This is a genomic window from Ruicaihuangia caeni (assembly GCF_029952955.1).
In the GTDB taxonomy this organism is placed as follows: Bacteria; Actinomycetota; Actinomycetes; order Actinomycetales; family Microbacteriaceae; genus Ruicaihuangia; species Ruicaihuangia caeni.
Genome location: NZ_JASATX010000005.1, coordinates 56,785 through 114,109, shown reverse-complemented (window position 1 = coordinate 114,109; position 57,325 = coordinate 56,785). Strand labels below are relative to the sequence as shown.

The 57,325-nt window shown below is 66.9% G+C and carries 54 protein-coding genes (2 of these 54 running past the window's edge); 35 read left to right on the top strand and 19 right to left on the bottom strand.

Annotated elements, in window-relative coordinates; translation table 11 throughout:
- Together QF206_RS11485 and QF206_RS11480 are read right to left on the bottom strand one after the other, a co-directional pair.
- Positions 1–298 carry the 5' portion of an MFS transporter gene (locus QF206_RS11485; RefSeq protein WP_281489377.1) on the bottom strand. It extends 974 nt beyond the left edge of the window, so only the first 298 of its 1,272 coding nucleotides appear in the window; its start codon is at positions 296–298; its stop codon lies off the left edge, out of view.
- A 170-nt stretch (positions 299–468) separates the two neighbouring features.
- The gene (locus tag QF206_RS11480; protein ID WP_281489376.1) at positions 469–1,449 is read right to left on the bottom strand and encodes a DUF4349 domain-containing protein; all 981 of its coding nucleotides are present in this window, start codon (positions 1,447–1,449) and stop codon (positions 469–471) included.
- Between the two features lie 110 nt (positions 1,450–1,559).
- Between QF206_RS11480 and QF206_RS11475 the strand changes: the two genes are divergently transcribed.
- Entirely contained in the window at positions 1,560–2,348 is a 789-nt protein-coding gene (locus QF206_RS11475; protein WP_281489375.1) for an alpha/beta fold hydrolase, read from the top strand.
- A gap of 53 nt (positions 2,349–2,401) precedes the next feature.
- Here QF206_RS11475 and QF206_RS11470 read toward each other — a convergent pair whose 3' ends face one another.
- Complete coding sequence (locus QF206_RS11470) at positions 2,402–3,610, bottom strand: MFS transporter (RefSeq protein WP_281489388.1); 1,209 nt, start codon at positions 3,608–3,610, stop codon at positions 2,402–2,404.
- 397 nt (positions 3,611–4,007) lie between these two features.
- Here QF206_RS11470 and nrdH point away from each other — a divergent pair, with 397 nt between their 5' ends.
- From nrdH to QF206_RS11445, 5 genes are all read left to right on the top strand, one after another.
- Complete coding sequence (gene nrdH, locus QF206_RS11465; protein ID WP_281489374.1) at positions 4,008–4,241, top strand: glutaredoxin-like protein NrdH; 234 nt, start codon at positions 4,008–4,010, stop codon at positions 4,239–4,241.
- A 19-nt stretch (positions 4,242–4,260) separates the two neighbouring features.
- Positions 4,261–4,677, top strand: a complete 417-nt coding sequence (gene nrdI, locus QF206_RS11460; protein ID WP_281489373.1) for a class Ib ribonucleoside-diphosphate reductase assembly flavoprotein NrdI — start codon at positions 4,261–4,263, stop codon at positions 4,675–4,677.
- Positions 4,647–6,809: a class 1b ribonucleoside-diphosphate reductase subunit alpha gene (gene nrdE / locus QF206_RS11455; protein ID WP_422785390.1), complete on the top strand. Its 2,163-nt coding sequence runs from the start codon at positions 4,647–4,649 to the stop codon at positions 6,807–6,809. The genes nrdI and nrdE overlap by 31 nt, the downstream gene beginning before the upstream one ends.
- 86 nt (positions 6,810–6,895) lie before the next feature.
- Positions 6,896–7,909, top strand: a complete 1,014-nt coding sequence (gene nrdF, locus QF206_RS11450; RefSeq protein ID WP_281489387.1) for a class 1b ribonucleoside-diphosphate reductase subunit beta — start codon at positions 6,896–6,898, stop codon at positions 7,907–7,909.
- Positions 7,910–8,010: 101 nt separating this feature from the next.
- Entirely contained in the window at positions 8,011–8,505 is a 495-nt protein-coding gene (locus QF206_RS11445; RefSeq protein ID WP_281489371.1) for a nucleoside deaminase, read from the top strand.
- 43 nt (positions 8,506–8,548) lie between these two features.
- Here QF206_RS11445 and QF206_RS11440 read toward each other — a convergent pair whose 3' ends face one another.
- Positions 8,549–9,361 carry a nitrilase-related carbon-nitrogen hydrolase gene (locus QF206_RS11440; RefSeq protein WP_281489370.1) on the bottom strand — a complete coding sequence of 271 codons (813 nt, stop codon included), beginning with the start codon at positions 9,359–9,361 and terminating at the stop codon, positions 8,549–8,551.
- Positions 9,358–10,695, bottom strand: coding sequence for a histidinol dehydrogenase (gene hisD / locus QF206_RS11435; RefSeq protein WP_281489369.1), 1,338 nt, complete (start codon positions 10,693–10,695; stop codon positions 9,358–9,360). Before hisD ends, QF206_RS11440 begins: the two co-directional genes overlap by 4 nt.
- A gap of 71 nt (positions 10,696–10,766) precedes the next feature.
- On the opposite strand from hisD, the gene QF206_RS11430 reads away from it, so the two are divergent.
- Positions 10,767–11,690: a LysR family transcriptional regulator gene (locus QF206_RS11430; RefSeq protein ID WP_281489368.1), complete on the top strand. Its 924-nt coding sequence runs from the start codon at positions 10,767–10,769 to the stop codon at positions 11,688–11,690.
- Positions 11,691–11,868: 178 nt separating this feature from the next.
- Complete coding sequence (locus tag QF206_RS11425; RefSeq protein WP_281489367.1) at positions 11,869–13,335, top strand: purine-cytosine permease family protein; 1,467 nt, start codon at positions 11,869–11,871, stop codon at positions 13,333–13,335.
- A gap of 91 nt (positions 13,336–13,426) precedes the next feature.
- Here QF206_RS11425 and QF206_RS11420 read toward each other — a convergent pair whose 3' ends face one another.
- The 5 genes from QF206_RS11420 to QF206_RS11400 form a co-directional block, all read right to left on the bottom strand.
- Positions 13,427–15,073: a DUF5671 domain-containing protein gene (locus QF206_RS11420; RefSeq protein WP_281489366.1), complete on the bottom strand. Its 1,647-nt coding sequence runs from the start codon at positions 15,071–15,073 to the stop codon at positions 13,427–13,429.
- On the bottom strand, positions 15,073–15,594 hold the full coding sequence (locus tag QF206_RS11415; protein WP_281489365.1) for an LpqB family beta-propeller domain-containing protein: 522 nt from the start codon (positions 15,592–15,594) through the stop codon (positions 15,073–15,075). Before QF206_RS11415 ends, QF206_RS11420 begins: the two co-directional genes overlap by 1 nt.
- 61 nt (positions 15,595–15,655) lie before the next feature.
- Positions 15,656–16,261, bottom strand: coding sequence for a DNA-3-methyladenine glycosylase I (locus QF206_RS11410; protein ID WP_281489364.1), 606 nt, complete (start codon positions 16,259–16,261; stop codon positions 15,656–15,658).
- Complete coding sequence (locus tag QF206_RS11405) at positions 16,258–16,899, bottom strand: methylated-DNA--[protein]-cysteine S-methyltransferase (RefSeq protein WP_281489363.1); 642 nt, start codon at positions 16,897–16,899, stop codon at positions 16,258–16,260. The genes QF206_RS11410 and QF206_RS11405 overlap by 4 nt, the downstream gene beginning before the upstream one ends.
- A 5-nt stretch (positions 16,900–16,904) precedes the next feature.
- Positions 16,905–17,405: an RNA polymerase sigma factor gene (locus QF206_RS11400; protein WP_281489362.1), complete on the bottom strand. Its 501-nt coding sequence runs from the start codon at positions 17,403–17,405 to the stop codon at positions 16,905–16,907.
- Positions 17,406–17,669: 264 nt separating this feature from the next.
- Between QF206_RS11400 and QF206_RS11395 the strand changes: the two genes are divergently transcribed.
- From QF206_RS11395 to QF206_RS11370, 6 genes are all read left to right on the top strand, one after another.
- The gene (locus tag QF206_RS11395) at positions 17,670–18,446 is read left to right on the top strand and encodes an NUDIX domain-containing protein (protein WP_281489361.1); all 777 of its coding nucleotides are present in this window, start codon (positions 17,670–17,672) and stop codon (positions 18,444–18,446) included.
- A gap of 66 nt (positions 18,447–18,512) precedes the next feature.
- Positions 18,513–19,940 carry a phytoene desaturase family protein gene (locus QF206_RS11390; RefSeq protein ID WP_281489360.1) on the top strand — a complete coding sequence of 476 codons (1,428 nt, stop codon included), beginning with the start codon at positions 18,513–18,515 and terminating at the stop codon, positions 19,938–19,940.
- A gap of 24 nt (positions 19,941–19,964) precedes the next feature.
- Positions 19,965–21,443 (top strand): lipase maturation factor family protein, encoded by a 1,479-nt coding sequence (locus QF206_RS11385; RefSeq protein ID WP_281489359.1) that lies wholly within the window; start codon positions 19,965–19,967, stop codon positions 21,441–21,443.
- A gap of 167 nt (positions 21,444–21,610) precedes the next feature.
- Positions 21,611–22,516, top strand: coding sequence for an ABC transporter substrate-binding protein (locus QF206_RS11380; RefSeq protein ID WP_281489358.1), 906 nt, complete (start codon positions 21,611–21,613; stop codon positions 22,514–22,516).
- A 97-nt stretch (positions 22,517–22,613) separates the two neighbouring features.
- Positions 22,614–23,651 carry an amino acid ABC transporter permease gene (locus tag QF206_RS11375; protein WP_281489357.1) on the top strand — a complete coding sequence of 346 codons (1,038 nt, stop codon included), beginning with the start codon at positions 22,614–22,616 and terminating at the stop codon, positions 23,649–23,651.
- A gap of 5 nt (positions 23,652–23,656) precedes the next feature.
- Positions 23,657–24,466 (top strand): amino acid ABC transporter ATP-binding protein, encoded by an 810-nt coding sequence (locus QF206_RS11370; RefSeq protein ID WP_479692172.1) that lies wholly within the window; start codon positions 23,657–23,659, stop codon positions 24,464–24,466.
- A gap of 77 nt (positions 24,467–24,543) precedes the next feature.
- On the opposite strand, the gene QF206_RS11365 is transcribed toward QF206_RS11370, so the two are convergent.
- Positions 24,544–25,902: a hypothetical protein gene (locus QF206_RS11365; RefSeq protein ID WP_281489356.1), complete on the bottom strand. Its 1,359-nt coding sequence runs from the start codon at positions 25,900–25,902 to the stop codon at positions 24,544–24,546.
- A 48-nt stretch (positions 25,903–25,950) separates the two neighbouring features.
- Between QF206_RS11365 and QF206_RS11360 the strand changes: the two genes are divergently transcribed.
- The gene (locus QF206_RS11360) at positions 25,951–26,544 is read left to right on the top strand and encodes a hypothetical protein (protein ID WP_281489355.1); all 594 of its coding nucleotides are present in this window, start codon (positions 25,951–25,953) and stop codon (positions 26,542–26,544) included.
- Positions 26,545–26,584: 40 nt separating this feature from the next.
- Here QF206_RS11360 and hrpA read toward each other — a convergent pair whose 3' ends face one another.
- Positions 26,585–30,514 (bottom strand): ATP-dependent RNA helicase HrpA, encoded by a 3,930-nt coding sequence (gene hrpA, locus QF206_RS11355; protein ID WP_281489354.1) that lies wholly within the window; start codon positions 30,512–30,514, stop codon positions 26,585–26,587.
- A gap of 113 nt (positions 30,515–30,627) precedes the next feature.
- On the opposite strand from hrpA, the gene nhaA reads away from it, so the two are divergent.
- The 5 genes from nhaA (at position 30,628) to QF206_RS11330 (ending at position 34,723) form a co-directional block, all read left to right on the top strand.
- The gene (gene nhaA / locus QF206_RS11350) at positions 30,628–31,968 is read left to right on the top strand and encodes a Na+/H+ antiporter NhaA (RefSeq protein WP_281489353.1); all 1,341 of its coding nucleotides are present in this window, start codon (positions 30,628–30,630) and stop codon (positions 31,966–31,968) included.
- Positions 31,969–32,084: 116 nt separating this feature from the next.
- Positions 32,085–32,756: a hypothetical protein gene (locus tag QF206_RS11345; RefSeq protein WP_281489352.1), complete on the top strand. Its 672-nt coding sequence runs from the start codon at positions 32,085–32,087 to the stop codon at positions 32,754–32,756.
- A 4-nt stretch (positions 32,757–32,760) separates the two neighbouring features.
- Positions 32,761–33,057, top strand: coding sequence for a transcriptional regulator (locus tag QF206_RS11340; protein ID WP_281489351.1), 297 nt, complete (start codon positions 32,761–32,763; stop codon positions 33,055–33,057).
- Positions 33,054–33,974, top strand: coding sequence for an ABC transporter ATP-binding protein (locus QF206_RS11335; protein WP_281489350.1), 921 nt, complete (start codon positions 33,054–33,056; stop codon positions 33,972–33,974). Before QF206_RS11340 ends, QF206_RS11335 begins: the two co-directional genes overlap by 4 nt.
- The gene (locus tag QF206_RS11330; RefSeq protein WP_281489349.1) at positions 33,971–34,723 is read left to right on the top strand and encodes an ABC transporter permease; all 753 of its coding nucleotides are present in this window, start codon (positions 33,971–33,973) and stop codon (positions 34,721–34,723) included. The genes QF206_RS11335 and QF206_RS11330 overlap by 4 nt, the downstream gene beginning before the upstream one ends.
- 125 nt (positions 34,724–34,848) lie before the next feature.
- On the opposite strand, the gene QF206_RS11325 is transcribed toward QF206_RS11330, so the two are convergent.
- Positions 34,849–35,298 (bottom strand): VOC family protein, encoded by a 450-nt coding sequence (locus QF206_RS11325; protein WP_281489348.1) that lies wholly within the window; start codon positions 35,296–35,298, stop codon positions 34,849–34,851.
- Positions 35,299–35,545: 247 nt separating this feature from the next.
- On the opposite strand from QF206_RS11325, the gene QF206_RS11320 reads away from it, so the two are divergent.
- The 8 genes from QF206_RS11320 to QF206_RS11285 all read left to right on the top strand — a co-directional run bounded on the left by QF206_RS11320 (position 35,546) and on the right by QF206_RS11285 (position 44,035).
- Complete coding sequence (locus tag QF206_RS11320; protein ID WP_281489347.1) at positions 35,546–36,289, top strand: GntR family transcriptional regulator; 744 nt, start codon at positions 35,546–35,548, stop codon at positions 36,287–36,289.
- Positions 36,286–37,788 (top strand): MmgE/PrpD family protein, encoded by a 1,503-nt coding sequence (locus QF206_RS11315; protein WP_281489346.1) that lies wholly within the window; start codon positions 36,286–36,288, stop codon positions 37,786–37,788. Before QF206_RS11320 ends, QF206_RS11315 begins: the two co-directional genes overlap by 4 nt.
- Complete coding sequence (gene prpB, locus QF206_RS11310; RefSeq protein ID WP_281489345.1) at positions 37,788–38,690, top strand: methylisocitrate lyase; 903 nt, start codon at positions 37,788–37,790, stop codon at positions 38,688–38,690. Before QF206_RS11315 ends, prpB begins: the two co-directional genes overlap by 1 nt.
- 128 nt (positions 38,691–38,818) lie before the next feature.
- Complete coding sequence (locus tag QF206_RS11305; protein ID WP_281489344.1) at positions 38,819–39,937, top strand: bifunctional 2-methylcitrate synthase/citrate synthase; 1,119 nt, start codon at positions 38,819–38,821, stop codon at positions 39,935–39,937.
- A 4-nt stretch (positions 39,938–39,941) separates the two neighbouring features.
- On the top strand, positions 39,942–40,772 hold the full coding sequence (locus tag QF206_RS11300; RefSeq protein ID WP_281489343.1) for an aldo/keto reductase: 831 nt from the start codon (positions 39,942–39,944) through the stop codon (positions 40,770–40,772).
- Positions 40,769–41,557, top strand: coding sequence for a sulfite exporter TauE/SafE family protein (locus QF206_RS11295; RefSeq protein ID WP_281489342.1), 789 nt, complete (start codon positions 40,769–40,771; stop codon positions 41,555–41,557). The genes QF206_RS11300 and QF206_RS11295 overlap by 4 nt, the downstream gene beginning before the upstream one ends.
- Positions 41,558–41,607: 50 nt before the next feature.
- On the top strand, positions 41,608–43,545 hold the full coding sequence (locus QF206_RS11290; protein WP_281489341.1) for a thioredoxin domain-containing protein: 1,938 nt from the start codon (positions 41,608–41,610) through the stop codon (positions 43,543–43,545).
- Between the two features lie 196 nt (positions 43,546–43,741).
- A complete protein-coding gene (locus QF206_RS11285) occupies positions 43,742–44,035 on the top strand; it encodes a TFIIB-type zinc ribbon-containing protein (RefSeq protein WP_281489340.1) in 294 nt (97 codons plus the stop codon).
- A 141-nt stretch (positions 44,036–44,176) separates the two neighbouring features.
- On the opposite strand, the gene QF206_RS11280 is transcribed toward QF206_RS11285, so the two are convergent.
- The gene (locus tag QF206_RS11280) at positions 44,177–45,883 is read right to left on the bottom strand and encodes a dolichyl-phosphate-mannose--protein mannosyltransferase (RefSeq protein ID WP_281489339.1); all 1,707 of its coding nucleotides are present in this window, start codon (positions 45,881–45,883) and stop codon (positions 44,177–44,179) included.
- A 91-nt stretch (positions 45,884–45,974) separates the two neighbouring features.
- On the opposite strand from QF206_RS11280, the gene rsmI reads away from it, so the two are divergent.
- The 5 genes from rsmI to QF206_RS11255 all read left to right on the top strand — a co-directional run bounded on the left by rsmI (position 45,975) and on the right by QF206_RS11255 (position 51,004).
- Positions 45,975–46,790 carry a 16S rRNA (cytidine(1402)-2'-O)-methyltransferase gene (rsmI, locus tag QF206_RS11275; protein WP_281489338.1) on the top strand — a complete coding sequence of 272 codons (816 nt, stop codon included), beginning with the start codon at positions 45,975–45,977 and terminating at the stop codon, positions 46,788–46,790.
- Between the two features lie 72 nt (positions 46,791–46,862).
- Positions 46,863–48,437, top strand: a complete 1,575-nt coding sequence (gene metG / locus QF206_RS11270) for a methionine--tRNA ligase (RefSeq protein ID WP_281489337.1) — start codon at positions 46,863–46,865, stop codon at positions 48,435–48,437.
- Positions 48,437–49,375, top strand: coding sequence for a TatD family hydrolase (locus QF206_RS11265; protein ID WP_281489336.1), 939 nt, complete (start codon positions 48,437–48,439; stop codon positions 49,373–49,375). Before metG ends, QF206_RS11265 begins: the two co-directional genes overlap by 1 nt.
- Positions 49,372–50,220, top strand: coding sequence for a 16S rRNA (adenine(1518)-N(6)/adenine(1519)-N(6))-dimethyltransferase RsmA (gene rsmA, locus QF206_RS11260; protein ID WP_281489335.1), 849 nt, complete (start codon positions 49,372–49,374; stop codon positions 50,218–50,220). Before QF206_RS11265 ends, rsmA begins: the two co-directional genes overlap by 4 nt.
- 205 nt (positions 50,221–50,425) lie before the next feature.
- Positions 50,426–51,004, top strand: a complete 579-nt coding sequence (locus QF206_RS11255; RefSeq protein ID WP_281489334.1) for a DUF4287 domain-containing protein — start codon at positions 50,426–50,428, stop codon at positions 51,002–51,004.
- A gap of 81 nt (positions 51,005–51,085) precedes the next feature.
- Here QF206_RS11255 and QF206_RS11250 read toward each other — a convergent pair whose 3' ends face one another.
- Both QF206_RS11250 and QF206_RS11245 read right to left on the bottom strand, forming a co-directional pair.
- Positions 51,086–52,039: an LLM class F420-dependent oxidoreductase gene (locus QF206_RS11250; protein ID WP_281489333.1), complete on the bottom strand. Its 954-nt coding sequence runs from the start codon at positions 52,037–52,039 to the stop codon at positions 51,086–51,088.
- On the bottom strand, positions 52,032–52,235 hold the full coding sequence (locus QF206_RS11245) for a hypothetical protein (protein WP_281489332.1): 204 nt from the start codon (positions 52,233–52,235) through the stop codon (positions 52,032–52,034). Before QF206_RS11245 ends, QF206_RS11250 begins: the two co-directional genes overlap by 8 nt.
- 44 nt (positions 52,236–52,279) lie before the next feature.
- On the opposite strand from QF206_RS11245, the gene QF206_RS11240 reads away from it, so the two are divergent.
- Positions 52,280–53,218 carry a 4-(cytidine 5'-diphospho)-2-C-methyl-D-erythritol kinase gene (locus QF206_RS11240; protein WP_281489331.1) on the top strand — a complete coding sequence of 313 codons (939 nt, stop codon included), beginning with the start codon at positions 52,280–52,282 and terminating at the stop codon, positions 53,216–53,218.
- A gap of 164 nt (positions 53,219–53,382) precedes the next feature.
- On the opposite strand, the gene QF206_RS11235 is transcribed toward QF206_RS11240, so the two are convergent.
- Positions 53,383–53,982 carry a hypothetical protein gene (locus QF206_RS11235; protein ID WP_281489330.1) on the bottom strand — a complete coding sequence of 200 codons (600 nt, stop codon included), beginning with the start codon at positions 53,980–53,982 and terminating at the stop codon, positions 53,383–53,385.
- Positions 53,983–54,549: 567 nt separating this feature from the next.
- Here QF206_RS11235 and QF206_RS11230 point away from each other — a divergent pair.
- Positions 54,550–56,358, top strand: coding sequence for an ABC-F family ATP-binding cassette domain-containing protein (locus tag QF206_RS11230; RefSeq protein ID WP_422785392.1), 1,809 nt, complete (start codon positions 54,550–54,552; stop codon positions 56,356–56,358).
- Between the two features lie 78 nt (positions 56,359–56,436).
- Here QF206_RS11230 and QF206_RS11225 read toward each other — a convergent pair whose 3' ends face one another.
- Together QF206_RS11225 and QF206_RS11220 are read right to left on the bottom strand one after the other, a co-directional pair.
- Positions 56,437–57,174 carry a VIT1/CCC1 transporter family protein gene (locus QF206_RS11225; RefSeq protein WP_281489328.1) on the bottom strand — a complete coding sequence of 246 codons (738 nt, stop codon included), beginning with the start codon at positions 57,172–57,174 and terminating at the stop codon, positions 56,437–56,439.
- 107 nt (positions 57,175–57,281) lie between these two features.
- Positions 57,282–57,325 carry the final stretch of a MarR family winged helix-turn-helix transcriptional regulator gene (locus QF206_RS11220; RefSeq protein ID WP_281489327.1) on the bottom strand. 454 nt of this gene lie beyond the right edge of the window, so only the last 44 of its 498 coding nucleotides appear in the window; its start codon lies beyond the right edge, outside the window; its stop codon occupies positions 57,282–57,284.

Genomic DNA, 57,325 nt, shown 5'->3' with positions numbered 1-57,325 from the left:
TCTCGAACCACGCGGCGGCGGCGATGCCGGCTGTCGAGAGCCACGCGACGATCGCGCCGATGAGTGCGAGACGTCGCCGATCCATCGCATCGGCGAGCATGCCGCCGTAGAGGCCCGCGATGATCATGGGCACCAGCGCCACCGTGCCGACCATGCCCACCGCGAACGTCGACCCGGTCAACTCGTAGATGTGCAGGCCGACCGCCACGACCGTCATCTGGCTGCCGATGCCCGCGATCGCATTCCCCACCCACAAGCGGGCGAACGCCGGACTCTCTCGCAGCGGCGCGAGATCCATGAGGTGCGTGCGGGCAGAGCGAGAGATGGGCGTGCCTATCGACGAGGAAGCAGCAGTGCGGACCTCGAGCGAAGGTCCCGACCGCCAATCGTATCGGCGGTGCTGCTCGTCGGAGTCGTACTGGGAGCGGCGTCCTGCTCAGCGGGTCGAAGGCAGGATGCCGGCGCGCCTCAGTCGCCCGCGCGCGACTCGGGCTCTGAGCCGGCCGGCGGTGCCTGCTCAGCGGGCGCCTGCACTGCGGGCACCTGTGCGGCGGCCTCGGGAGCGACCGGGGACCGCGCACCGGCGCGACCGTTCCGCCTGAGTGCCGAGCGCACGATCAGCAGCACGATCAGCGCGATCAGCGCGAGGAGCAGCAGCCACGGCAGGGCGACGCCAAGGGCGACAAGGACCGCCGAGAAGAATGCGACCAGCGCGTTCCATCCGGTCACCAGCCCCGACCAGAAGTCGTCAGGTCGGGTCGGATCCGACTCCGATGGTGCGATCAACGAGAGTCGTATGGTCGAGAGCGAGACCTGATCGCTGTAGTACCGTCGCTGCGCCTGCATGCTCTCGAGCTCCGACTGCCTTTGCGACAGCGCTGTCTCCACCTCGATGAGCGTCTTCGTGTCGGTGGTGCCCTCGAGCATCGCGAGCAGCCGGTCGACAGAAGCCTCGAGGGCGGTGATGCGCGCGTCGAGATCGCGTGTCACGAGAGTCACGTCTTCGCTCGACAGCGACACGTCGCGCGCCTCGCCGAGCGATTTGAGGTCGTCGAGCACCGAGTCGAGCTTCGAGGCGGGAACCCGAAGGCTCAGCGTCGCGCTTGCCGGCGAGCCGGGCACCGCGGCGCGTTCGGTTCGCGCGTCGACGCGGCCTCCGGCATCCGTGACGATGTCAGTGGCGTAGGATGCCGCGCGCTCAGGGTCTTCGACGACCACGGTCATGGTTCCTGTCGTGATGATCTCGCGGTCGGCCGCGTCGGGCGCCGGTTGTGCGGGCAGATCAGAGTCGGAACCGGCCTCGCCGCCGCCGTCTTCCCCAGGGAAGTCGGGAGCGGAGGGAACCGGGGCCTCCATGTCGGTCGGGGCCACCGTGCCTGACGGAGCCGTGCAGGCTGTCAGGGTGAGCGCTGCGAAGAGCAGCGCGGCTGCAGCAGCGGTTCTTCTCATACCGTCACGGTAGAGGCGCGGGGCGGTGTGCCACCACCCAACGTTCTGCGGCGGCAGTTCGTCGTCCCCCGCCGCTCGGGCACGTCGGGACCCTGCGATACTGTGCGCACATGAGCTTGTTCGCCCACTGGATGCTGCAGCGGCGAGCACCGCTGCTGCACGTCGCGGGCGATCGCGGCACCGGTCCGCCGGTGATCCTGGTGCACGGAATCGCATCATCGTCGGTCACCTTCGAGTTCGTCGTGCCCCTCATCGCTGACGACCATCGGGTCATTAGCATCGACTTGCTGGGGTTCGGCGGTTCGCCCGCACCTGCAGAGGCTCAGTACACGATCGAGGAGCACGTCGCCTCGCTCGATCGCACGATTCGCGAGCTGCACTTGGATGAGCCGTTCGTCTTGGTCGGCCACTCGCTCGGCTGCCTTATTGCGGCAAGGTACGCCGCGACCCGCAAGCGGAACGTGTCGCGTCTGGTGCTGGTCGCTCCGCCGATCTACCTGACCCCGGATGCCGTGCCCGACCCGCTCGAGCGGGCAGCGATGGGCGGCTACATGCGTGCGTACGAGTTCCTTCGCACGAACAAGCAGTTCACCATGCGTGCGGCGGCGGCACTCGGCCGGCTCACACCGATCAAGAACGTGCTCGAAGTGACCGAGCAGAACTGGACCGCGTTCGTGCGCTCTCTCGAGCACGTGATCGAATCGCAGACCGCAGTGGCCGACATAGCGGCCGTGGATGCACCCATCCATATCGTGTACGGCACGCTCGACCCATTCCTCACGCCCGCCGGGCTCCGTATCGTCGAGCAGATGCGCCATGTCGAGACGCATCGCGTCGACGCGGTCGACCACGTCATCCGAAAGCGCATGGCGCGGGTCGTCGCCACGGCGATCGGCTGATCGCCAGACGCGCCACTCGGGCCGCGATCATCACAACGGGGAACGGCGTCCGTTCAACTCGGCTGGACCGGCACCGGCTCAGTGTCCGGGATCGGACCGGCATCCCTGCCACGGAGGTCCGGGTGCCAGCGCACGAAGATCACCGGGAAGAGCACCCCGAGCAGGGCGAACGCTGCGCCGACGATGAACGCCCCCTGAGGGCCTTGCGCATCGATCATGAACCCGGCGAACGCAGAGCCGATCGCCGCCCCGATGAGCTGGCCGGTGCCGACCCAGCCGTACGCTTCGGCGGTGTCGCTGAACTTCACGCTCGACGACACGATGGCGAACATCACCGCGAGGGCAGGCGCCATGCCGAAGCCCGAGATGAGCAGCATGACCGCCAGCCACCAGAAGTCGAGAATGAGCGCGGCAAGGGCCACACCGACGAACACCAGCAGCATGCGCCTGGCGAGCGCCCACGGCCCGATGGGCAAGTGCCCGAATGCCAAGCCGCCGAATACAGAGCCGATCGACCAGATCGCCAGAATGATGCCCGCTTGCGGGCCACCATGGCCGTATACCGCCACCACGCCGGCTTCGACGCCCGCCGCCGAAGCGATGAGTAGGAAGCCGACGATGGTCGCGAGCAGCACGGGCCGTCTCGCGAGCACCTTGCCGATGGCCCGGCGGGCTCGCGGAATCCGCACTCGACCGACGACCGGCGAGGTGAGGAACCAGATCGTGCCGCCGACCAGGAACACTCCCGCGACCAGAATCGCCACAACGGTCGACACCTGCACCGCGATGAACGTGGTGACGACAGGACCGATGACCCAGATGATCTCCTGCGCCGAGGCGTCGAGCGAGAACAGCGGCGTCAGTTGCCTCGAGTTCACCATCTTCGGGTAGATGGTGCGCACCGCGGATTGGATCGGGGGAGTGCTGAGGCCGCCGATGAACCCGACCAGCATGTACGCCGTGACTGGCAGCACCATCAGGGCGATCACGAGATATGAGGCGAGCGAGACCACCATGGTGAGGGCGACGACGGGACGGATGCCCCATCGCCCCATCCAGCGGCTCGTGAGCGGACCCGCGATCGCCTGGCCGACACTCGTCGCGGCCAGCACCAGGCCGGCTGCACCGTACGAGTCGTGCACGCGCTCGACGTGCAGCAGATAGGCGAGCGCGATCATTCCTGCTGGGAAGCGCGCTGTGAGCTGCGAGGCGATCAGCCGGGCCACTCCCGGCGTGCTCAACACTTCGCGATAGCTCACGATTGCTCAGTCTAGAAGCGGAACGCGACACGCCGGAGGGGCAGATTCGCAGAGCTCTGACCCGCGATCCGTTGGCTTCTTCACGCAGGACATCGAGATGTCGGTGGTTCCCCACAGGATGTGGGGAGAAAGGTGGGGGAAACGCGGCGTTTCCTGTTCAGAGGCCTGTGGACAAGCTGTGCATAATCACATAGTTGTAATTACTGCATGTAGTGATGGGGTCAAATGAGAGCCACTACATGTAGTATTGATTACGTCGAGAGGGCCCTATGCGGGCCGGCTCGGAATCACACGAAAACCGGGGGAGATGCTCCGCTACGAGCATCAGCAGGGGCAGGCCGAGAAGGCCCACGCGGACCGCAGAAACGCAGAGTCGTTGAAACAACAAGGGGAGAAACGAATGGCGATCACCGTCTACACCAAGCCGTCGTGCGTGCAGTGCACTGCAACATACCGTGCGCTCGACAGCAAGGGCATCGAGTATGAAGTGCTCGACGTCTCGACCGACGAGCACGCCCTCGAAGCGGTGAAGTCGCTCGGCTACATGCAGGCTCCCGTGGTCATCACCGAAGACGACCACTGGTCAGGCTTCCGCCCCGACAAGATCAACGAGCTGGCCGCTCGCCTGGCATAACGCGAAAAGGGCGCACGAGTTGGCCGAGCTGGTCTACTTCTCAAGCGTCTCAGGCAACACCGAGCGATTCGTCAGGGCACTGGGGCGGGATGCCGTGCGCATCCCCCTCATGCCTTCTGATGAGCCGCTCACGGTGACCGAGCCCTATGTGCTGGTGCTTCCGACCTATGGCGGAGGGCACCAGCGCGGCGCGGTTCCCAAACAGGTGATCAGATTCCTCAACGATGAGCACAACCGGTCACTGATTCGCGGCGTGATCGCCGCCGGCAACACCAACTTCGGAGCAGCCTTCTGCCTTGCCGGTGACATCGTCGCGGCGAAGTGCCATGTGCCGCTTCTGTACCGAGTCGAGTTGTTCGGCACCCCCGACGACATCGACGCAGTCAACGCTGGATTGGATGAATTTTGGAAACAGCAGTTGCAGACCTCCCGGTAGTGTCCGCTCCCGCGAAGGTCGACGGGCTCGACTACCACGCACTGAACGCGATGCTCAACCTCTACGACATCGACGGCAAGATCCAGTTCGACAAGGACCGGGAGGCGGCGAAGCAGTACTTCCTGCAGCACGTCAACCAGAACACGGTCTTCTTCCACTCGCTCAAGGAGAAGCTCGACTACCTGGTCGAGAACGAGTACTACGAGAAGGCGGTGCTCGACCGCTACTCGTTCGAGTTCATCGAGAAGCTCTATGACTTCGCGTACTCGAAGAAGTTCCGGTTCAAGACCTTCCTCGGTGCGTTCAAGTACTACACCTCGTACACGCTGAAGACCTTCGACGGAAAGCGTTATCTCGAGCGCTTCGAAGACCGCGTCGTCATGACGGCTCTCGGCCTCGCAGAGGGCGACGAGCAGATGGCGCATAACCTCGTCGACGAGATCATCGAGGGCCGCTTCCAGCCGGCCACGCCGACCTTCCTCAACACGGGCAAGGCGCAGCGCGGCGAGCTCGTGAGCTGCTTCCTGCTGCGCATCGAAGACAACATGGAGTCGATCGCCCGCGGCATCAACTCCTCGCTGCAGCTGTCGAAGCGCGGCGGCGGCGTGGCGCTGCTGCTCTCGAACATCCGCGAGGCGGGTGCGCCGATCAAGCAGATCGAGAACCAGTCCAGCGGCATCATCCCCGTCATGAAGCTGCTCGAAGACTCGTTCAGCTACGCGAACCAGCTCGGTGCGCGACAGGGCGCGGGCGCGGTGTACCTCTCGGCGCACCACCCCGACATCCTTCGCTTCCTCGACACGAAGCGCGAGAACGCCGACGAGAAGATCCGCATCAAGACCCTCTCGCTGGGTGTGGTGATCCCCGACATCACGTTCGAGCTGGCGAAGAACAACGAAGACATGTACCTCTTCTCGCCATACGACGTCGAGAAGGTGTACGGCGTGCCCTTCGGCGACATCTCGGTTTCCGAGAAGTACCGCGAGATGGTCGATGATGCGCGCATCAAGAAGACGAAGATCAACGCTCGCGACTTCTTCCAGACGCTCGCCGAGATCCAGTTCGAGTCCGGTTACCCGTACATCATGTTCGAGGACACGGTGAACCGTGCGAACCCGATCAAGGGTCGCATCAACATGTCGAACCTGTGCTCGGAGATCCTGCAGGTCAACTCGCCGACCACGTACAACGTCGACCTGTCCTATGACCAGATCGGCAAGGACATCTCCTGCAACCTCGGCTCGATGAACATCGCGCTGTCGATGGACTCGCCCGACTTCGCCCGCACGGTCGAGACCGCCATCCGCGGACTGACCGCGGTGTCGGACCAGAGCCACATCTCATCGGTGCGGTCGATCGAAGACGGCAATGACAAGTCGCACGCCATCGGGCTCGGCCAGATGAACCTGCACGGCTACCTCGCGCGCGAGCGCATCTTCTACGGTTCGGAAGAGGGCATCGACTTCACGAACATGTACTTCTACACGGTGCTGTTCCACGCGCTGAAGGCGTCGAACACCATCGCGAAGGAACGAGGGGTCGCGTTCGAGGGCTTCGAGGACTCGAAGTACGCCAGCGGCGAGTTCTTCGACAAGTACATCGACCAGGTCTGGGAGCCGGCCACGGAGCGGGTGCGTGAGCTCTTCGCGAACTCGAGCGCGAAGCTTCCCACGCAGGACGACTGGCGTGAGCTGAAGGCGTCGATCCAGCAGTACGGCATCTACAACCAGAACCTGCAGGCCGTGCCGCCGACCGGTTCCATCTCGTACATCAACAACTCGACTTCGTCGATCCACCCGATCGCGTCGAAGATCGAGATCCGCAAGGAAGGCAAGATCGGCCGCGTCTACTACCCGGCGCCGTTCATGACGAACGACAACCTGGAGTACTACCAGGACGCGTACGAGATCGGCTACGAGAAGATCATCGACACCTACGCCGCGGCCACGCAGCATGTCGATCAGGGTCTGTCGCTGACGCTGTTCTTCAAGGACACCGCGACCACGCGCGACATCAACAAGGCCCAGATCTACGCCTGGCGCAAGGGCATCAAGACGATCTACTACATCCGCATGCGTCAGATGGCGCTCGAGGGCACCGAGGTGGAGGGCTGCGTCTCCTGCATGCTCTGAGCTGCAGCATCCGACCAGCCCATCACGGCGCATCCGATACGACGTACTGAACCAGACGTACTGAGAACACAGGACAGATCATGACTATGACTGACAAGGTCAACGCGGCGGCCAACGACCCGGCTCACCAGGGCAAGGTGCGGCTGATCAGCCACGTCAACGCGATCAACTGGAACCGCATCCAGGATGACAAGGACCTCGAGGTGTGGGACCGCCTCACGGCCAACTTCTGGCTGCCCGAGAAGGTGCCGCTCTCGAACGACGTGCAGTCGTGGGCGACGCTCAACGAGGCCGAGAAGAAGATGACCATGCGGGTATTCACCGGGCTGACGCTGCTCGACACCATTCAGGGCACCGTCGGCGCGGTCAGCCTCATCCCCGATGCGCTGACCCCTCACGAGGAAGCGGTGTACACCAACATCGCCTTCATGGAGTCGGTGCACGCGAAGAGCTACTCGTCGATCTTCTCGACCCTCGCGTCGACGCCTGAGATCGACGCGGCGTTCCGCTGGTCGCTCGAGAACGATGCGCTGCAGCGCAAGGCGAACATCATCATGGACTACTACCGTGGCGATGACCCGCACAAGCGCAAGGTCGCCTCGACCATCCTCGAGTCGTTCCTGTTCTACTCGGGCTTCTACCTGCCCATGTACTGGTCGGCGCACGCCAAGCTCACGAACACGGCCGACCTCATCCGCCTGATCATCCGCGACGAGGCCGTGCACGGCTACTACGTCGGGTACAAGTACCAGCGCGGGCTCGAGCAGGTCGACGAGGCGAAGCGCGAGGAACTGAAGGACTACACGTTCAGCCTGCTGTACGACCTGTACGAGAACGAGGTCAAGTACACGCAAGACCTGTACGACGAGGTCGGTCTCACCGAAGACGTCAAGAAGTTCCTGCACTACAACGCGAACAAGGCCCTCATGAACCTCGGCTACGAGCCCATGTTCCCGAAGACCGTCACCGATGTGAACCCGGCGATCCTCTCGGCGCTCTCCCCGAACGCCGACGAGAACCATGACTTCTTCTCGGGCTCCGGTTCGTCGTACGTCATCGGCAAGGCCGAGAACACCGAAGACGAGGACTGGGACTTCTAGGCGCTTCGGTCTTCGGATGGGCGCGTGCTCGTTCGACAGTGAGAATTCGACGGGGGTGGCGATCGCTGCCCCCGTCGATCAATTTGAGGGGTGGTCAGCGGATGCCTGATATCAAGTTCGACGACGTCTCCTACCACGAGTCGCTGATGCTGTCGCGCTGTGTCGAACTGGCGCGGGAGGCGCTCGAGTACGGTGACGAGCCGTTCGGTTCGGTGCTGACGGATGCCGAAGGCGCAGTGCTCTTCGAAGACCGCAACCGGATCTCGGGCGGCGATCGCACACGGCATCCGGAGTTCGAGATCGCGCGGTGGGCCGCGGCCAATCTGACTCCCGAGCAACGCGCGACAGCCGTCGTCTACACGTCGGGGGAGCACTGTGCGATGTGCAGCGCTGCTCACGCCTGGGTGGGACTCGGCCGCATCGTCTTCGCCACGAGTACCGCCCAGCTTGGCGAGTGGCGAGCGGCCCTCGGCGCTGCGCCCTCACCCGTCGCGGCGCTGCCGATCAGCGCGGTCGCGCCGAGTGTGCCGACTACGGGCCCGGTCGCGGCATTCGCCGACGCGGTGCGCGCGCTGCACGAGGCGTACGCCCGCTAGTCCCACAGTCATCGCCGCGAGATCGACGCGGCGATAACTGGTGTCAGAGTCGGTACAGCTGAGGGCGTCTGTCTCCCAGCGCATCGTTGTAGTCGCTGATTCGGCGGTCGCGATCGATCGCGATCTTGGCGTCGATGCAGTCGTCCGACACCCGTTCGCCCGCTGGCCACCCGTCGGCCCCGATCACGGTGCTGCCCCGGGTCCAATCGTTTCCCCGCTCGACCCCGCTGCGGTCGCAGCACGCGATTGCGACTCGAGACGAGCGAGCTGACGCCATCGCTTGGATCACTTCGGGAGGGTGCTCGCCGTTTGGGCGAGGTACCGGTGGCCAGTTGGTGGGCACGGCGATGATGTCGGCGCCCTGCAATGCCAGCATCCGGGGCAACTCCGGGAACTCCATGTCGTAGCAGATCAGGATGCCGAGCCTCCCGAAAGCTGTGTCGACGACCGGTGGTGGCGCACTGCCGGGCGTAAAGGACTCGTGCTCTACACCCCAGAGGTGCGTCTTGCGATAGACCGTCAATACTCCGCCGCCGTTCACTACGGCCGCGGAGTTGTAGATCGTCTCGCCGTCTGACTCGGCGAAACCGACGACCACGGCCATCTTCCCTGCTGCTGCACTCCAGCGCGCGAACGCCGGGTCATGCGCAGTCATCGCGACAGAGTGCACTTCTTCGGCATCTCGCAAGTAGTAGCCGCTCGTCGCAAGCTCCGGGAGCACAAGCAAGTCGACATCGGCCGCGCTAGCTCTGGCGATGGCCTCATCGATCATCGCCAGATTGGACCGAAGGTCGCCCACCCGAGGGGCGAGTTCATGGCAACGAACGCGCACGTTCGGCAAAACGTCGGCGGTCATCGGTCTACCGACGCCGGCTCGCGCAGGCGTTGCAGGCGCATCGCGGCGGTCGCGCTGTGCGCGGCCATCCCTTCTGAATCCGAAATAGTTCGCACCGCGGGCGCGAGCAAGTGCGTCGCCTCGGGCGAGATGCGCTGGTACGTCAACGGCTTCAGGAAACGCGACACGGAAAGACCCGCGCTGTGCTTCGCGCCGCCGGCGGTGGGAAGCACGTGGTTCGTGCCGGCCATTCCCTTGTCGGAGTATGCAACCGTGCTCCATGGCCCGAGGAAGATCGAGCCATAGTTCGAGAGACGGTCGTGGTACCAGTCGTCGTCCGAGGTATGCACCTCGAGGTGCTCGGGAGCAAGGTCATCCATCAGCGTGGCAGCGATCTCACGGTTGTTCGCGATAGTGACGGATCCGTAGTCGCGCCACGCAGCTCCGGCGATGTCAGCGGTAGCGAGTGTGGACAACTGCCGGTCGATCTCGGCGATGACTTCGCGACCGAGTGACTCAGAGGTCGATATGAGGGCTGCCGGCGAGTTCGGCCCGTGCTCGGCCTGCCCCAGCAGGTCAGCCGCCACGAGTGCCGCATCGGCAGTCTCGTCTGCGATCACGGCGACTTCTGATGGGCCAGCCAGGAGGTCGATCGCGACCGTGCCGAAAAGCTGTCGCTTCGCCTCAGCCACATATGCGTTGCCCGCGCCGACCAGCATGTCGACTGGGAGATCACCCAGCAGGCCGAATGCCATTGCGGCGAGCGCCTGTACACCTCCCAAGACGAACACTCGATCGACACCTGAAAGGTGAGCGGCGTAGAGCACCGCGTCGTTGGCGGAGCCGTCCGGTTGTGGCGGGGTGCACGCGATCACGGTCGGAACACCGGCCGTCTTCGCCACGCCAACGGTCATGAACGCGCTGGCGGTCAGAGGAAAGCGGCCAGCTGGCAGGTAGGCACCGACGCGCTTGACTGGTATGTATCTCGCGCCCGCGAACAAGCCCGGGGCGAGTTCTGTCTCGAAATCGGTCAGAGCGCTGCGCTGCTGAGCAGCGAAGTCGCGCGTGCGCTGCGAGCCGAGCTCAATCGCGTCGCGAAGATCAGACGGGAGCCGGCTTCCACTGGACGCGATGATCTCGGGTTCCAGTTCGACGTCCCGGGAGGTCCAACGGTCCAGTTCTGCGGCATAGCGGAGCACGGCGTCGAAGCCTTGACGTTCGATGGTGCTCAGCATTTCCGAGACCTTGGCGATGACGGCCGGATCGCGCTGGGCTGCCGGCGCGCTGACGTGAGGCGTCTTCAGGTGGACGAAGGACCCCTGGAGGGCCTGCAGGACGGCGGGTGTGTAGCGCATTCCGTGAGTCTAGGTACCGCGAAGACCTCGTACAAGACCAGCACAACCTTGGAATCTCATAGGATCAGCCTATGACAATCGCCCAGCTTCGCGCCTTCTTCCTAGCTGCTCGTCTCGGCTCGTTCACCGCGGCGGCGCGCGAATTGGGCGCAACGCAGCCAACGATCTCCGAACTCGTGCGGAAGCTCGAGACGGAGCAGGGTCTCATGCTGTTCGCCCGAGGCGGTCGACGTCTGGTGTTGACCCCGGCCGGAGAGCAACTCTTGCCGTGGGCCCAGCGCGTCGTCGATGGGGTGGACGGCGCGCACGAGTCGCTGCTTGCGCTCCGCGGGCTCACAGGCGGAGTCGCCTCGCTCGGCGTGCTCCGAAACGCTGCGTACTACTTCCTCGCTGACCTCGCGGAACGCTTCCACCGTGACTATCCCGGCGTGCGCACGAGGCTCATCGGCCAGAACTCCTTCGAAGTCGCCGAAGGCGTTCGCTCGGGTGAGCTCGAGGCCGGATTGGTGGTGCTCCCGATCAACGATGATGGGCTCGACGTCACGCCGCTGCTTCGCGACGAGGTGCTGTGGGTCAGTGCGGACAAGAGTCGGTGTGCAGCGCCCATGTCGATGGAGCGGATCGCGGAACGCGAGTTGATCTTGTACGACGCTCACTACGGGTGGAACGATCCCACCCGACGCCAGTTGGCGGAGCGTGCGCAGCTTCACGGACTCCGGCTCGATCCTCTGATTGAAGTCGAGAACGTTGAATCGGCACTCGGGCTGGTGGCCCGGGGGATCGGCGACACCATCGTCTCCAAAGCAGTTACTCTCGGTGCCGCCTTTCCCTCCGATGAAGTGCACACGGCCCCGATGGAAGAGCCGCTCTACGACACCATTGCCCTCGTCAAGCGAGCCAATGCCACGCTGTCGCCCGTGACCGAAGAGCTTGTCCGTCTCGCAACGTCGATGCTCTTGGCTCCCCATCAAGCCGGAGAGGCGGTCAGTCCCTGACCACACCTCGGAACGGCATAGGTAAACCCGCTGGCAACCATAGGAATGCATCGGCTTGTGCCTACCAGTACGAGTCGAATACGGTCGGGCATTCAGAGCCGCTCGCTTGAGCGGCTGACCAGACACACCGCGTGCCGCAACGAAGAAGTGTGCCGCGATTGTCCACCGCAGGAGCGAGATGAACGAGAAGATGCCGTCGGTTGAGCAAGTGGCTCCGGTCACTGCCGCGATCGAAACCCGATCCATCGACTGGGTACCGATGAGCGAGCGCACTGGAAAGCCGTGGTCGCTGTTCCCGCTGTGGTTCATGTCGAATGCGAACGTTACGACGCTCGCGACTGGAATGCTCGGGGCGGCTCTCGGTGCCACACTGCTCTCGTCCGTGACGGCGATCATCCTGGGCGTCGCTGTTGGCACAATCTTCACGGCGTTCCACTCGGCGCAGGGGCCGCAGTTGGGTCTCCCGCAGATGATTCAATCCCGAGCGCAGTTCGGCTACCGGGGCGTGATCTTCATCTGCGCGATCGTGGTGTTCAGCCTGGTCGGCTTCAACATGTTCAACCAGATGCTTGGAGCGGAAGCTCTCACCATGACCACTGGGGTCGAGGCTGACGGCCTGTGGTACTTCCTCATCAGCGGCGTGGCGCTCGTGCTCGCGATCTTCGGATATCACTGGATCCATACGACCCAGAAGTGGCTCACGCTGCTCTTCCTCCTGACGTTTGGAGTGTTCACCGTAGCCGCGCTGGCTACCTTCCGTCTCGACGCAGCCCAGCTCTCCTTCGAGGGGTCGAACCTCACCGGCTTCCTCGTGCAGTTTGGTGGCGCGGCGGCCTATGCGCTCGGCTGGGCCCCATACGTCTCGGACTACTCGCGCTACCTGCCTGCGGACACCAAGCCTGCACGTGCTGTGTTCTACACCTACGGCGGGGTATTCGTCGGGGCGACATGGCTCATGGGGCTCGGCGCGTTCATCGCCGCACTCTTCACCAACTCGGCGCCGCTCGAAGGCGTCCGCGATGCCGCAGACGCGATCCTGCCGGGAGCTGGCTACTGGCTTCTGCTCGCGGCGCTGCCGGCGCTGATCGCTGTCATCACCGTGAACATCTATGCCGCGGCTCTCGAGCTGATCACCATTGTCGATTCCGTACGACCACTGAAGCCGACCCGAAGGGCACGCGTGGTGGCAAGCAGTGTGATCGCGGCCTCGGCCTTCGTCGGGTCGCTCCTGAGTACGGGCGAGTTCCTCGACAACTTCGGCAGCTTCCTGGTGATCTTGCTCTATGTGCTCGTGCCGTGGACCTCGGTCAACCTCGTCGACTACTTCTTCGTGAGGAAGGGGCACTACTCGATCCGCGACATCTTCACCCCGGCGGGTCTCTACGGCAGTTGGGGATGGCGTGCGCTCGTGGCGTATGCGATCGGCATCGTGGCCATGGTGCCCTTCGTCGTCACCACTTGGTATGTAGGGCCCATCGCCGAGGCGCTCGGAGGGGCAGACCTGGCGCTATTCGTTGGGCTCGCAGCATCCGCGGTGGCCTACATCGTTCTTGCTCGCTCCTTGGACCTCGCCCGTGAGCGCGCCGTCATCGCGGAGCAGGCGGAGACGGGCGAGCCGGTTGCGATGGTGGACCCAGCGGGCTGACCCAGGCGCAGAGTAGCGGTCGGTGCGGGCTATGTCCGCACCGACCGCTACCGGTTGCCAGTCGAGACCGCGACGTCGCGGGCCCTTGTCGTCAGCGCTCGTCGCTTCGTACGCGGGTGGCCACGGGGATGACTTCGATAGACGCGTCGGCGCCGACCACCACAAGCACGTGCTCGCCGACGACGCCTTCCAGGGCCGCCACGAGCTGGGTTGCGTCGGCGAGGATGCCGGGTTCGGGTGAGTCGAGCCGGTTCCAGACCGTGACGCCGGCTCCGGTTGCTGCTCGGATGGCCTCGACCTCGCCGCGCGATGCCCCCGCCGTGACCAGCGTGACGTGGCCGATGGCGCGGCTCACCGGGATCTCTTCCGAGACCGCGGGCCGCGTTCGCCGCCAGACTGTGAAGTGATATCCGGCGACGAGTCCGGTCGCGAGCAGCAGACCGAACGGCGCGCGGATGCGGTCCAGCAGATTGGCGGGCACCGCTGAGTCGAAGAAGAACTCGAAGATCCGGAAGCCGATCACCAACAGCGCGATGAGCGCGACCACTGCGCTGATGCCGAAGATGACGATCAAGTACACGCGGCGACCGGGTGTCGCAGGATCTGCGCCTCGCCAGAAGAACCACCATGTGGGAGCCCCGACGACGAGCGAGCTGATTCCGCCGAGCAACAGCGTGCGGGTGTCGCTGCCCGCGAGCACCGGGGTCAGCGCACCCAGGGTGGCGTTGACGACCACGCCGATTCCGGATGCCGCGAACGCCAGCGCGACGCCTGAGGCGATGAGCGCCGCGGTGTGCCGCGCAGCCGACGATCGACTTGCCAGGGCTGCTTGGTGATAGACCCAGAGCAGAGCGCCGATGAGGACCGCCGCAATGGCCGGCCCGAGTGGTTCGAGCAACACTCGCAGTGGATCGGTGTGATCGAACGCGAGCCTCAGCAGCACGAACAAGACGAGCGCAGCGCCGCCAAGGGCCAGCACTCCGGCGACGAGAACCCCGAGGGCGATGACGGCGACGCCTGAGAAGGTCGTGCGGAGACGCTCGGCACCCGCGCGTCGCCAATGCCACCACCAAATGACGACGCCGCCCGCCGCCCAGATCGCCGACTGCAGCACCGGGCGCCACCACGGGTCACCGACGGTCATGGCCGACGACCCGAGGATCACCTGGTCGAACAGGCCGCCGAGGGCAGCGATGCCTGCCCCGATCGCGATGCTCAGGCCGAAGGCGAAGCCGATCACGTCGGCGACCCCTGCCAGCCGCGTCGCGCCCTTGAGGGGGTGACGCAGCATCCAACGGTGCCAGCCCCACACCAGCGCCCACACGAGTCCCGTGGCGAACCGTTCACCGCGCCAATCCCCGCTGAGCGACGAGGCCGCGGCATCGAGCAGCGCGGTCGATGAGGTGATCAGGGCGACGGTGGACATGCCCGCGAGGTACAGCCCCCACGCGACCGATGAACGCTCTTGCGGCTCGGCCAGGCGCTTCCACGTGAACACCCAAAGGAGCACAGCGAGCGGGCCGGCGATCAGCGTGAAGGCGAGTGACAGCGCGAGCCCGGAGGGATCGCCGCCCGCGATGACGTCGCGTTCGCCGAGTAGTCGAGCGAGCAGGCCGCTCAGACCGATCGCGGCGGTGGTCACCAGGGCGAACAGCAGGATGTAGACGATGATCCGGCGAACGGTGCCCTGCACCCGACCGGTCACTGAAGCCGGAGCGTACGGCTCAGTCGCGGCCATCAGCGCACCTCCGACCCTGGGCACGCCATGAGTTGCCAGGGGGCCGAGTCGATCAGCCACTCGCCGTCGACCTTCGTCAAGTCGAACACCTCGTCGACCTCGTACTCAGACGGGCCGAACGGGCCGCTCTCGAACGAGGTCACGATCGAGACTTTGACATCGGCTGTCGAATGGCGCTCAGTCGTGGAGACGAGCCTCACGCGGATGCCGTCGGTCGGCGGTTCGCCCCCGAAGTCATCGCAGCGCTCCAGCGCGCTCTCGGTCAAGTACATCGCCGCCTCGGCCTCATCGCCTGAGATGGCGGCAGCGGAGTATCGCTGCACCACGCCCTCGGGTGTCGAAGCGTCGAGATCTTGCGGCTCGCCGCGGGTGAAGACCACGATGAGAGCAATCAGCACGAGCGCTCCGATGATCGACAGCACGATCATCAAGCTGCGGTCTCGCTTCGGCGCCTCGGGCTTCGAGGCATCCTGATCACTAGATCGGGATCCTGAGGAATCGTCTGAAGCGGCTGTGCTCATGGTCACATGATCGCATGCGCGATGCGTCGGCGCGCATCATTCTCTGGGCGGTCCACGCCCGTCATTCTGCGGGCCACACGCCCGAAGTCCCCCGACGGTGGCTCGCGACGAGGTGGGTATCGACGATTCCGATCGCCTCCATGAGCGCGAACATCGTCGTCGGACCGACGAACACGAAGCCCTTCGCGCGCAAGGCCTTGGCGAGGGCGACCGACTCAGGAGACTGGGTCGGTATGTCGGTGAGCACTTCAGGTTCCGGCGTCACCGCCGGCTGGAACGACCACACGAGTTCCGCCAAACCGCCCTCATCGCGAAGCCGGATGGTTGCCGCAGCGTTGCTGATCGTGGCGCGGATCTTGCGCAGATTGCGCACGATGCCGGCATCCGCCATGAGCCGTTCGACCTGGGCGTCCGTGTACTGGGCGACGACCTCGGGGTCGAAGCCGTCGAATGCCGCACGAAACGCCGGGCGTTTGCGAAGGATCGTCACCCACGAGAGTCCCGACTGGAACGCTTCGAGGCTGAGCCGCTCGAACACACCCCGCTCGTCGCGCACCGGCACGCCCCACTCCGTGTCGTAGTACTCGCGGAGCAGCGGATCGGTGGCCGCCCACGCCGGCCGGGCGAGCCCGTCGTCGCCGATCACCACCCCGATCGCCGAGGTCACGCCGCTTGCTCCAGTTGCAGCAGCGCGGTCTTCGCTTCGAGCCCGCCGATGTAGCCGCCCAGGCTGCCGTCGGTGCGCAGCACCCGGTGGCACGGAACGACCACCGGCAGCGGGTTCGTGGCGCAAGCCGTGCCGACGGCTCTGACGGCCCCCGGGTTCCCGAGCACAGCGGCGACCTGCTTGTACGACTCGGTGTGCCCGTACGGGATGTGCGGGAGATGCTGCTGCACGAGCGCACGGAACCCGCTCGACAGCGCGTGGTCGAGTCTCACATCGAAGGCCCTGCGCTGCCCTGCGAAGTACTCCTCCAGTTGGCGCGCCACGTCGTCGAGGCGACTCGGCGCACGCAGTACGCGGGGGCTCACGCGCTCCGCGAGGTGTGCGAGCACGGCATCGAAGCCCTCCCGCTCGAAGGCGACCCGCACGAGCCCCCGCTCGGTGGCCGCGAGCAGCAGCGGACCCACCGGCGTATCGATGATGCGGTAGGCGACGTCCAGCAAGCCCTGCTCGTCGGCGGCGTCGGCCAGACGAGCGTGCAGCAGTGCGAGCTGCTGAGGGGCGGCATCCGTCGCTCGATGCGGTTCATCGCTCACTTCATCGCGCGGGCGGCTACGAGTGTTCGATTCGGGCGTGGTCATGCGCCTCACCCCTCCTGTTCGTTCCGGTAGCTACGGCGCAGATTCTTGATGCCATCGGATGCCGCACGCCGCGCCGCGTCGGCGGTGCCGCCCATGAGCTCAGCGATCTCCCGGTACGGCAGTCCCGCGAAATATCGATAGGCGACGGCATGTCGCTGACGCTCGGGCAGGGCGCGCACGGCGCGCCAGACGTCGTGCCGCTCGGCGTCCGAAGTCGCCGCGGCATCCGGCATCCACCCATCCGGAGCTGCATCCGGCAGGTCGCCGAGCGCAACTGCTCGTCGTCCCCGTGCACGGATCTCATCGATGGCCTTGCGCTTCGCGATGGTGACGAGCCACGCCTCCACGTTCGCGTCGTCGGGCAATTCCGGCCACGCTCGCATGGCGGCGATGAACGTCTCGGTCCACGCGTCGTCGGCATCGGCATGACCATCCAGCACGGCACGGCACACGCGAAGCACCATCGCGCCGTGCTCAGCAACGACCTGCTCGAACGGCAGCTTCATGCTGCTGACCGTGCTCTGCGCCGTAGGGGAGTCATCCTGAAGTCCATCGAATACGAAGACGCGCCGACCCGCAGGATTGTGAGATCGCCGATGCAACGAGTGTCGCAGGCCGATGGGGCGGGCGTCGCCGCAGCATGCCCCCGCGCCGTCGATGCGAGCGCGACTAGGTTGGAATGAGCGTGTTGCGGGCCCGCCGTCACGTGGGCGCCGCACCACGAGCAGTGCCTCAGAAACGCGTTGCGTCACGAAGGAGCGTGCAGAGCAGTGACCAGACTCGCAGCGACGGTGGTGCTGCTGCGAGACGGCGTGCACGGACTCGAGGTGCTCATGATCGAGCGGCCGCACCGAGGATGGTTCGCCGGCGCGTGGGTGTTCCCGGGAGGGAAGGTCGACCCTGATGACAGGCCTGAGTTTTCGCGCCCGCCCCGCGGAGTCAGCGACGCGCCAGCCGTCGACGCACGAGCTGGCGAAGCCGGCGTCTACGCGCCCGACCGTGCGGGAGACACGCTCGTCGACACTCGGCAGTTCGCGGCGGACGACGCACTCGAAGAAGCGGCCGCGCGCCGTGCCGCAGTGCGCGAGGTGCGCGAGGAGACCGCGCTCGCCGTCGACCCCGCATCGCTGGTCGTCACCGCCCGATGGGAGCCTCCGGCTGATGCGGTGCCGAGGTTCCGCACCTGGTTCTATCTCGCGGAGTCGCCGCACGACGAGATCGCGCTCGCCGAGGCCGAGGCGATCGCCTACCGCTGGTTGACCCCCGCAGCCGCGCTCGATCAGCACGCCGACGGCCGGCTCCTGCTGGTGCAGCCGACGTGGGTGACCCTCCATCGGCTGCGCGAGCACGACACCGTCGCCGAAGCGCTCGCTGCTGCTCGGGTCGCGCGGTTCCGCGACCACTCCACACGCCACACTCCCGACGACACCGTCATGCTGTGGCGCCCCGACGTGGCCTTCGACGACGCCTCGCTGCTGCATGCTGACGGGCCGAGGCATCGGCTCGACATCAGCCGCTTGCCATGGGTGTACACCTGCACTGAGTGATGCAAAGTGATGCAAAGCGATGCCTGCGACGAAACAGAGTGAAGGACGGATGAAGAGGAGCGCGCGATGACCGATGTGCTCGTGGTCGGCAGCGGCCCGAACGGCCTCGCAGCAGCCGTCACCGCTGCGCGAGCCGGCCTCAGCGTTCACGTCATCGAGGGCGCTGAAACCATCGGCGGGGGCACTCGCACGCTCGAGCTCACGCTGCCGGGATTCCGCCACGACCTCTGCTCCGCCGTGCACCCGGCAGGCCTCGCCTCGCGGTTCTTCAAGTCCATCGGTCTCGATCGCAGCATCGAATGGATCATCCCCGACGCCTCATACGCCCACCCGCTGCCGCACGGGCGCGCGGCCATCGCTTGGCGCGATCTCGAACGCACGGTCGAGAGCCTTGGCCGCGACGGCCCAGCCTGGCGACGCCTGCTGATGCCACTGGTCGCAGACATCAACGGTGTGGTCGACTTCACCGGTTCGCAACTGCTCCGGATGCCGCGACATCCGGTCACCGCATTCCGCTACGGCCTGCGCAGTCTCGAACAGGGCACACGCCTGTGGAACTCGCGCTTCACCGAACCCGACGCCCCCGCCCTGCTGACCGGGGTCATGGCGCACGCGGCAGGCGGCATGCCCTCGCTCGCCTCCGCGGGAGCGGGCCTGCTGCTCGCCGCGCACGCGCACGCGGGCGGCTGGGGATTCCCCGTCGGCGGGTCGCAAGCGATCGCCGATGCCATGGCGGCCGACATCATCGCCCACGGCGGCACCATCGAGACCGGCCGGCGCATCGACTCGCTGCGCGAGCTGCCGCGGGCCCGCGCGACACTCCTCGACACCTCTCCGCGGCTGCTGCTCACCGGCGACCTGCCGAGCCGCTACCGACGCGCGATCACTCGCTACCGGTACGGGCCCGGGCTCGCGAAGGTCGACTTCGCGCTGAGCGCACCGGTTCCCTGGGCGAACGGCGAGATCGCCGAATCGCCCACGGTGCACCTCGGCGGGCTGCGTCACGAGATGGCCGCGGCCGAGAATGCAGTGGTCAACGGACGGATGCCGGCCAAGCCGTACGTGCTGGTCACTCAGCCGAGCCTGCTCGACCCGTCTCGCGCGCCGGCGGGCCAGCACACGCTCTGGGCGTACACCCATGTGCCGTCGGGCTCGCACTTCGACGCGACGGAGACCATCACCGCGACGATCGAGCGCTACGCGCCCGGGTTCCGCGACGTGATCCTCGCCTCCAGCTCGCAGAGCGCCGCCGAGCTCGCCGCGCGCAATCCGAACGACATCGGCGGTGACATCTCCGGTGGCGCGATCACCCTGTGGCAGCTCGCGAAGCGCCCGGTGCTCTCACCGACGCCGTGGCGAACCCCGGTCGACGGCGTCTACCTCTGCTCGGCGGCGACCCCGCCCGGGCCGGCGGTGCACGGCATGAACGGCTGGTACGCCGCGCGGCTCGCGCTGCGCGACCGCTTTGGTCTCGAACCGCCACTCGACGTCTGACTTCCGCGGCGTACGGTGGGCCGCGTGGAGTGGCTCGAGTGGTTCGACGCGCACGACTTCGAGTTCGCGCGGCAGGTGCTGCAGCGGGGCACCGCGGCGCTGTATCTCATCGCGTTCCTCACCACTGTGCAGCAGTTCCCCGCGCTCCTCGGCGAGAAAGGGCTACTGCCCGCGACCGAACTGCTCAAGCATCCGCGGTACCTTCGCTCGCCCACGATCTTCAAGCACTGGCGCTACACCGACCGACGGCTCATCGCCCTGTGCATCGTGGGCATCGCGATCGCGGTCGCCCTCATCGCCGGCTTCCCGCAGCTCGGCCCGCCCTGGGTGCCGCTCGTCGCCTTTCTCGCGATGTGGGGCATCTACCTCTCGATCTTCTCGATCGGCCAGACGTTCTACGGCTTCGGCTGGGAGATGCTGCTCATCGAGATGGGCTTCACCGTCGCGTTCCTCGGCTCCGACCAGGTGCCCCCTCCCACGACGATCCTGCTGCTCATCTGCTGGCTCGTGTTCCGCCTCGAGTTCGGCGCGGGCATGATCAAGATGCGCGGCGACCGCGCATGGCGGAACCTCACCGCCATGTATTACCACCACGAGACGCAGCCCATGCCCGGGCCGCTCAGCCGGCAGGCACACCTGCTGCCGAAGTGGTTCCACCGCGTCGAGGCGGCCGGGAACCACGCAGTGCAGCTCGTCGTGCCGTTCCTGCTCTTCGTGCCGTATCCCGTCGGCAGCATCGCTGCGGCGCTGATCATCCTCACTCAGTTGTGGCTCGTCTTCACAGGAAACTTCGCGTGGCTGAACTGGGCGACCATCGTGCTCGCCTTCGCCGCCGTCAACGACCGGGCGGTGCACGCTGTGCTGCCCTTCATCCCCACCGACCTCGGCACCGATCCGAGTCGCTTCGACGAGCCCGGGCTCACCGGCCACGCGCCGGTGTGGTGGTTCGTGATCGTCATCGCGGCGACCGTCCTGCTGCTCGTCGTGGCGTACCCGCCACTCATGAACCTCGTCTCCAGGCGTCAGTTGATGAACGCGAGCTTCAATCGTTGGCAGCTCGGCAATGCGTACGGCGCCTTCGGCAGCGTGACCCGCGCGCGCATCGAGTACGTCATCGAGACGACGAATGATGATCCGTCCGATCCAGATGCCGAATGGCACGAGTACGAGTTCCTCGGCAAACCCGGAGACGTGCGCCGGATGCCGCCGCAATGGGCGCCGTTCCACCTCCGGCTCGACTGGCTCATGTGGTTCCTGCCGCTCGGGCGAGGCCGCGAACCGTGGTTCGACATGCTGCTCATTCGCTTGCTGGAAGCCGACGAACCCACGCTTCGCCTGCTCCGCAAGGCGCCATTCGGCCGCGACAAGCCTCGCGCGATCCGCGTGCTCGCCTACCGCTATCGCTTCTCCACTCGCGAGCAGTACCGTCGCACTGGGCAGCGCTGGATGCGCGTGCTCGAGGGCGTGCTCGTCAGGCCCATCTCGTTTCAGAGCGGCGCGTGAACGGTGATGCAACGGTGATGGATGCCGCTGCACCCGCCGAGACTCGTGATGCACTTGTGAGCCCGGTTCTCCTCCACATGGCCGCAACCCGGGTCTAGACTCACGGCAAAGCGGCTGGGGCCGCTACCGCCGGCGGCCGTGGGGCCGCTCGTCACGAAGGAGTGGCAATGCGTTGGAACCGTGGATTTCTTGCCGGAACGGCGATCGTCGCGCTCGCGCTCACGGGGTGCGCCGGTAACGGGGGAGAGCCGACGCCATCCGGCACAACCGGTCCGGGAGGCAACGGCTCGAACGTCGAGGTCGATGAAGCCGCGGCAGCGCTGCTGCCGGACGACATCGCGTCGGCTGGGAAGCTCATCATCGGCGTCGATCCCAACTACGCGCCCAATGAGTTCAAGGACGAGGCGGGCGACCCCATAGGGTGGGCGATCGAGTTGACTGACGCGATGGCCGCCAAGCTCGGTCTCACCACTGATTACCGGCCATCCGGCTTCGACCGCATTCTCCCCAGCATCACCGGCGGCAGTTACGACCTCGGCATGTCGTCGTTCACCGACACTGCAGAGCGCGAACAGCAGGTCGACTTCGTCAACTACTACGAGGCCGGCATCCAATGGGCGCAACCGATCGGCGGCAACGTGAACCCCGACGACGCCTGCGGTCTCACCGTGTCGGTGCAGGCCACCACGTACGAAGAGACGGAGGAACTTCCTGCGAAGTCGAAGGCCTGCGTCGACGCGGGCAAGGAGCCGATCAACATCCTGAAGTTCGAGACGCAGGACGAGGCGACGAACGCGCTTGCCCTCGGGCGGGCCGATGCCATGAGCGCCGACTCTCCCATCACCCAGTACGCGGTGAGCCAGGTCAGCGACAAGATCGAGCTCGCCGGTGACGCGTTCGACGTTGCGCCCTACGGCATGGCGGTCGACAAGGGCAGCGAACTGGCGAAGGCCGTGCAGGCGGCCCTGCAGTCACTCGTCGATGACGGCACGTACGAGAAGATCCTCAAGGAGTGGGGCGTCGAGGCCGGCGGCATCTCAGAGATCACGATCAACGCCGCGACCGCGGGCTGAGGCGATGGCCGCAGACCGTGACCGAGCCGGCGCGTCTCGAGCGCCGACTCCAACGCCGCCCGAGCCTTCCGCCACGGCTTCGTCGCGTCAGGCCGGAGTGACTGAGGAGTCGGAGGCGATCCGCGCGGTGCGCCTGCGGCATCCCTGGCGCGTGCTTGCGGCGATCGTGCTCGTGCTGCTGCTCGCTCTCTTCGTGCTCGACGCGGCCAATCGGCCAGCGTTCGGCTGGGCGGCGTTCGCGCAGTACCTCTTCGACCCGCGCATCATGCAGGCGGCGCTGAACACGCTTGCCTTGACCGTGTACTCCATGGTGGCCGGGGTCTTGCTCGGCGTGCTGCTGGCGATCATGCGGCTCTCGCCGAACCCGGTTGTGAAGTCGGTGGCGTGGCTCTACCTATGGGTGTTCCGCGGCACACCGGTGTACGTGCAGCTGGTGTTCTGGGGCCTGCTCGCCACGATCTACGCCACCATCGACATCGGCATCCCATTCACCGCGCCGTGGATCCAGTTCGAGACGCGCGACACGATCGACGTGTTCTGGCTGGCGGTGATCGGACTCGCGCTCAACGAAGCCGCCTACATGGCGGAGATCGTGCGTGCGGGCATCATGTCAGTCGACCAGGGGCAGAACGAGGCGGCGACCGCGCTCGGCATGTCGTGGACGAAGACCATGCGCCGCGTGGTGCTTCCCCAAGCGATGCGCATCATCATCCCTCCCACGGGCAACGAGGTCATCTCGATGCTCAAGACCACGTCGCTCGTGGCGGCCGTGCCCTACAGCTTCGACCTGTACGGGCGTGCTCGCGACATCTCGGCGGCAACCTTCGACCCGATCCCGCTGCTGCTGGTCGCATCGGCCTGGTATCTCGCGTTCACCTCCGTGCTCATGGTGGGCCAGTACTTCCTCGAGAAGCGGTTCTCGCGCGGCATCGGCATGGAGCGACAGACCAGGCGCGGTTCGGATGCCGGGCGATCCGGCGCGGTCACCACCGCGACCGGGCCGGTTCCCGGCGTCACGACCACAGCAGGAGCGTCGAGCGCCGCCGGCTCCGGCTCGGTCGAGACCGACGGCAACGAGCCCGAGAACCGACCGGTCGACCCCGGCCAGACGCCGACCGGAAAGGAGTCTGGGTGACTGCGATGCTAACCTCCGAACGACGAAGCGACCAGGCCGCAGCGGCCCCGGGCAGCGGACTCATGGTCGAGGCGCGGGGCGTCTCGAAGAGCTTCGGCACGAACCAGGTGCTGCGCAGCATCACCCTCGACGTCAAACGCGGCGAGGTCATGTGCATGATCGGCCCGAGCGGTTCGGGAAAGTCGACGTTCCTGCGTTGCATCAACCATCTTGAGAACATCGACGCCGGACGCCTGCGCGTCGACGGCCGCCTCGTCGGCTATGAGGAGCGCGGCGACAAGCTCTACGAGTTGAAGCCGAAGGTCGCGGCGAGGCAGCGGCGCGACATCGGCATGGTCTTCCAGCGCTTCAACCTCTTTCCCCACATGACCGCGCTCGAGAACGTCATCGAGGCGCCCGTGCAGGTGAAGGGCGAGCGCAAAGGCGTCGCCGTCGAGCGAGCGAGGGCCCTGCTCGAGCGTGTGGGCCTCTCCGGCAAAGCCGACGCGTACCCGGCGCACCTGAGCGGCGGTCAGCAGCAGCGCGTGGCGATCGCCCGAGCGCTCGCGATGGAGCCGAAGCTCATGCTCTTCGACGAACCGACGTCGGCGCTCGACCCCGAGCTCGTGGGTGAGGTGCTCGACGTCATGAAGCAGCTCGCGGCATCCGGTATGACGATGATCGTCGTCACGCACGAGATGGGGTTCGCACGAGAGGTCGCCGACTCGCTCGTCTTCATGGACGGGGGAGTGGTGGTCGAGGAGGGAGACCCCCGCGAAGTGCTCGCGAACCCGCAGCACGAGCGCACGAAGGCGTTCCTCGGCAAGGTGCTGTGAGCCTCGGCCGGGAATCGCGACTGGTAGGGGTTTATCGCTCGAAAGAGCGCTGGAAATACGCCGTGCCCTGCGCGGCGCTAGTCTCGCGCGCTGCCCTCCGGTCGCGCGGCGTCAGCGGCGACTTCGCGTGACACTGTCGCATCTGAAGAAAGATGATCCTGCATTATCCCCGCGTACTTCTGGATGCGTTTGTCGGCCCGTAATGGCTTCGTCAGTGGCCAGACAGCGAGCGCCCATCCACTCAACTTGCCGCGCTGGAGCAGTTCGGGCACCATTGCAAAAGCTTCATCGAGTTGTTCCAACAGCGAGTACTTGGCGAATGCGAAAATCTCGTCGAGACCTGATACGTCCCAAGCCTCGATTTCAGCCTGGGCGGCGGTGAGGCCGTGAATGCCTTTCTTCGCGAGGAGTAGGTTGACGTGAGCCAATATCGACTCATGATTGGACAGCGGCAGGCTGCGCCATGTCTCGTATAGATGCAAACTCGTTGCCCACTCTTCGCGCCTGAGCGCCGCGAAGCTAGTCGCCTCGACCCACTCTCCGACTAGAGAAGCATCGGTAGTGAACTTGCGCCACACGGCAACGTGAAGTCGGATACCGAGCAACTCTAGAGCGCTAATAGCCTGTTGGACGTAGTCGCGGTCTGTCTGCAGGGTGTCGTGGACGCTTACCTGCGTCTCAATTGAGCGCACGTAACGCCTCGATGCGCGGCCTTCATGATGAACAATGCAGTTGCGACGTTCGAATACTTCGATCAGCGCGGACCAATCGAGTGCCATTTCGGGCATTTCGATCTTCATGCGGTCCTTGAAGAACGCACGCCAGCCTGCCAAGTTTCCGTAGGAGAGCTCGGATATTCTCGACTCGATAGCGGCCTCCAGGGCTTCTTCTATTGATGACATGGCGAGAATGTCACGGAGCGAAAACTCCTTCGCCGACTCTCGGGGTAGGTCGTGGAGCGCTTCCGGCGCCGCACGGAAGTACTCCTCCGCGAGATGTGCAAGGTGCGCCTCCAAGCTCGACACAGCACTCGTAAGCATGGCCCCGTGAAACAGCGGCTCCCGTGGTTGCCGGTGTGCCGCATCGACAAGGGCTCCTACAAAATCTGGTCCCCATGAGAAGTCCGAAGTGGCCTCCCACATTCGTCGGATGAACTCCTCTCGCGCCATGCCTGATTCCGGGACGCTATCGAAAACTTCAACCACTATGGCCTTCTGCTCGGTTGTGGCTTCGCGCGCCATCCTGCTCCGAGCGCCGTCGAACACGGAACTCAGGTCATCGAGCCGTTGAGCGGCGCTCGCCAGGCCAGCATGTGTATCCCTCAATCGCTCGACAGCTTGAAGAAAGTAGTCGCCCAGCCCGAGGAACCGTTGGTCAACCGAGAGGTGACTTATGGTCGCCGGTTCGACTGCGGCTGGCAAGGCTGATTCGCTCACGTCCCAGACACTACAGAAGGCTGTCGCGACGGCGATATGCTCCCTCGCGTGGATGTCATGCTCGTCGTCATCGGGTCGGTAGTTCTGAAGTCAACTGAACTTGAACTGGGGGACGCGTTGTTGAACGCAGGAGTCGTACTCCTCGCTGCACTTATCGGCGTGGCGGGCTTGCTCCTCGCGAATCAAGTCGAACAGTGGCGTCGACAGCAGGCCGAGTCGGATCTTGCTTTCGTGCACCTAATGCACGCCATTGGTGCCCACGCGCTCAGATGCGAAGCATGGTTGAGCGAGCCGAGCTACAGCCGCAATCTTCAAGACGGATCAATCACTTCGGTTTTTCCGAAAGACAGAAACACGACCTTTGGCGGACCCATCGACGTGGAACTGCAAACCACTGTCGACATCGCCGTGCTCGAAGCTACGAAGCGTGATCGCGCGGTTGCGCTTCAACTAGCTGAGACGCTGTTCCACTTCAAGCGTGCGCGAACCGCATGGCAGATTGGTCGGTTCGGAGAGATTGTTGGCGACATCCGCAAATGGAAGACAGGTGACATGTCGGAGCGGGACTTCGTGGATAAGTTACGAGGAATGCAGTTGGCAATTCAGGCACAGGAGGAGACCTTCGCTCGCGCCGGTTCCTGATCGCATCTGAAGTGGATTGTGCCTAGCGCTGCTCTAGCAGCTACTTCAGTGCCTTCTGGATGCGCTGGAGCGAGACGGGTTCGGCAGTGCCCAGCTGCTGGGCGAAGAGGCTGACGCGGAGCTCTTCGAGCAGCCAGCGGACGTGCACGAGATGCGGGGCAGCATCCGGTCCCAGTGGCAGTGTGCCGCCCGCCCTTGTGTAGGCGGCGGTCGCGGCGGCGACCTCGTTCATCCAGCCGCGGTCGCGAGCGATGTCGGTTGCGAGCTTCTCCAGGCGCGAGACGACGGCCTGCAGATAGCGCGGAAGGTGCCGCAGCTGGGCGAGGCCGGTGCGTGACACGAAGCCGCGGAAGATGAGTGCGGCGAGCTGCTCGCGTGCGTCGGCGACGGCGGGCAGCACGCTCATGTTCGTTGCCGACTTCAATGCCTTCTCGGCCTCGCGGTGGGCGGCGAGCGTGCGTGCTGTGAGCGAAACGGCGGCGTAGAGCTGGTCGACGAGGCCGGCGGAGGCCTCGCGTCGCAGCGCCTCGAACTCCTCGGCGGTGAACAGCATCCTGTTCGGATGCCGCGCACGCAGCGCCTGGTCGAGGCAGGCGTCGAGGCAGTCATCGAGCAGCGCTTGCACGTTCTGGTACGGGCTCGTCGCGAGGGTGAGCTTCTCGTGCTGCGAGAGGTGGTCGCGCACGTACCCGAGCGGCGACGGGATCGTGAGGGCCAGGAGACGGCGGATGCCGCGGGGCAACTCACGCGCCTGATCTTCGGGTGTGGTCAGCAGCGTGATCGATACGCTGCCGCCGCGATCGGTGAGCGCGGGATACGCGCGGATCACTCCGCCGCCGCTGCGAGTGTCGACGGCCTTCGGCAACTCGCCGAAATCCCACGCGGTGATGCCTTCGCGCTCGATCGAGTTGGGCACCGCTCGCTCGGTGACCGCTGCGACCGAGTCGCGCGCCCGTGACTTCAGCTTCTGCTGCAGCGACTCGAGGCTCTTGCTGCGGGCCAGCACGCGCCCTCGGTCGTCGGTCACCGCGAAGCCGGGCCGCAGGTGCGGAGGCAGCCGGTCGAGGTCGAAGTCGTCGGGGGAGACCGGCGTGAAGGTCTGCCGTTGGATCTCGCGGGCGAGGAACTCGGTGATGCCGGCATCCGACAGGTCGGCACCTGCCGGCACTGCCTCGAGCAGCCGCCGCGCCCAATCGGAGGCGGGCACGACATTGCGGCGGATCGCCTTCGGCAGCGTCTTCAGCAGCGCGGTCACGAGTTCCTCGCGAAGGCCCGGCACGAGCCAGTCGAAACCTTGGGGCTTCACGCGCGACAGCAGCGGCAGCGGTACCTTCACCGTCACGCCATCGTCGTCGGCGCCGGGCTCGAAGCGGTAGCCGATGCCGAGCTTCTGGTCGCCTTGCGTCCACGACGTCGGGTACGCCTGGGAGTCGACGGCGGTATCGGCGGCGAGGTCGTCTTCGGTCATGGTGAGCAGGCTCGGCTGCTCGCGCGATGCGCCGCGCCACCACTTCTCGAAGCCGCGCACCGTCGCGACGTCAGCGGGGATGCGCCGGTCATAGAACTCGAACACCGCTTCGTCGTCGAAGAGGATGTCGCGGCGTCGCGTGCGCTCCTCCAACTGCTCGAGCCGTGCGCGCAGCGCCCGATTCTTGCGGTCGAACTCGAAGAGCTTGCGGTTCAGCCGCGAGACGTCCCAATCGCCCTCGACGAGCCCGTGGCGAATGAACAGCTCGCGGGCATGCTCAGGATCCACGCGGGCGTACTGCGCTCGCCGTCGCGGCACGATCGGCACTCCGTAGAGCGTCGCCCGCTCCCACGCGACCGCAGCCCCCTGCTTCTTCTCCCAGTGCGGCTCCGAATACGTGCGCTTGACGAGGTCGCCCGCGAGTTGCTCGGCCCACGCCGGTTCGATCGCGGCGACGGTGCGCGCGAACAACCGGCTCGTCTCCACGAGTTCGGCTGCCATCACGGCCTGCGGTTGCTTCTTTGCGAGGCCCGAGCCGGGGAAGATCAGGAATCGGTGGTTTCGTGCGCCGACGTAGTCCTTCTTCTGCGCGTCGCGAAGGCCGATATGGCTCAGCAGACCGGCGAGCAACGAGCGATGGATGGCGTCGGCCGCCACAGGCGCGCGCGTGGGCGCGTCGGCGACGGCAGCGGCGACAGCGGCGACTGCGGCATCCGCGCCGCCCCCCTTCTTCTCCGACTCGACGTGGAGCCCGAGTTGCTTCGCCGCGCGCGTGAGCTGCCGCACGACGTCTTCCCACTCGCGGAACCGCAGGAAGTTGATGAACTCCGCACGGCACAGTCGGCGCAGGGCGCTGCCCGACAGCATCCGCTCCTGCTCCTTGAGGTAGTTCCAGAGGTTGAGCAGCGTGATGAAGTCGCTCGTCGGGTCGGTGAACCGGGCGTGCAACTGGTCGGCCTGCGGGCGCTTCTCGAGCGGGCGCTCACGCGGGTCTTGGATAGACAGCGCCGCGACGATCGCGATCACCTCGCGCGTGTGCCCCTGCCGACCGCTCTCGATCACCATGCGCGCGAAGCGGGGGTCGATGGCGAGTTGCGTGAGCTGTCGGCCCACGCGCGTGATCGCACCGTCTCGGTCGATCGCCCCGAGTTCGCGCAGCAGATCGAGCCCGTCCTTGATGCCGCGCGAGTCGGGCGGCTGCAGGAACGGGAATCGTTCGATCTCGCCGAGACCGAGCGCGATCATCTGCAGGATCACCGCCGCGAGGTTCGTGCGGAGGATCTCCGGTTCAGTGAACTCCGGGCGCCGCTCGTAGTCGGCCTCCGAGTAGAGGCGGATGGCGATGCCATCGCTGGTGCGGCCAGAGCGGCCCGAGCGCTGGTTGGCCGAGGCCTGCGAGATCGGCTCGATCGGCAGTCGTTGCACCTTCGACCGCGGGGAGTACCGCGAGATGCGCGCGGTGCCCGCGTCGATCACGTACTTGATGCCGGGCACCGTGAGGCTCGTCTCGGCGACATTGGTGGCCAGCACGACGCGGCGACGGATGCCGGGAGCCCGTCCCGGCTCGAACACGCGGTGCTGATCGGCTGCGCTCAGCCGCCCGTAGAGGGGCAGCACCTCGGTGCCATCGAGGGGTGAGCGAGGCTGGATCGCGCCGCGGATCGCGTCTTCAGCGTCACGGATCTCGTTCTCGCCGCTGAGGAACACGAGCACATCGCCGGGCTCTTCGCGGCCGAGTTCTTCGAGCCCGGCGATGATGCCGTCCATGAGGTCGATCGGCTCGCGTGCGACCGAAGGGCTCGGGTTGCGGCGCTTGGTGCGCTCCGGCTCCGAAGGGCCGTCTGCGAACGCGTCATCGACGTCGTCGCTATCGTCGGTGTCGACGGCATCCGGGTCGAGAGGGCGATAGCGGATCTCGACCGGGTAGGTGCGTCCCGACACCTCGACGATCGGAGCCGGCCTGCCCTCGGCATCCGCGAAGTGCTTCGCGAAGCTCTCGGGATCGATCGTCGCCGAGGTGATGATGACCTTGAGATCGGGCCGCTTGGGGAGGATGCGCTTGAGGTAGCCGAGCAAGAAGTCGATCGTGAGGCTGCGCTCGTGCGCCTCATCGATGATGATCGTGTCGTATCGCTTGAGCAGTCGATCGCGGTGGATCTCGTTGAGCAGGATGCCGTCGGTCATCAGCTTGATGCGAGTCTTGGCCGACACCTGGTCGGTGAATCGCACCTGGTAGCCGACGAGGTCGCCGAGCTCTGAGCCGAGTTCCTCGGCGACGCGTTCGGCGATCGTGCGCGCTGCGATGCGCCTGGGTTGGGTGTGCCCGATCATCGTGCGCCCGAGCTCGAGGCAGATCTTCGGCAACTGCGTGGTCTTGCCCGATCCGGTCGCTCCCGCGACGATGACGACCTGATGATCGGCGATCGCCTTGGCGATGTCGTCGCGCCGCTGGCTGACCGGCAGTTCAGCGGGGTACGAGATCGCGAGGAGCGGGGCAGACATGAGCCCTCCATCCTACGCCGCGGGTCATCTCGCGCACTGCGTGACGTACGCTGGTGGTGGCGCGTCGGGAAGCCTGGTCGACATTTCGTACTGTCGACCGCACCGGAGCCATCGTGACCTCACAGCATTCTCGCCATTCAGCAGAAACCCCGCAGTTCCCTCGTCGTGGGAGCTACGCCGAGGCGGTGCGCATCGGCGCGCTGCTCCGCAAGGAGACCGTCGGCGGCGGTCTGCTGGTGCTCATGGCGGCGATCGCGATCATCTGGGCGAACTCGCCGTGGGCGGAGGGCTACTTCTGGCTGCGCGACCTCGAGTTCGGGTATGAGCCATGGCACTTGCGTCTCAGTCTCGGAGCGTGGGCCGCCGACGGCTTGCTGGCGATCTTCTTCTTCCTGGTCGGGTTGGAGCTCAAGCGCGAACTCGTCGCCGGCGACCTGCGCCGATTCAGCACAGCGATCGTGCCGGTCGTCGCCGCGATCGGCGGCGTCGTGGTACCCGCCGCGTTCTACATCGCGATCGTCGCGCCGGATGCTGAGCTCGCCAAGGGCTGGGCCATTCCCACGGCCACCGACATCGCTTTCGCCGTCGCGGTGCTCGCGATCATCGGCTCGCACCTGCCCAGCGCGCTCCGGATCTTCCTGCTCACGCTTGCCGTCGTCGACGACCTCATGGCGATCGGCATCATCGCGGTCTTCTACACCGAGTCGATCGAGCTGGTTCCGCTCCTCCTCGCGCTGCTCACCATCGCCCTCTACGCGGTGCTGGCGCAGCGCTACCGGCAGTTCTTCCACCTCCGTCCGGTCGCAGCATGGGCGGTGCTGCTCCCAATCGGCGTCGTGGCCTGGGCGTTCGTGCATGCCGCCGGAATCCACGCGACGATCGCGGGAGTGCTGCTGGGCTTCACCATCCCAGTGCTGCACCGCCGCCGCGACGCCGTCGGTGAAGGCGAGCCCGGTCTCGCCGAAGTGTTCGAGCACCGCTTCCGCCCGTTGTCGGCGGGTTTCGCGGTTCCGGTCTTCGCGTTCTTCTCCGCCGGTGTCGCGCTCGGTGGCCACGAGGGCTTCATCGCCGCGCTGACCGACCCGGTCACGATCGGGATCGTGGCAGGGCTGGTCGTCGGCAAGCCGATCGGCATCGTGCTCGCCACCTGGGTCATCACACGGGCCCGCGGCATCCGTCTGGATCCGGCGCTCAAGTGGATCGACATCACAGGCGTGGGCCTGCTCGCCGGCATCGGATTCACAGTGTCGCTGCTCATCACCGAGCTGAGCTTCCCGGGCGCGAATCCGCACCATGACCACGCCAAGGTCGGGATTCTCGTCGCTTCTTTGATCGCGGCGATCCTCGCGTCGATCCTGCTGTCGATCCGCAATCGTCGCTACCGCCGGATCGCGCTGAAGGAAGCGGTCGACGCCGACGGCGACGGCATCCCCGACGTCTACCAGGACCGCTGAGCCGCCGCGCGCGATCCCGCTCGGCGGGATACGCGCCCGTGCGCGGCTGGCCCCGGCCGTAGCGTGCCGTCACAGAGTTCTTGTCCGGATGAAGTACTTTGTGATACAAAGTTGATATGGACTCAGGTCATTCGTCGAAGAACAAGCCGGCAGTCCCGCAGACTCCACAGCAGGCTGAACTCGGTGACGAGCCGCTTGATCCCGCTGAGATGCTCGCGCTGCTCGAGCACCAGCAGCGGGCATTCACGCAAGCGCATGTGCTGTCCGTGGCGCTGCTGTACGGGGTGTGGGGCATCGCCTGGCTCATTGGCTTCGTGCTGCTCTGGCTCGGCTGGTCGGCCGAGTGGATGCCTCTGGCGCTCGCCGGTGCCATCTTCGCGGCGCTCATCGTGACGGCGATCGTGATCTCGGCGATCGTCGGCATCCGGATCGGTCGGGGCGTGCGGGGGGCGTCTGATTTCGCTGGCGCCGTGTATGGCCTCTCGTGGTCGGTGCTTGGAATCGCGCTTGCCGCGATCGGCATGGGTCTGCTGCAGCACGGACTCTCTCAGGAGCTCGCATCGCTCTACTTCCCGTCGGCCTACGCGGTCATGGCGGGCATCATGTATCTTTTCGGCGCCGCGCTCTGGAACGAGAAGAGTCAGCTTGTGGTGGGCGTGCCCTTGCTGGCGCTCGGAGCGCTCGCCCCGTTCGCCGGCGCTCCTCATAACAACCTCGTGATGGCGCTCGGTGGGGTTGTCTTCCTCGCTGCCTCCATTCGCGATGCCCTGAGGGCACGCAAGAGGTGATGGCATGGTCGAGCTCGATCCCGTCATTCACGCCGCTGCACGACTCCGCATCACCGCCACGCTCGCTGCGGTCCCTCGCGGCGATCGCATCTCGTTCACCCGACTTCAAGAGCTGCTCGACATGACAGCGGGCAACCTCTCGACGCATCTGCGCAAGCTCGAAGACGCCGGGTACGTCGAAGTTCAGAAGACGCACGAGGGCCGCACACCGGCGACCTACCTCGCGCTCAGCAGGCTCGGGCGCCGCGCGTTCGAGGACTACACCACTGCATTGAAAGACTTGCTAGGAGGAGAATCGTGACCACCCTCGCCCGGCTCGACCGGGTCACCCGACGCTTCGGCGATGTCACCGCGCTCGATGACGTCTCGCTCGAGATCGGTGCCGGCCGCATCGTCGGATTGCTCGGCCCGAACGGCGCCGGCAAGACGACACTGCTGTCTCTGTTGCAGGGGCTTCGGCGCCCCAGCAGCGGCACGATCGAGCTCTTCGGGGGCGATCCGTCGGCTCCGTCGACGCGCGCCCACCTCGGGTGCACCCCGCAAGAGACCGCGCTGCCAGCCACGCTCCGGGTGCGAGAGGTGATCGAGTTCATCGGACGCCACTTCGACCAGCCGGTGCCGACTGCCGAGCTCGCTGAGGAGTTCGGTCTCACCGCGTTGCTCAAGCGGCAGACCGGTGCGCTCTCCGGCGGGCAGCGCCGCAGGCTCAGCGTCGCGCTCGCTTTCGTCGGTCGTCCGAAGCTTGTCTTGCTCGACGAACCGACCACGGGTCTCGACGTCGACGGACGCCGGGCGCTCTGGGATGCAGTTCGCCGCCAGCATGAGGCCGGCGCGACGGTGGTCGTGACCAGCCACTACCTCGAAGAGATCGAGGCGCTCGCTCAGCGGGTGGTGGTCGTCGACCGCGGCCGCGTACTGGTCGACGACGAGTTGCATGCCGTGCTCGACCAAGTGGAACTCCGGATGCTCCGCCTCACGACCCCCGAGGCCCAGGCAGCGATCGCCCTTCCCGGCGTCGTCGACTCGCGTCCCGAGGCTGACGGCTCGCTCACGCTGTTCGCCCGCGACGCCGATACGGCTGTTCGTGAGCTTGTCGCCTCCGGTATTCCCTTCCGCGGCCTCACCGTGCGAGGGGCCAGCCTCGAGGAGGCCTTCCTCACTCTCACCGCGAACGCGAATGCCGCTATCGCCGAGTCTTTGAAGGAGAACCAGGCATGACTACGTTCCGCCTCGCGGGTGTGCACGCGAAGTACAGCATGATCGAGACGTTCCGCGTGCCGATCGCCGTGATCGGTTCGCTCGTCTTCCCGGCGCTCGGGCTCCTCTTCTTCGTCGTTCCGCAGCGTGTCGTGGCCGACGATCCGGCATTCGCCACGCAAGCGGTCATCTCGATGTCGGTGTTCGCCGTGATGGCGAACTCGCTGTTCAGCTTCGGAATCTCCATCGCCGAAGACCGCGAGAAGCCGTGGGACCCGTACCTTCGCACGCTGCCCGTGCCGGGGATGGCCCGGGTGCTCGCGTACATCTTCTCGATCGGGCTCATGGGTGTCATCGCGATCATCCCGGTGATCGTGATCGGAGGACTGCTGACCGCCGCCGAGGCGTCGATCTCCGGCATCCTGTTCGGACTGGTGATGCTCGCCGTCTCGGCGCTGCCGTTCATGCTGATCGGCATCTGCGTCGGCTACTCGATGCCGTCCAAGGCCGCGATCGCCGTGGTGCAGGTCGTCATGTTCGGCTTCGCCTTCGCCGGCGGCTTGTTCCTGCCGCCTCTGCTCTTCGCGCCGTGGCTCGACACCCTGTCGAAGTTCTTCCCATCACGGCAGGCGCGCGAACTCGTCATCTGGGCGGTGCAGGGCGGCGATCTCGAACCCTGGGCGTGGCTCGGCATCCTGGCGTGGATCGCCATGACCCTCGTGCTCGCGCTCGTGCTCTTCCGCCGCGATGAGGGTCGCCGCTACCGCTGAGCCGACTCGCCGACACAGACGCAGGGAAGTTCGCCGCTCAGGCGCGAGCGAGGCGGCGAGCTTCCCGCACCAGGCCCTCTCGGGATCGCGTATTGCGTGCCCGGCGGCCAGGTGACGGGGTGAACTCAGCCCTCGCCGTCGCCGGCCTGCTCCTCGAGGAAGGCCTCGGGGCCGACCTCGGCAGCGCGAGGGTCCATCCAGAGGGCGCTGAAGAGGTTGCCGTCGGGGTCCTCGAAGCTGCGCGAGTACATGAACCCCATGTCCTGCGCTTCGCGGTGCTCTCGCCCGCCTGAAGCCATCGCCTTGCTCAGGAGCTGGTCGACCGCCTCGCGCGAGCCGTAGCTGAGAGCCGTCTCGACCTGCAGGCTCTGGCTCGGATCGGCGATCGGCTTGTCGGTGAACGTCGCGAAGAAATCGCGAGTGAGCACCATGAGGTAGATGTGCTCATCGACCACCACGCAAGCCGCGTTCTCGTCGGTGAAGTCGGGGTTGATGCGCCAGCCGAGACCGGTGAAGAAGCTCTTGGCGCGCTCCAGATCGCTGGTGGGCAGGTTGACGAAGATCTGCGTCGCCATGGTGTCTCCTTCGACATCGGGCGCCCGCGATGAGTGCGACGATCTCGCGGGCATCTGGTGGGTTGCTGAAGCTGTGCCGCGCCACCAATGCTTGCAGACCACCAGCGTCATGTCAGCCCCGAGTTCTGTATACAAAGTGGCCGCTAGTGTTGCCGTTTCCACGAGTTTGGCTAGTCTGTGTATACATTCGGCTCGGTTGGCATGGAATTGCACGGGGCGGATGCCGGAACCCAGCGAAGGAGGCGCCATGCGAGCGAGCGACCGCGCCTACCGAACGCTGCGCGACGAGATCGTGCGGTGGGAATTGCGGCCCGGCACAGTACTGGCCGAAGTGGAGCAGGCCGCCCGGCTGGGCGTGAGCCGCACGCCCCTTCGTGAGGCGCTCTCCCGGCTCGCCGCCGACGGGCTCGTCGCCGCGCACGCCGGTCGTGGACTCGTTGTCACCGCGATGTCGGCCGACGACATCCGGAACCTCTTCGAGGTGCGGCGAGCGCTCGACGAGCAAGCCGCGAGACTCGCCGCCCAGCGCGCGGATGACGAGGTCTTCAGCGAACTGGAGTCCGCATTCGAACGGGCTCCAGAGCTGCTGCGCGGCGACGACCCGGATCGCGACGCGTATTACGAGTTGGTCGCGCGGTTCGACGCAGCGCTCGACGACGCCGTGCAGAACCCCTATCTCGTCGGCGCGATGAAGCAGCTCCGCACGCATTTGGTGCGAATCCGCCGTCTCGCCATCGACGATCTGCCGAGACTGCGGGCAGGCGCCGCCGAGCACCTCCTCATCGTCCGCGCCATCCGCGCCGGCGATGGCGAGCTCGCCGCCCACGCCACCCACGTGCATCTGCACAATGCGCTGCAGCACGCCCTCGCCCACGCCGTACCCCCTGAGACCCCGGCCGCGAAGGATGCAGGCACGGCCCGCGTGCCCGAGCAGGCACCGGCCGGCCCGTATGTAACTGAGCGCCACCGAACCGAGAGGATCGCCCTGTGAAGACCCACGACGTACGCGTCTACCGAAGCGAAGAGCACCTGCCCCGCGAGGATCAGCTCGCGTGGAAGCTCGCTGAGGTCGCTGCCGAGCAGCTCGATCCCGCGCCCGAGGTGACCGACATGGTCATCAACCGTGTGATCGACAACGCGGCAGTCGCCGTCGCGTCGCTCGGCCGTGCGCCGGTGCTCGCGGCGCGCGATCAGGCGGAGCAGGCCGGCGCCACCCGCGGTCGAGGGGCGACGGTATTCGGCTCCGCTGCGCTGGTGAGCCCCGAGTGGGCCGCATGGGCGAACGGCGTCGCGGTACGCGAACTCGACTACCACGACACCTTCCTCGCCGCCGACTACTCGCACCCTGCCGACAACATCCCCGCGATCCTCGCCGTCGCCCAGCACACGGGCCGCGACGGCGGCGCGCTGCTGCGCGGCATCGTCACCGGCTACGAGCTCCAGGTCGACCTGGTGAGGTCGATCTGCCTGCACAAGCACAAGATCGACCACGTCGCACATCTCGGCCCGTCAGCGGCCGGCGGCATCGGCACACTCCTCGGCCTCGAAGCAGAGACGATCTATCAGGCCATCGGCCAAGCGCTCCACACGACCACCGCGACCAGGCAATCGCGCAAGGGCGAGATCTCGACCTGGAAGGCGCACGCGCCCGCGTTCGCCGGGAAGATGGCCGTCGAGGCGGTCGACCGCGCCATGCGCGGTCAGACCAGCCCGAGCCCGATCTATGAGGGTGAAGACGGCGTGATCGCGTGGTTGCTTGACGGTCCCGAGGCGCGCTACCAGGTGCCACTGCCCGAACGAGGCGAGCAGCGCCGCGCGATTCTCGACACCTACACCAAGGAGCACTCTGCCGAGTACCAGGCGCAAGCACTGATCGACCTGGCACGACGGCTCGGCAACGCCCGGCCCGAGCTGCGCGACCCGGCGAACATCGAGCGCATCGTGCTGCATACGAGCCACCACACCCACTACGTGATCGGCTCGGGAGCGAACGACCCGCAGAAGTACGACCCCGACGCCAGCCGCGAGACCCTCGACCACTCGATCCCGTACATCTTCGCCGTCGCACTGCAAGACGGCGCCTGGCACCACGTCGCCTCCTACGCCCCCGAGCGCGCTGCCCGCCCCGACACCGTCGAGCTGTGGCGCAAGATCACCACGCAGGAAGACGCGGAGTGGACCCGCCGCTACCACTCGACTGACCCTGCCGAGAAGGCGTTCGGCGGCCGAGTCGAGATCGATCTCGTCGACGGCACACGCGTCGTCGATGAGATCGCCGTCGCCGACGCTCATCCGCTCGGCGCACGCCCCTTCGCCCGCGAGCAGTACATCGCGAAGTTCCGGATGCTGGCTGACGGCGTGCTCGCCGACCCCGAGATCGAGCGGTTCCTCGATGCCGCGCAGCGGCTGCCGGAGCTGACAGCATCCGAATTGCTCGAACTCAATGTCATGGGCGACGTGCCCTCGGCCGGTACGAAGGGGATCTTCTGATGCTGTACGCGACCACGAGTGCCGCCGAGAAGCGGGCGGCGTTCCGCGAGCGGCTCGGATCGGGCGAACTGCTGCAGGTGCCAGGAGCGTTCAACCCGCTGAGCGCGCGCCTCATCGAGGAGAAGGGGTTCGACGGCGTCTACATCTCGGGCGCAGTGCTGGCCGCCGACCTGGGTCTGCCCGACATCGGGCTCACGACGCTGAGTGAGGTCGCCGGCCGCAGCACCCAGATCGCTCGCATGACGAACCTGCCCGCGCTCGTCGACGCCGACACGGGATTCGGCGAGCCGATGAACGTCGCGCGCACCGTGCAGGAGCTCGAAGACGCCGGCGTCGCCGGGCTGCACATCGAGGACCAGGTGAACCCGAAGCGCTGCGGGCATCTCGACGGCAAGCAGGTCGTGGATGCCGATACGGCCGTCAAGCGCATCCGCGCCGCCGCCGACGCGCGTCGTGATCCGAACCTGCTCATCATGGCCCGCACCGACATCCGCGGGGTCGACGGCATGGCGGCGGCGATCGATCGGGCCAAGCGCTTGGTCGACGCTGGGGCCGACGCGGTCTTCCCGGAGGCGATGCGCGACCTCGGCGAGTTCGAGGCGATGTGCGAGTCGCTCGACGTGCCGGTGCTCGCGAACATGACGGAGTTCGGCAAGAGCGAGCTCTTCACGGCCCAGCAGTTGCAGGATGCCGGCATCCGCATCGTCATCTACCCGGTCACGTTGCTGCGAAGCGCCATGGGCGCCGCCGAGCGCACCCTCGATCTGATCGCCGCAGAAGGCACGCAGGCCTCCGCCGTCGATGACATGCAGACCCGGGCGCAACTCTATGAACTGCTCGACTACAGCGGCTACAACGCGTTCGACTCGGGCATCTTCAACTTCACTGTGCCCGGCCGCTGACCCGTGGCCCTGCGGCACTGAGCCGCGACCCCATGGCGCCATCGGGTTCACGAAGCACTGAAGCCGCGCGCCACACGGGACGGCCGACCGCAGCAGACTTGAACACACGAGCATCACGAAGGAGTGAGATGAGCGACGACATCCGAAAGGGACTGGCCGGCGTCGTGGTCGACGAGACCGCGATCTCGAAGGTGAACCCAGAGACGAACTCGCTGCTGTACCGGGGCTACCCGGTGCAGGAGCTTGCCGCGAACTGCACGTTCGAGGAGGTCGCCTACCTGCTCTGGCACGGCGAGCTGCCGACGCCGGTGCAGCTGGAGGAGTTCCAGCAGCTCGAGCGCGCGCAGCGGCATCTCGACGCTGCCGTGAAGAACGTCATCGACGAGCTGCCGGTCACCGCGCACCCCATGGATGTGCTCCGCACCGCCGTCAGCGTGATCGGTGCCCGAGACGAGACCGTGCCGTCGATGGCCTCGCCAGACGACCGCGAGGCGAACGTGCGACGGGCCATCACCCTGTTCGCGAAGATTCCGGCGATCGTCGCGTACGACCAGCGCCGTCGCCGCGACGAAGACCTGGTCGAGCCCCGCGAAGACCTCTCGTACTCGGCGAACTTCTTGCACATGACGTTCGGCGAAGTGCCCGAGATGGTCGTGGTCGACGCGTTCGACGTGTCGATGATCCTGTACGCCGAGCACTCGTTCAACGCGTCGACGTTCACGGCGCGGGTGGTGACCTCGACGCTGAGCGATCTGTACAGCGCGGTCGTCGCCGCGGTCGGAGCGCTCAAGGGTCCGTTGCACGGCGGCGCGAACGAGGCCGTGATGCATGTGTTCCAGCAGATCGGCACCGCAGACCGCGCAGAACCGTGGCTCGAGAACGCCCTCGCGACCAAGCAGAAGATCATGGGCTTCGGGCACCGCGTGTACAAGAACGGAGACTCGCGCGTGCCGACCATGAAGGCGGCACTCGACACCCTCATCACCCATTTCGATCGGCCCGACCTCGCCGAGCTCTACGACGCCCTCGAGCACGCGATGGTCAGCCGCAAGAACATCAAGCCCAACCTCGACTACCCGTCGGGACCGGCGTACCATCTCATGGGTTTCGATACATTGATGTTCACGCCGCTCTTCGCGGCGAGCCGGGTGACCGGGTGGACAGCGCACATCATCGAACAACTGGAATCGAACGCGCTGATCCGCCCACTGAGTGCCTACACCGGCCAAGACGAAAGGCATGTGTGACCGGATGACCCGCGTTCCCGTCATCAGACTCAACGACGGGAATGCCATCCCGCAAATCGGTTTCGGCGTCTACAAAGTGGATGCCGGCAACGCCGAAAAGGTGGTCAGCGAAGCACTCGAAGCGGGCTATCGCCACTTCGACACTGCGGCGCTGTATGGCAACGAGGCTGAGGTCGGCCGGGCGCTGCGCGCGTCCGGAATCCCTCGCGAAGAGCTCTTCGTCACGACGAAGCAGTGGTTCGACCGTCAGGAGCCGGTGGAGGCGGAGCGCGCGATCGCCGAGAGCATGGAGAAGCTCGACCTCGGTTACATCGATCTCTATCTGCTGCACTGGCCGGCCCCGAAGCGCGACCGCTATGTGGGTGCCTGGCAGGCGCTCGAACGGTTCAAGCTCGACGGGCTCACCCGCTCGATCGGCGTGTCGAACTTTCTCGTGCCGCATCTCGAGCGGCTCGCGCGCGAGAGCGCCACGGTGCCCGCGGTGAACCAGATCGAGTTGCATCCGGCGTACCAGCAGCGTGATGTCGTCGCGTACTGCCGCGCGAACGGCATCGCGGTCGAGGCATGGGGTCCGCTCGGGCAGGGCAAGTACGACCTCTTCGGTGAGGAGCCGGTGGTTGCTGCTGCGAAGGCGCACGGCGTGACGCCGGCCCAGGTGGTGCTGCGTTGGCACCTGCAGCTGGGGAACATCCCGCTGCCGAAGTCGGGCAACTCGTCGCGAATGCGCGAGAACATCGACGTGCTCGGCTTCGACCTCACGCTCGCCGAACTCGACGCGATCACCGCGCTCGAGCGCGGCGGCCGGGGCGGCCCGCACCCCGACGAGCAGAATTGAGCGCGGCAGTGCGCGGCCGCTGGTGGCGGCTGGCGATCGTCGGGCTGCTCGCGGGTTTCTTCTCCGGACTCTTCGGAGTTGGCGGCGGAGTGATCATCGTGCCGTTGCTCCTGATGCTCGCGAACTTCGAGCAGCGGCGAGCGAGCGGCACCTCGCTGACCGCGATCCTGCCGACCGCGATCGCCGGTGCCATCGGGTACGCAGTGCAGGGCGAGGTCGATTGGATCGCTGCGGGATGCCTCGCCGGCGGCGCCATCGTCGGCTCGCTCATCGGTTCCTGGCTGCTGCACAAGGTTCCCCAGGGCGTGCTGCGCTGGCTGTTCATCGCGTTCCTCGTCGCCATGGCGATCCGGATGTTCCTGCTCGTGCCCGACCGCGGCGCAGTGCTCGAACTCGGGGTGGGTACGGTCGTCGCGCTCATCGGGCTGGGGCTTGTCACCGGCATCCTGTCTGGACTGCTCGGTGTCGGCGGCGGCGTGGTCGTGGTGCCGATGCTCATGGTGTTGTTCGGCATGGGCGACCTCGTGGCCAAGGGCACCTCGCTGCTGATGATGATTCCCACCTCGATCACGGGCACGCTCGCGAACGTACGCCGCGGCAACAGCGATGTGCGTGCCGCGGCGGTGATCGGTCTGCTCGCGGTGCCGGCATCGCTCGGAGGCGTCGCCGTGGCTGCGGCGGTACCGCCACAGCTCGGCGCTGTGCTCTTCGCCGCGCTGCTGGTCTTCACCGCGGTGCAGCTCGCGGTGCGCGCCGTGCGCCAGCGCCGCCGAGGCCGAGACTGAGCTCAGCCCGCGACCCGGGGCCGCTGCGCTGCCGAGCGTAGGGTGGGCGCATGGCCGAGCGACTCGCGGATGCGCTGAGCCCGTACCTGCGCGCGCACGCTGACAACCCCGTCGACTGGTGGCCCTGGGGCGAGGAGGCGTTCGCCGAGGCGGCCCGCCGCGATGTGCCGGTGCTGGTCTCGATCGGCTATTCGACGTGCCACTGGTGCCATGTGATGGCTCGCGAGAGCTTCAGCGACCCGATCCTCGCCGAGTGGCTGAACGCACGCTTCGTCGCCGTGAAGGTCGACCGCGAGGAGCATCCCGATGTCGACAGCAGCTACCTCGCCGCGGCCTCCGCGTTCACTCGCAACCTCGGGTGGCCTCTCACCGCCTTCGCGACTCCTCGTGGCCGCGTCTTCTTCGCCGGCACGTACTTCCCGCCCTCGCCGGTCGCCGGCCAGCCATCGTTCCGCCAGGTGCTCGAGGCCGTCGACGAGGCATGGCGTGAGCGCCGCGCCGAGACGAGCCGCATCGCCGATCAGGTGGCGGATGCCGTCGCTTCCGCGTCGATGCCTGCTTCCGGCCCATTGCCCACCGCCTCCGACTTCGACCGAGCCGTCGCGACACTGCTTCGCGACGAAGACCGCCAGTTCGGCGGATTCGGCGGTGCTCCCAAATTTCCGGTGGCGAGCGTGCTGCAGGCGCTGCTGGATCGCGCATCGCTCGGAGACCGCGCGGCCGGTGAGTTGGCAGAGCGCACGCTCGATGCCATGGCGGCATCCGCGTTGCGAGATCCGGTGGAGGGCGGGTTCTTCCGGTACGCGACGCTGCGCAATTGGCGCGATCCTCACTACGAGCGGATGCTGACCGATAACGCGCTGCTGCTCACCGCGTACGCGCGCGCGGGCCGCCGCGACATCGCCGCCGGCGTCGCCTCATTCCTCGATGGCGTGCTGCGCGTGCCGGGCGGCTTCGGCGCCGCGCAAGACAGCGAGAGCGTCGTCGACGGTCGACGCGTCGAGGGCGGCTACTACCTCAGCACGAACCGCGATCGGCTCGAACCTCCCGCGGTCGACGACAAGGTGCTCACCGGCTGGAACGGCCTCGCGATCGGAGCGCTCGCCGAGGCCGGCTCGCTGCTCGGTGAGCGGCGCTGGGTCGATTGGGCGACGGATGCCGCAGACCTCCTGCTCGAGCGCCATCGCCGCTCCGACGGAACGCTACTACGCGCGACGGCGGGGGAGCGGGTGTCGCCGGCGCCCGCGACGCTCGAGGACTACGGCATGCTCGCCGATGGCCTGCTGCGCCTCGCCTGCGCCAGCGCTGAAGTGCGCTTCGCGACGGCCGCCCGCGAGTTGCTCGACGCCTGCCTCGTGAGCCATTCGGCCGAGGTGAGGTCCCCGGTCGCGCTCGGCGACTCGACGGGCTCGAGTGCAGCCGGTGGCGAGCCCAGCCCAGGCAGCAGCGCCGAGCCGGATGCCGCACCGCCGGTGTTCGTCGCGCCGGGTGAGGGTGACCCGGTACTCACCGGCAGCGGCCTCGCCGTGGGCGCTGACCCGAGCGAGGGCGCATACCCGAGCGGCTTGAGCGCCGCGGCATCCGCGTCGTACCTGCTCTTCCTGCTCGACGGTGATCGCCGCTGGCTCGACGCCGCTCAACGAGCGATGGCACCGCTCGGCAGGTTCGCGATCGAGCAGCCGATCGCCTTCGGCACATCGCTCGGCGTCATGAGCGCGCTGGATGCCGGAGCGGTGCAACTCGTGGTCGTCTCGAACGATCGCCACGCACCGCTCGCCGAAGCCGCTCGTCGTTGGCGGCGTTCCGGCGCGCTGTCGATCGTGGTGACCGAGGAACAGGCACGTGCGTTCGAAGCGGCAGGCTTCGAGTTGTTCGCTGCCAAGTCGTTGATCGACGGCGTCCCAGCCGCCTACCTGTGCCGCGAGTTCGTGTGCCGGTTGCCGGTCACCGGAACCGCCGAACTCACCGCCCAACTCGCCGAACTCTGAGCGAACGAAACCTTCTCTCCCTTGCGCGCCCGACCCGCTCGGCGGCTGACTGCGGCGACGAAGTGTCCAGCCGTCCGTCGCTACCGTGAGTTCCTTTGGGGCGCACCGACACTCGAGTCTCGCTCGAGGGTCCGGCAAAGCGGATGCACAGTTCGGCTCTCTAATCTGAGACGCCACCGCTCTTCGAGGAGGAACCATGCAGTGCCCCGTAGACCAGTCGACGCTCGTGATGAGCGAACGCAATGGCATCGAGATCGACTATTGCCCGCAATGCCGAGGCGTGTGGCTCGACCGTGGTGAGTTGGACAAGATCATCGATCGCGCCGGCGCGTTCTCGCAGGCGTCGGCGCCGTCGCGGGACACACCGCCCGCAGCTCCGCACCAGCAGCGGTACCGCGAAGAGCCTCGCTATGACGAGCGCCGTGATGACTCCGGCCGCTACCCCTACCGCAAGAAGAAGGAGAACTGGCTCAGCGACCTGTTCGACTGAGCCTGGTTGTAGCGTCGAGATGACGATTTCTGCACGAGAAATCGCGATCCGACGACCGAAAGTGTCATCTCGGGGGATGCTGTGACGCGAAGCGATGCTGTGATGCGGAGGGATGCTGGGCGCGGCGCCAGGGCGCGGCCGTCAGCGCCAGCCCGGCAGCCAGTAGTGCAGCCTCGTGAACTCGACCGGTACCGGCATCGCGGTCCACAGCGGCCAGAAGAACGCGCTCACCAGTACCGCGAAGACCAGGAAGACCGCGACGACGCCGATGCCGCTCTGTCGCCGCCATGCGGCATCCGTCGACCGTCCGAGCACGAGGCCGAGCACCATGGCGAGGGCGAGCACGAGGAACGGCTCGAACACGATCGTGTAGAACTGGAACACCGTGCGCTCGGGGTAGAGCAGCCACGGCAGATATCCCGCCGCGAGTCCGAGCAGGATCGCGCCCGCCTGGCCACACGGGCTGGTCAGGGCGCGTTCCGGGTCGGCGACGTGGCCCGCGTTGGACAAGCCGCCCAAGCCGCCCAAGCCACCCAAGCCACCCACGGCGCCCACGCCACTAAGGCGAACGAGCCGTCGTCGAGCGAACAGCAGCACGACGAGTGCGAGCACCGCAGCGACCGACGCCCACCAGATGATCGGGTTCGCAATGCCCGTGATGGTGCTGGCGCACTGGTCGAAACGGCACCCCGCATCGCCCATCCCTGAGGTGCGGTAGTACATGCCCGTGGGTCGAATCAGCAGCAGCCACGTCCACGCGAACGCTTGGTAGCCATGCGGGCGCGTTTCGCCGACGTGGTAGTCGTAGACGGCGCTCTGGTAGTGCCAGAAGCTCTGCCAGTCGAGCGGCACCCATGCGAGCGCTCCGGTCCACGGCTCGCCGACGGCCCCCGCCCAGTGACGGCTATAGCCCCCGTCGGTGACGAACCAGCCGGTGAAGCTGACGAGGTACACCGCTAGAGCCACCGGCACTGTGAGCACGAAGCTCACGGGCCCCTGCTTGAGCACCGTTCCCGACGCCCAGAAGCTGATGCCCGCACGCCGCCGGTCGATGGCGTCGGCGATCAGGGAGCCGACCGCGAAGAAGGCGAGCACGTAGAGGCCTGACCACTTCACCGCCGATGCGGCGCCGAGCACGGTTCCCATGGCGAGGAGCCACGGCCGCCACCACAGCGCGGGACCCCACTCCAACCCTCGTTTCGCGTCTTGTCGCGACGCTGCCCATTCCCGCAGCCTTCGCCCCGCCCATCGACGGTCGAGCAGCCAGCAGATGAATCCTGCGAGCACGAACACGGCGAGCAGCCCGTCGAGCAGCCCGACCCTGCTCATCACGATCGCGTTGCCGTCGATGGCGAGCAGCCCGCCAGCGAGCGCGGTGACCGCGGTCGAGCGGAACATGAGGTGCGCGGCAACCATGACGAGGGCGATAAGCACGACTCCGGCGACGGCCGTCGAGAAGCGCCAGCCGACCGGGTCGGCCGCACCGAACGCCGCGAGGCCGAGCGCGATGATCCACTTTCCCAGCGGCGGGTGCACGACGAAGCTCGCCTCGGTCGAGTAACCGTTCGGGTCGCCGGCTGCCCAGGCGGCGTTGGCGCCTTCGGGCCACCTCGACTCGTATCCGAGGTTGAAGAGCGTCCAGGCATCCTTCACGTAGTAGGTCTCGTCGAAGACGAGCTCGTGCGGGTGACCGAGATTCCAGAAGCGCAGCACGGATGCCGTCAGCAGCACGAGCGCGGGAGCGCCGACCCGCCAGGCTCGCTGTGCACCGGGGCTGCGGCCGAGCCACGCGTCGATGCGGCTGCCGTGCGGCGTCGCAGCCGACACCGCTGCTCCACCCGCCGACACGGTGCCATGCTATCCGCGGCCGGGTGCGGACCAGGAGCTACCGAGGGCTGCGCGTGCCGATCCGGCCACGGTTCGGTGCTTGGATTGGGGCGTGATCATCCTCGCGGCGACCCCGATCGGCAACCTCGGCGACGCCTCCCGTCGGCTCATCGAGACGCTCGAGCGCGCGGAGGTGATCGCGGCCGAAGACACCCGCACTGCCGCGCATCTGCTTCGCGCGCTGGCGGTCGAGAACCGTCCCAAGCTGCTCGCTCTGCACGAGCACAACGAGAGCGAACGGGCCGCCGAGATCGTGCAGCTCGCACGCGAGACCGATGTGGTTGTGCTGACGGATGCCGGCATGCCCGCGATCAGCGACCCCGGCTACCCGCTGGTCGCCGAGGCGGCCCGCGCCGGCGTCACCGTCACGGCGATCCCCGGGCCGTCTGCGGTGCTCACCGCGCTCGCCGTGAGCGGGCTGCCCACCGACCGCTTCACCTTCGAAGGGTTCATCCCGCGCAAGGGCCGCGCCCGATGGTTCGCCGCGCTCGCCACCGAGCAGCGCACCATGGTGTTCTTCGAATCGCCGCACCGCGTCGGCGAGTCGTTGCGCGACCTCTCGACCGCCTTCGGCGCCGAACGCCGGGTCGCGGTGTGCCGCGAGCTGACCAAGCTCCACGAGGAGGTCGTGCGCGGCACGGCCGAAGAGGTGGCACAGCGCTTCGCCGAGGGCGCGCGCGGCGAGTTCTGCATCGTCGTCGAGGGTGCCGCCGAGACGGCGGCCGACGCTGACGCGGCGCTCGAGCAGGTACTGGAACTGGTGGCGTCCGGCATCCGCCTGAAGGAAGCCGCCGCCGAGGTCGCTGCCGCGACCGGTCTCTCGCGGCGCGACCTGTACGAGGCCGCGCTAGCCAGACGCTCGCGCTGAGCCCCCGTCCTGGCCACACGCTCGCGCTGAGCCCCCGTCATCGCGGCACGCCCGAACCGTAGGATGGGGGGCATGTCTTCTGGCGAGTCCTTCTACATCGCGACGCCGATCTTCTATGTGAACGACGTGCCCCACATCGGGCACGCGTACACCGAGGTCGCCGCTGATGTGCTTGCCCGCTGGCACCGGCAGCGGGGCGACGACACCTGGCTGCTGACCGGCACCGACGAGCACGGCCAGAAGATCCTGCGCACCGCCGTGGCCAACAACACCACCCCGAAGGCGTGGGCCGATGAGCTCGTCGAGAGCGCGTGGAAGCCGCTGCTGAAGACCATCGACATCGCGAACGACGACTTCATCCGCACCACGGAGGAGCGGCACGAAGAGGGCGTCAAGCGCTTCATGCAGAAGCTCTACGATGACGGCTTCATCTACCAGGGCGAGTTCGAGGGCCACTACTGCGTCGGCTGCGAGGAGTACAAGCAGCCCAGCGACCTGATCGAGGGCACCGGCGAGTACGCGGGGCAGCAGGTGTGCGCCATCCACTCGAAGCCCGTCGAGGTGCTGAAGGAGACCAACTACTTCTTCCGCATGAGCGACTTCGAGAAGCCGCTCCTCGACCTCTACGAGCAGCGACCTGATTTCGTGCAGCCGGAGAGCGTGCGCAATGAGATCGTGCAGTTCGTGAAGCAGGGCCTGCGCGACCTGTCGATCTCGCGCGCGAGCTTCGACTGGGGCATCCAGGTTCCCTGGGACGACAAGCACGTCGTCTACGTGTGGTTCGACGCGCTGCTCAACTACATCACGGCGATCGGGTACGGCGTCGACGACGAGCAGTTCGAGCGGCGCTGGCCGGCCGTGCAGCTCATCGGCAAGGACATCGCGCGGTTCCACGCGGTCATCTGGCCCGCGATGCTCATGGCGGCCGGACTGCCGGTGCCTCAGCGCGTGTTCGGCCACGGCTGGCTGCTGGTCGGCGGCGAGAAGATGTCGAAGTCGAAGCTCACCGGCATCGCCCCGCAGCAGATCACCGACACGTTCGGCTCAGATGCCTTCCGCTACTACTTCATGCGCGCCATCCACTTCGGGCAAGACGGCTCGTTCAGCTGGGAAGACCTCGCCGCCCGCTATCAGGCAGAGCTCGCCAACGGCTTCGGCAACCTGGCCTCCCGCGTCATCGCGATGGTCGGCCGATACTTCGACGGCAAGGTGCCCGCCATCGGCGAGCGCACCCCGGCCGACGATGAGATCCGTCGTATCGCCCAGGAGGCGACGGATGCCGCCGACAAGGCGATCGATCAGTTCATGATCCACGAGGCGCTCGCCGAGATCTGGAAGCTCGTGGATGCGCTCAATGGCTACATCACCGAGCAGGAGCCCTGGGTGCTCGCGAAGAACGAGGAGACCCGCGACCGCCTCGCGACCGTGCTCGCCACTGCGGTGCACGGGCTCGGCGCGCTCGCCGTGCTGCTGTCGCCCGTGATTCCCAACGCGACCCAGAAGCTGTGGTCGGCGCTCGGCGGCGAGGGCGAGGTGCGCGAGGTGCGCATCACCGACGCGCCGCTGTGGTTCGGCAGCGGCACGATCACCCCGCTCGAGGGCACGCTCTTCCCGCGCATCGAGCACGAGGCATCCGGAGCCGCCTGATGGGGCCGAGCAACGTCGAGGGTCGGCAGATCGAGGAGAGCGCCGGCGCGCGCGCCGCGAAGTACGGTCACTTCCCGCCCATGCCCGAACCGCTCACGGTCGGCGTGTACGACAACCACACGCATCTCGATCCCGAGGTGGGCACCACGCAGCCAGGGCCCGACGGCGAACCGCCGCTCGACTACCTCGAGCAGTTGGACCGCGCGTCGGCTGTCGGCGTGAGGGGCGTCGTGCAGGTCGGCACCGATGTCGAGACCTCGCGGTGGAGCGCCGAGGTCGCAGCCCGGGAGCCGCGGGTGCTGGCAGCGGTCGCGATTCACCCGAACGCGACGCCCGAGCTCGAGACGGGGCGCAAGCTCGACGAGCACATCGAGCAGATCTACGAACTCGCCGGGATGCCGCGCGTGCGCGCCGTCGGCGAGACCGGGCTCGACTACTTCCGCACCGGCGAAGACGGTCGCGACGCGCAGCGCCGATCGTTCGAGCAGCACATCGACATCGCGAAGCAGCGGGGGATCGCCCTCCAGATCCATGACCGCGACGCGCACCGCGACATCGTCGACGTGCTGAAGCGCGTGGGCGCGCCCGAGCGGGTCGTGCTGCACTGCTTCAGTGGAGACGCGGAGTTCGCGCAACTGTGCGTCGACCAGGGCTGGTACCTGTCGTTCGCCGGCACTGTGACGTTCAAGAACGCCCAGAATCTGCGTGACGCGCTCGAGATCACGCCGCGCAGCCGAGTGCTCATCGAGACGGATGCGCCGTACCTCACGCCCATGCCGCACCGCGGCAAGCTCAACGGCCCCTACTTGCTCCCGCACACGCTGCGGTTCATGGCCGACTTCCTCGGCACCGACGCGTCGATGCTCGCAGCACAGATCGCGTCGAACACCGAGCTCGTCTACGGCAGCTGGAGCGACGAACCGGTGCAGGCCCGGTGACCCTGCTCGGCCCCGCTGAGATCCGCGATCTCGCCGACCTGCTCGGCCTGCAGCCGACGAAGAAGCTCGGGCAGAACTTCGTGCACGACGCGAACACGGTGCGGCGCATCGTCAACGCCGCCGGGGTCGCTGCCGGCGAAACGGTGGTCGAGATCGGGCCGGGCCTCGGCTCGCTCACGCTCGGGTTGCTCGAGGCCGGGGCATCCGTCGTCGCTGTGGAGATCGACCCGCGACTCGCTGAGCAGTTGCCGATCACCGTCGGGCAGCTCGCGCCGGGGGAACAGGGGGACGATCGGCTCACCGTCATCAATGCCGACGCGATGCGCGTCACCGCCCTGCCCGGCGAACCCAGTGCGCTCGTCGCCAATCTGCCCTACAACATCTCGGTGCCCGTGCTGCTGCACTTCCTCGAGCACTTCCCTTCGCTCGAGCGCGGTCTCGTGATGGTGCAGGCGGAGGTCGGCTACCGCATCGCCGCCGAGCCGGGTTCGAAGGTGTTCGGAGCGCCCAGCCTCAAGGCCGCCTGGTACGGAAAGTGGAAGACCGCAGGGCTCGTGAGTCGGCACGTGTTCTGGCCGGTGCCGAATGTCGACTCGGTGCTCGTCGGATTCGAACGGCACACGCCTCCGGGCACCGAGGCCGAGCGGCTGGAGACGTTCGCCCTGGTGGATGCCGCGTTCCAACAGCGCCGCAAGATGCTCCGCCAATCGCTGTCGGGCGTGCTGGGGTCGGCCGCCGCGGCGTCTGCCCGGTTGGAGGCGGCCGGGCTTGCGCCGACGTCGCGGGGTGAGGAGCTCGGCATCCGCGAGTTCCTGGCGATCGTTCGCGCGGGAGACGCGGCCTGATTCGGTCGGCCGTTCGGTTGCGCTCACTCGATCTCCGATGAGTGGATGACTGACTGACTGACTGACTGACTGACTGACTGACTGACTGGCTGGCTGGCTGGCTGGCTGGCTGGCTGACTGACTGGCTGACTGACTGACTCGGAGCGCGCGGAACGCGAAGTGCGGCAGAGCGCCGCCGCGGATGCCGCGGTGCCACACTTGGGGCATGGCTGTCGTGAACGACCACACCAAAGGCGTCGGCGACGACGCGATGCACAAGGCCACTGGGCGGCATCCGGATGAGTGGTTCAGCGACCTCGATGCGGCCGGCGCCACGAACTGGACCCATTCCGAGATCGCTCGCTGGCTCGTGGACCATCACGGCGTCGACGGCTGGTGGTCGCAGAGCATCACCGTGCGGTACGAGCAGGCTCGCGGCATGCGCCTGCCCGGACAGCAGGGCGACGGCACGTTCTCTGTGAGCAAGAGCAAGACCGTGCCGGGGGATGCCGAGACCGTGCTCGCTGCGGCGGTCGAAGTGTTCGGGGTGCTGTACGGAGGGCCGCCGGCATCCACGAATCCGACGGCGAACTACCCGACAGCCAGGTGGAAGCTCGACGGCGGTGAGTCAGTGCTGGTGCGGCTCGCGCCGAAGCCGGCAGACAAGGCATCTGCAGGTACGACGTCCGCCGACAAGACCGCTGTGACGCTCACCCACTCGGGCATCGTCTCGGCCGAGCACCTCGAGACGGCCAAACCGGCGCTGGAGTCGGGGCTGGAGCGCTTGCTCGATCGGCTGTCGTAGCGCCTGGGGCCCGCCTGTCGCCCAGAGAAAGTGGGGCTCGGCGAGTGCAGGTCAGTGGTCGCGTGCAGCGAGGCTCGCCGTTCAAGGCCCGAGCTGCGGCGCGAGGGCCTCGAGAGCGGCTAGCGCCGACGCCGGCTCGCTGCGCATCGGCAGCGGCTGGACCGCTACGTGGTCGGCGCCGGCGTCGAAGTGCTTTCGAAGCCTTGCAGCGACGGATGCTGGATCTCCCTGCAGCGCGAGGGCATCCACGATCTCGTCTGTTCCGCCGTGTTCGAGTGACCGCTCGTCGAACCCCGTGCGCACGAGGTTCGCGCGGTAGTTGTCGAGAGCGAGGTAGCGCTCGACAGCGGGTCGGGCGATGGATCGCGCGCCTTCGGCATCCGCCGAGATGACGATCTTGTGCTCGGGCGCGAGCAGGGGTCCTGCCCCGAGCTGCTGGCGGGCGAACCGTGTGTGCTCCGGCGTGGTGAAGTACGGGTGCGCGCCTGCTGACCGCTCACCGGCCAGACGCAGCATGCGAGGGCCGAGTGCCGCGAGCATCCGCCGGTGCTTCGGGATGCCGAGCTCATCGAGCCGGTCGAGGTAGGCGACGATCGCTTGGTACGGCGTGTGGTACTCGCCAGTGGTCTCCGGGTGGCCCGCCCCGATGCCGAGTACGAAGCGGCCGGGGAATCTCGTTTCGATCCGTTGGAACGATTCGGCGACCCGCTCGGCCGGTGAGCTCCAGATGTTGACGACGCCGGTCGCGATCGTCAGGCGCTCGGTGGCCTCGAGTGCGCGTTCGACGTCTTCGAGCCCAGCGCCCGGTGAGCCCCCGATCCACAGAGTGCCGAAGCCGAGCTCCTCGAGACCGCGGACGAACTCGGGCGGGGTGTCGGCGTGCGATGTGCGCCATACGCCCCACCTGCCCAGCGGAACCGGAGTCGTCGCTGTGCTCTCGGAGTGGGTGCGGGCATCGCGGTGCGGCGGTGCGACATCCGCGCCGCCGCTGTTCGTCGCGTCGGTCAGGGCGGCACCATCTTCGGCTTCACGCATTCGTCGTCTCCTTCGTCGATCGAGGCGGTCGATGCGCCAGCGTGCGACAGCCGCCCGAGATGGCGCCGAGCCCGCTTCGCTGCAGCCGGACCGCGAGCACCATCGAAGCCACTGTGTCACGTCCGACCGCTTCGGCACGAGGCGCAAGGCCGGGCTCGGCGATGGCGGGGAGGTCACCCGCGGTGGCCGTCGGCATCCGTGGGTGGCGAGGTGGGTGGGGCGCTCGGCTAGGTTTGAACCATGTCGCACCGCGCTGCCGCCAAGACCAAGGTGCATGTGCGGGCCCCGGGCAAGATCAACGTGTTCCTCAAGGTCGGCCGGCTGCAGGACGACGGGTACCACGATGTCGCGAGCGCGTATCAGGCCGTCTCGCTCTTCGAAGACGTGCGCGCCTACCAGGCCGACGACTTCTCGGTGAGCGTCACAGGGAGCGTCGACCTCGACGGTGTCCCGACGGACGAGACCAACATCGCCGTCCAGGCTGCGAAGCTGCTCGCCCGTGAGACGGGGCATCAAGGCGGAGTGCATCTCGAGATCGAGAAGCATGTGCCGGCTGCGGGCGGCATGGGCGGGGGATCGGCGGATGCCGCGGCTGCACTGCTTGCGTGCGACCACCTCTGGGGCACGGCGCTGCCTCGCGAGCGCATGCTCGAACTCGCTGCAGAACTCGGCGCCGACGTGCCGTTCGCGCTCACGGGAGGCACTGCGATCGGTACCGGCCGGGGCGACAAGCTCAGCCCGGCGCTCGCCCAGGGCCACTCGCATTGGGTGCTCGTGCTTCCCGACTCAGGGTTGTCGACGCCCGAGGTCTACCACGAGCTCGACCGCCACCGGCAGCGCAACGGCTCGACGCTGCTGCCGGTGACCGACAGGCCCGAGGTCGACCCGAAGGTGCTGCAAGCGCTGAGAGCCGGCGATCCCCACATGCTCGCCGAATCGATGCACAACGACCTCCAGGCAGCCGCGTTGCAGCTTGAGCCTGCACTGATCGACATCCTCGAACTGGGTGAGGCGAACGGCGCACTCACCGGCATCGTCTCGGGATCGGGGCCGACCATCGCATTCCTGGCGGCGGACGTCGACAGCGCCCTCGACCTGCAGGTCGCCCTCAGCGCCGCACGCCTCGACGTCGTGCGCGTGTCGGGCCCCGTGCACGGCGCCCGCGTGCTCGCCGAGTAGCCCCCGCATCCGCCCGGCAGCCACCCCGGCTCCGCCCGGCAGCCGCCCAGCCTCCGCCGAGCCCCCGCATCCGCCGAGCCAGGAACAATTCGCCGAGACTACGCAAATGACCACTGGCCCGGCCGCCGAATGGTGATTTGCGTAGTATCGGCGCGGCCGCGGTACTACTCGACGACGCGACGTCCAGCGAGGCGGCGGCGGATGCGGTCGATTGTCTGTCGCGGCGACCCACGAAGGTCGTCCGCGCTGACATAGATCACGCTCCAGCCTTCATCCTCGATGCGTTCGCGCCGTCCGATGTCCCGTCGGAACTGGGCACGCTCGCGATGCAGATCGCTCTGGTACTCGATGCCAACCTTCCACTCGGCGAAGGCGAGGTCGATCATGGCGACGAAGACGCCGCGCCCATCGCGGAGCACGTAGTTCGGCACGGGTTCAGGCAGGCCCGCTCGTACGATGAGCAGCCGCAGCTCGGTCTCTTTCGGTGAGAGTGATCCATAACGGATCAGCGGCAGCGCTTGTCGCAGTTTGCGGATGCCGCGGCGCCCGGTGCGAGAACTGACAGCCCGCGAAAGCTGCTCATATGAGGCGAGGGGCGTCACCCCGTCGTACGGTTCTGTTCCCGTGATGAGGAAGTCGCCGGCCGCCACCAGTTCATCGACCGTGAGCAGGCCAGCCAAGTCGCACCAGGAAGCCACCGGTGCCGTGACGCGCACGCCGGCGATCTCGACGAGCACAGCGTCGTCGAGGTGGTGCCCAATCACGCCGGCCGCTCGTGGGTATCCCGAGGTAGTCGGTGCCGCGACGTGAAGCCGGTTGTCGCGCTCCCACCGAGCAGGTAGCGGCATCCCATGGAGGCGCGCGGCGGTTGTGTGGCTCAAGAACTGAGATGGCGGCATCCGTGCCGCATACGCCTGTGCCTGGGTGACAACGGTGACGTCAAGCGAGCGCGGGATTCGTGCGCCGTGGAAAGGCCGGTGCAAGTCCGCGGCGCGAAGACGGCTGTCGGTGACTCCGGCATCCGTCGCCTGCCGCCTTGAGAACGGGCCGTGGCGCAGTGGCGAGGGTAACGGGGTCGGGGCAGGCATCCGCCGATCATCCGCCGTCACATGGTTGCATCGACCCGGCTGTCCACAGGCTCGGCCCGCGAGACTACGCAAATGACGGCTTGGGCCACGTCGAGATGGTCATTTGCGCAGTCTCAACGCGTGCACGGGGCCCGGATGCGCGAACGCACTCGGCGAACGGCCACCCGCGCTCGACTAGCCTCGAGGATCGTGGCTCACCTCCTTGGCGCTGAAGCGCTCCATCTCGAATTCCCGACCCGAGTCGTGTTCGATTCGGTCACGATCGGGCTCAACGAGGGTGACCGCATCGGCGTCGTCGGGCGCAACGGCGACGGCAAGTCGACGCTGTTGAAACTGCTGGCGGGTCGCATCGAACCGGATGCCGGGCGCGTCACGGTGCGCGGCGGCATCCGCATCGGCATGCTCGACCAGTCCGACACCCTCGACCCGCACCTCACCGTCGGCGAGGCCATCGTCGGCGATCTCGCGGACCACGAATGGGCCGGCGATCCGCGCGCTCGCGACGTCATCTCCGGCCTCGCCAGCGACATCGATTGGGGCGCTCGGGTCGGTGACCTCTCTGGAGGCCAGCAGCGCCGAGTCGCGCTCGCAGCGCTGCTCATCGGGGATTGGGACGTGCTCTTCCTCGACGAGCCCACCAACCACCTCGACGTCGAGGGCATCGCCTGGCTCGCCGACCACGTCAACCGCCGCTGGCCCGCGAATCAGGGAGCGCTCGTGGTCGTCACGCACGACCGATGGTTCCTCGATGCGGTCTCGACCGACACGTGGGAGGTGCACGACCGCATCATCGAACCCTTCGAGGGCGGGTACGCGGCGTACGTGCTGCAGCGTGTCGAGCGCGACCGGCAGGCCGCGGCATCCGAAGCACGTCGTCAGAATCTCATGCGCAAGGAGCTCGCCTGGCTGCGTCGCGGAGCACCCGCTCGCACGAGCAAGCCGAAGTTCCGCATCGACGCGGCCAACGCTCTCATCGCCAACGAACCACCGCCGCGCGACACTGTCTCGCTGCAGTCCATGGCCATGCAGCGCCTGGGCAAAGACGTCGTCGACGTGCTCGACGCGGGCGTGCGCTACGGAGACCGCGAGGTGCTGCGCGACATCACCTGGCGCATCGCACCGGGGGAGCGCACGGGAATCCTCGGGGTGAACGGCGCCGGCAAGTCGACGCTGCTCGGGCTCATCGACGGCTCGATCGAACCGACGAGCGGCCGTGTCAAGCACGGCAAGACCGTGAAGATCGCGACGCTCGACCAGCGCCTGGCGGAGCTCGCCGAAGTGCAGCACGATCCGGTGCGCACGGTCATCGGCCGGCTGCGCACCAGCTACGTCGCCGGGGGCAAGGAGCTGACGCCCGGGCAACTTCTTGAAAGGCTCGGGTTCTCGAGCGCGCAACTGAGCACCCCTGTCAAGGACCTCAGCGGCGGTCAGAAGCGCCGGCTACAGCTCTTGCTGATTCTGCTCGACGAGCCGAACGTGCTCATCCTCGACGAGCCGACCAACGACCTCGACACCGACATGCTCGCGGCCATGGAAGACCTGCTCGACGGGTTCCCCGGAACCCTCATCGTCGTCAGCCACGACCGCTACCTGCTCGAGCGAGTCACCGATCAGCAGTACGGTATCTTCGACGGCACGCTCCGCCACCTGCCGGGCGGGGTCGACGAGTACCTGGCGATTCGGGCCGGGCGACCCGCTGGCGGCTCGTCACCACGGCCGACGTCAAGCGCACAGGAGCGAGTGGATGCCGGGGGTGCGCGCACTGCCTCCGCCGCACCCGCGAGTGCAGCGCCTGCCTCAGCCGCAGCATCCTCCTCCCCGGCGCTCAGCGGCGCCGAGCGTCGCAACGCGGAGAAGGAGGTTTCTGCGATCGACCGCAAGCTGACGAAGCTCAACGCTGAACTCGAACGGCTGCATGCCGAATTCGCCGCGCATGACCACAGCGACTACTCGGGCCTCGGCCGGCTGCAGCAGGAGCAGCAGCAACTCGAGCAGCAGATCGAAGAGCTCGAGATGCGCTGGCTGGAGCTCTCGGAGTCGCTCGAGGCGTAGCGGCTCGAGGCGTAGCGGCTCGAGGCGCGGGTCGCCGCGACTGAAGCAGACCGAGCGCGGGCCAGTGCGAGCTGACCGCTAGCCGACGGCCACGCCGAAGAGCAGACCGATCAGGTAGGTGGCCGCCATGGTCGCCGACCCCATGAGCACATTCCGCATGATCGCGGGCAGCACTGGAGCGCCGCCGAGGCGGGCACTGATCAGCCCGGTGAGCAGCAGGCCGATCACGACCGCTGCTGCAGTGGCGATGATCGGGCTGCCGATGGGCAGCAGGATCATCACGAACGGGATCAGTGCGCCGATCGTGAATGCGAGGAACGACGACAGCGCAGCGACCCAGGGGTTGGTGAACTCCTCGGGGTCGATGCCGAGCTCGACTTCGGCGTGCGCGGCCAGAGCGTCATGGGCTGTGAGCTCTTCGGCTACCTGCTGCGCGAGCTCAGCCGAGAGGCCTCGTTGCCGGTACAAGCCGGCGAGCTCCGCCAACTCCTCCTCCGGCATCTCCTTCAGCTCGCGGATCTCCTTGGCGATGAGCGCCTTCTCCGTATCGCGCTGGGTGCTCACCGAGACGTACTCGCCGCCCGCCATCGAGAACGCTCCTGCGGCGACGGCAGCGATGCCGGCAGTCGCGATGGCGGCCACGTTTCCCGGTGCCGCAGCGGCGACACCGACGACCACGCCGGCGACCGACACGATGCCGTCGTTCGCGCCGAGCACCCCGGCGCGCAACCAGTTGAGGCGCTGGCCGACGGCCTGGTCGTGCGGTTCATGGAGGTGGGCGATGGCCGCCTCGACCTCTTGGTCGTCGTCACCCATGAGCATTCCACCTTTCTTGCGATCGCCAGTTGTGCCTGCCTCGGATGCCGGAAGCGACTCGCGCGGTGTCGATGCATCCGCGTCCGAGGCCACGCGCCAGGGCTGTATCAGTCATCGTCGAAGTCGAGGCTCAGCTTACGAAGCAGGCCGG

Bases quoted from the DNA above. Each gene is read 5' to 3' on its own strand.
- QF206_RS11265 (WP_281489336.1), top strand. From the start codon at position 48,437: ATGGGGCCGAGCAACGTCGAGGGTCGGCAGATCGAGGAGAGCGCCGGC.
- QF206_RS11240 (WP_281489331.1), top strand. From the start codon at position 52,280: ATGTCGCACCGCGCTGCCGCCAAGACCAAGGTGCATGTGCGGGCCCCG.
- metG (WP_281489337.1), top strand. From the start codon at position 46,863: ATGTCTTCTGGCGAGTCCTTCTACATCGCGACGCCGATCTTCTATGTG.
- hisD (WP_281489369.1), bottom strand. From the start codon at position 10,695: ATGCGCTACACACCCGCCGTCCTGCAGGCCCTCCAGGGGTCCTTCGTC.
- QF206_RS11255 (WP_281489334.1), top strand. From the start codon at position 50,426: ATGGCTGTCGTGAACGACCACACCAAAGGCGTCGGCGACGACGCGATG.
- QF206_RS11415 (WP_281489365.1), bottom strand. From the start codon at position 15,594: ATGAGCACAGCCGCTTCAGACGATTCCTCAGGATCCCGATCTAGTGAT.
- QF206_RS11325 (WP_281489348.1), bottom strand. From the start codon at position 35,298: ATGGCGACGCAGATCTTCGTCAACCTGCCCACCAGCGATCTGGAGCGC.
- QF206_RS11380 (WP_281489358.1), top strand. From the start codon at position 21,611: ATGCGTTGGAACCGTGGATTTCTTGCCGGAACGGCGATCGTCGCGCTC.
- QF206_RS11330 (WP_281489349.1), top strand. From the start codon at position 33,971: ATGACTACGTTCCGCCTCGCGGGTGTGCACGCGAAGTACAGCATGATC.
- QF206_RS11405 (WP_281489363.1), bottom strand. From the start codon at position 16,899: ATGACCACGCCCGAATCGAACACTCGTAGCCGCCCGCGCGATGAAGTG.
- QF206_RS11430 (WP_281489368.1), top strand. From the start codon at position 10,767: ATGACAATCGCCCAGCTTCGCGCCTTCTTCCTAGCTGCTCGTCTCGGC.
- nrdH (WP_281489374.1), top strand. From the start codon at position 4,008: ATGGCGATCACCGTCTACACCAAGCCGTCGTGCGTGCAGTGCACTGCA.
- QF206_RS11370 (WP_479692172.1), top strand. From the start codon at position 23,657: ATGCTAACCTCCGAACGACGAAGCGACCAGGCCGCAGCGGCCCCGGGC.
- QF206_RS11475 (WP_281489375.1), top strand. From the start codon at position 1,560: ATGAGCTTGTTCGCCCACTGGATGCTGCAGCGGCGAGCACCGCTGCTG.
- hrpA (WP_281489354.1), bottom strand. From the start codon at position 30,514: ATGTCTGCCCCGCTCCTCGCGATCTCGTACCCCGCTGAACTGCCGGTC.
- nrdF (WP_281489387.1), top strand. From the start codon at position 6,896: ATGACTGACAAGGTCAACGCGGCGGCCAACGACCCGGCTCACCAGGGC.
- prpB (WP_281489345.1), top strand. From the start codon at position 37,788: ATGCTGTACGCGACCACGAGTGCCGCCGAGAAGCGGGCGGCGTTCCGC.
- QF206_RS11400 (WP_281489362.1), bottom strand. From the start codon at position 17,405: ATGAAGCTGCCGTTCGAGCAGGTCGTTGCTGAGCACGGCGCGATGGTG.
- QF206_RS11225 (WP_281489328.1), bottom strand. From the start codon at position 57,174: ATGGGTGACGACGACCAAGAGGTCGAGGCGGCCATCGCCCACCTCCAT.
- QF206_RS11340 (WP_281489351.1), top strand. From the start codon at position 32,761: ATGGTCGAGCTCGATCCCGTCATTCACGCCGCTGCACGACTCCGCATC.
- QF206_RS11250 (WP_281489333.1), bottom strand. From the start codon at position 52,039: ATGCGTGAAGCCGAAGATGGTGCCGCCCTGACCGACGCGACGAACAGC.
- QF206_RS11300 (WP_281489343.1), top strand. From the start codon at position 39,942: ATGACCCGCGTTCCCGTCATCAGACTCAACGACGGGAATGCCATCCCG.
- QF206_RS11440 (WP_281489370.1), bottom strand. From the start codon at position 9,361: ATGACCGCCGACGTTTTGCCGAACGTGCGCGTTCGTTGCCATGAACTC.
- QF206_RS11285 (WP_281489340.1), top strand. From the start codon at position 43,742: ATGCAGTGCCCCGTAGACCAGTCGACGCTCGTGATGAGCGAACGCAAT.
- QF206_RS11290 (WP_281489341.1), top strand. From the start codon at position 41,608: ATGGCCGAGCGACTCGCGGATGCGCTGAGCCCGTACCTGCGCGCGCAC.
- QF206_RS11305 (WP_281489344.1), top strand. From the start codon at position 38,819: ATGAGCGACGACATCCGAAAGGGACTGGCCGGCGTCGTGGTCGACGAG.
- QF206_RS11345 (WP_281489352.1), top strand. From the start codon at position 32,085: ATGGACTCAGGTCATTCGTCGAAGAACAAGCCGGCAGTCCCGCAGACT.
- QF206_RS11480 (WP_281489376.1), bottom strand. From the start codon at position 1,449: ATGAGAAGAACCGCTGCTGCAGCCGCGCTGCTCTTCGCAGCGCTCACC.
- QF206_RS11390 (WP_281489360.1), top strand. From the start codon at position 18,513: ATGACCGATGTGCTCGTGGTCGGCAGCGGCCCGAACGGCCTCGCAGCA.
- QF206_RS11320 (WP_281489347.1), top strand. From the start codon at position 35,546: ATGCGAGCGAGCGACCGCGCCTACCGAACGCTGCGCGACGAGATCGTG.
- QF206_RS11445 (WP_281489371.1), top strand. From the start codon at position 8,011: ATGCCTGATATCAAGTTCGACGACGTCTCCTACCACGAGTCGCTGATG.
- QF206_RS11425 (WP_281489367.1), top strand. From the start codon at position 11,869: ATGAACGAGAAGATGCCGTCGGTTGAGCAAGTGGCTCCGGTCACTGCC.
- QF206_RS11420 (WP_281489366.1), bottom strand. From the start codon at position 15,073: ATGGCCGCGACTGAGCCGTACGCTCCGGCTTCAGTGACCGGTCGGGTG.
- QF206_RS11245 (WP_281489332.1), bottom strand. From the start codon at position 52,235: ATGCCGACGGCCACCGCGGGTGACCTCCCCGCCATCGCCGAGCCCGGC.